The organism is Pseudomonas sp. R1-15 (assembly GCF_051132085.1).
In the GTDB taxonomy this organism is placed as follows: Bacteria; Pseudomonadota; Gammaproteobacteria; order Pseudomonadales; family Pseudomonadaceae; genus Aquipseudomonas.
This window is the reverse complement of sequence record NZ_CP071660.1, coordinates 5,781,318-5,836,035: the sequence shown is the minus strand read 5'-3', so window position 1 is coordinate 5,836,035 and position 54,718 is coordinate 5,781,318. Positions and strand designations below refer to the sequence as shown.

The window sequence follows — 54,718 nt, the reverse complement described above, 5'->3', positions numbered from 1 at the left end:
TTTGGCTTTTGGCTTATCGGCTGGCGAGTAGCGCCTGGCCACGAACGACCGCTGCTTTTACCTGCGCCGGCGCCGTACCGCCAACATGATCACGGGCATTGACCGAGCCTTCCAGGGTCAACACCGCGAACACGTCCTGCTCGATCTGGTCGCTGAACTGGCGCAGTTCTTCCAGGCTCATTTCCGCCAGGTCCTTGCCGTTGTCGACGCCGTACTTCACGGCATGGCCGACAATCTCATGGCAATCACGGAACGGCAGGCCACGGCGGACCAGGTAATCGGCCAGGTCGGTGGCGGTGGAGAAGCCGCGCAGGGCCGCTTCGCGCATGACCGCATGCTTGGGCTTGATGGCCGGGATCATGTCGGCGAACGCTCGCAGCGAATCGCGCAAGGTATCGGCGGCGTCGAACAGCGGCTCCTTGTCTTCCTGGTTGTCCTTGTTGTAGGCCAGTGGCTGGCCTTTCATCAGGGTCAGCAGGCCCATCAGCGCACCGAATACCCGGCCGCTCTTGCCCCGTACCAGCTCCGGCACGTCGGGGTTTTTCTTTTGCGGCATGATCGAGCTGCCGGTGCAGAAGCGGTCGGGCAGATCGATGAATTGGAATTGCGCGCTGGTCCACAGCACCAGCTCTTCGGAGAAGCGCGACAGGTGCATCATCGCGATGCTCGCGGCGGAGCAGAATTCGATGGCGAAGTCGCGGTCCGAAACGTTATCCAGCGAGTTGCCGCCCACCGCATCGAAGCCCAGCAGTTGCGCGGTGTGTTCACGGTCGATCGGATAGGTCGTGCCGGCGAGCGCGGCGCTGCCCAGGGGCATGCGATTGGTGCGTTTGCGGCAGTCGACCAGGCGCTCGTAGTCGCGGCTGAGCATCTCGAACCAGGCGAGCATGTGATGCCCAAACGTTACAGGTTGCGCGGTTTGCAAGTGCGTGAAGCCCGGCATGATGCTCTCCGCCTCGCGCTCGGCCTGTTCCAGCAGGCCTTTTTGCAGGCGGGTGATTTGAGCCAGGATCAGGTCGATTTCATCACGCAGCCATAAGCGGATGTCAGTGGCGACCTGGTCGTTACGGCTGCGACCGGTGTGCAGCTTCTTGCCGGTCACGCCGATGCGGTCGGTCAGGCGCGCTTCGATGTTCATGTGCACGTCTTCAAGGTCCACGCGCCAGTCGAACTGGCCGGCCTCGATCTCGCCCTGGATGGTCTTCAGGCCATCGATGATGCTGTCGCGCTCGGCATCGGTCAGCACGCCGACCTTGGCCAGCATGGTGGCGTGGGCGATCGAGCCCATGATGTCGTGGCGATACAGGCGCTGGTCAAAGTTGACGGAGGCGGTGAAGCGGGCGACGAAGGCGTCGACGGGTTCACTGAAGCGGCCGCCCCAGGACTGATTGGTCTTGTCAGTGCTCATGAATTCGCTCGTGATCGGCTGAAGAAAAAGTAGCGGTTAAGGCTGCGGCGGATGATAGCAGGGTTGCCGGGGCTGGCGCTGGCAATGGTCGGCAGGTTTTTTACCCGGAAAAGCCACGCATTTGCCGGGTTTTTGCACAACGATATTTTTCGATTGAGCAATATCGTCGTGGCAACCGTCTACAGTGGACGTAGGGCTTTGCTTTTTCATCTTGGACGCATCGGACGCACCAAAAAAATGGGGGGTGCTCATATTGATCAGATCGAGTGTTAACAGTCCCTGTGGCGACGTTGTGCGACAACAGGCCTCGAGCTCCGGTAGGCAAGCGCTGGTAAAGATAGGCAACCACCTCGCGGCACTTTTTGGCCCTCGGACGAGTCTTAGCGTGGATCGCGGTGACGGATGTCACTTCCCCTGTCTACGCTATCCTTGTGCGAGACTCACGCAGGAATCCAGCGCAATATGAATGTCCTGATCGTTGACGACGAACCACTGGTCCGCGAGCGCCTGAGCCGAATGCTTGGCGAACTCGAGGGTTACAGTGTCCTGGAGCCGAGCGCCACCAATGGCGAAGAGGCGTTGGCCCTTATCGACAGCCACAAGCCGGATATCGTGCTGCTCGACATCCGCATGCCTGGCCTGGACGGGCTGCAGGTCGCGGCCAAGCTGTGCGAGCGCGAGTCGCCTCCCGCGGTGGTGTTCTGTACCACCCGGGACGATTTTCCTCCGGAGGTGTTGCAGGCCGGTGCCGTGGGCTATCTGATCAAACCGGTTTCCGTCGAGGCGCTGGAAGAAGCGTTGCGCAAGGCTGAGCGACCGAACCGCGTGCAACTGGCGGCGCTTACCCGCCCGGCCGCCGAGAGCGGCAGCGGCCCGCGCAGCCACATCAGCGCACGGACCCGAAAAGGTATCGAGCTGATTCCGTTGAACCAGGTGGTGTACTTCATTGCCGACCACAAATACGTGACCTTGCGCCACGAAAGCGGAGAAGTGCTGCTGGACGAGCCGCTCAAGGCGCTGGAGGACGAGTTCGGCGAACGGTTCGTACGCATCCACCGCAACGCCTTGGTGGCTCGCGAGCGTATCGAGCGTTTGCAACGCACCCCCCTCGGGCACTTCCAGCTTTACCTCAAGGGGCTCAATGGCGACGCGCTGATCGTCAGCCGGCGGCATGTGGCGGGCGTGCGCAAGATGATGCAACAGCTTTAGCGTGGCGTCCCGCAGCGTTCCATCTCCAGGATTGGCGGCCAGGGAGGCCTTCGCGTCGTGATTCAAGTCAAAGCGGATTTGGCTGAGCTGTTATTATCTGCCGTATCTTTTAAGTACGGATTGATCCATGTCCCCTCGCGAGATCCGCATCGCCACCCGTAAAAGCGCCTTGGCTCTCTGGCAGGCCGAGTACGTCAAAACCTGCCTGGAAGCGGCCCACCCTGGCCTGATCGTATCGCTGGTGCCGATGGTCAGTCGCGGTGACAAACTGCTCGATTCGCCACTGTCCAAGATTGGTGGCAAGGGCCTGTTCGTCAAGGAGCTGGAAACCGCTCTGCTGGACAACGAAGCCGACATCGCCGTGCATTCGATGAAAGATGTGCCCATGGACTTCCCCGAAGGCCTGGGCCTTTTTTGCATCTGCGAGCGGGAAGACCCGCGTGATGCGTTTGTCTCCAACAGCTTTTCCAGTCTTGAAGCATTGCCCCCGGGAAGTGTGGTCGGCACTTCCAGCCTGCGTCGCCAGGCGCAGTTGCTGGCGCGGCGTCCGGACCTGCAGATCCGCTTCCTGCGCGGCAACGTCAACACGCGCCTGGCGAAGCTCGATGCTGGCGAATACGACGCGATCATCCTCGCCGCCGCCGGCCTGATCCGGCTCGGGTTTGAAGATCGCATCACCTCGGCCATCAGCGTTGATGACAGTCTGCCGGCCGGTGGGCAAGGCGCGGTGGGCATCGAATGCCGTAGCGCCGACAGCGAAATCCATGCGCTGCTGGCGCCGCTGCACCACGACGACACCGCCACGCGGGTCTTCGCCGAACGCGCCCTGAACAAGCATCTGAACGGCGGATGCCAGGTGCCGATTGCCTGCTACGCCGTGCTCGAAGGCGAGCAGGTCTGGCTGCGTGGCCTGGTGGGCGATCCCGGCGGCGGCCAACTGCTCAGCGCCCAGGCCCGAGCACCGCGCCGCGATGCCGAGGCGCTGGGCGTGCGGGTGGCCGAAGACCTGCTGAGCCAGGGCGCCGATGACATCCTCAAGAAAGTCTACGGCGAGGCCGGCCACGCGTGACGGGCTGGCGGCTGCTGCTGACCCGGCCGACGGACGAATCGGCGGCCCTGGCGGCTGTGCTGGCGGATGCGGGAATCTACAGCAGCAGCCTGCCGCTGCTGGATATCGAGCCGGTCCCGGTGACCGAATCCGGGCAGGCGATCCTCCGCGAATTGAATCAGTATTGCGCCGTGATCGTGGTCAGCAAGCCCGCCGCGCGCTTGTGCGTGGAGCTGCTGCGTCAGTATTGGCCGCAACCTCCGGTCTTGCCATGGTTCAGCGTGGGCGCCGCAACCGGACAGATTCTTGCCGATGCCGGCCTCAGCGTGTTTTATCCCGATAACGGCGACGACAGCGAAGCCTTGCTTGAGCTCGGGCCGTTGCGCCAGGCTATCGACCGGCCCGATCCCCGTGTCTTGATCGTCCGCGGTGAGGGTGGGCGCGGCTTGCTGGCAGAGCGTTTGCGCGAGCAAGGTGCTAGTGTCGACTATCTTGAGCTGTACCGGCGCGGCCTGCCGCAATACGCCGAGGGCGAACTGCCGGCCAGGGTCGAAGCGGAACGCTTGAACGCGCTGGTGGTCAGCAGTGGGCAGAGCTTCGAGCATCTGCGCCGGCTCGCCGGTGAAGCGTGGCCCGCCCTGGCGCGGCTGCCGTTGTTCGTTCCAAGCCCCAGGGTCGCCGACATGGCGCGTGCCGCCGGGGCCCGGACAGTTATTGATTGCCGTGGCGCCAGCGCCGCGGCTTTGCTGGCGGCATTACGGGAACAATCCGTGCCGTTTTCCAATGCAAAGGATGGATACGTGAGCGAAACAGCCTTGCCAAAAGATCAGGACCAGCCAGCGCTCGATGCGCCGCTTGAAACGGCGTCGCCGATAGCACCGCGTCGCGGCAACGGGCTGGCGATTGTCGCATTGTTGTTGGGGGCTGCCGGCGTCGCCGTGGGTGGCTGGGGTGTATGGCAAGTGCGTCATCTGCAAGCCAACACCCAACAGCAATCCGCGCAGGTCCAGTCGCTCAATGACCAGGCCCAGGGCCTCAAGCTCAATGAGCAACGCCTGAGCGCGCGCCTGGAGCAATTGCCTCCGGCCGAAGAACTGGAGGAGCGCCGCCGTCAGGTTGCCCAGTTGCAAGGCGACCAGCAGCGTCTCAACCAGCGCCTGGAAACCGTGTTGGGTGCCAGCCGCAAGGATTGGCGCCTGGCCGAAGCCGAGCATTTGTTGCGCCTGGCCAGCCTGCGTCTTTCCGCCCTGCAGGACATCAGCAGTGCCCAGGCGCTGGTACAGGGCGCCGATGAAATCCTGCGCGAGCAGAACGACCCGGGCTCGTTCGCTGCCCGCGAACAATTGGCCAAGACCCTCGCTGCGCTGCGCAGCACCGAGCAGCCGGATCGCACCGGGCTGTTCCTGCAACTGGGTGCCTTGCGTGACCAGGTGCTGCAACTGACCGAGCTTGCGCCCGAATACAAGGACCGTGGCGAGTCGCTGCTGGGGCTGACGAGCGACGGCGATGGTGCCAGTCGCTGGGCGCAGTGGTGGGACCGAATCTCGCGTTATATCCGCATCGATTTCAATGCCGATGAAAACGTCCGTCCACTCCTGGCCGGACAGAGCCTGGTCCAGGTGCGCCTGGCCTTGAGCCTGGCGCTGGAGCAGGCGCAATGGGCCGCGCTCAATGGTCAGGCGGCGGTGTACACCCAGGCGCTGGCCGAGGCGCGTGACGTGCTCAGGAACAACTTCAACCAGGACAACCCGCAAAGCAAGATCATGCTCGAGCGGGTTGGCGAGTTGAGCAAGTTGCCGGTGACAGTGGTCACGCCGGACCTGACCGGCACCCTGAGCGCCGTCCAGGCCTACCTCGAGCGCCGCAACCTGAATGCTGAAGACTCGGTCAAGCCGCTGCCCAAGGCGGGCGGGCAGGAGACCGCGCCATGAAGCGTCTCTACGTGATTCTGTTCGTGGTCATCGCGGCCGCAGCCTTGCTGGGCGTGGCGATTTCCGAGCATTCGGGTTACGTGCTGGTGGCGTACAAGAGCTTCCGCTACGAAGCCGGCCTGTGGGTCACCCTCGCACTGATCGCGGTGATCTGGCTGTTGTGGCGCGCAGTGTTTGCTCTGGTCGGGCTGGTAACCACGTCCACTGGCGTGGTCAACCCGTGGTCGCGACGCAACCGCAGTCGTCGCGTACAAGTTGCAATCGAACATGGCCAGCTGGACCTGGCCGAAGGCCGTTGGGCCAGCGCCCAGCGGCATCTTCACCGCGCCGCCGAAGCCGAGCGCCAGCCCTTGTTATATTACCTCGGCGCCGCCCGCGCGGCCAATGAACAAGGCCTCTATGAGCAAAGCGACAGTCTGCTTGAGCGCGCTCTGGAGCGGCAGCCCCAGGCCGAGCTGGCCATCGCGCTGACTCACGCCCAGTTGCAGACGGACCGGGGTGACACCGACGGTGCGTTGAGCACGCTGCAAGCCATGCATGAACGCCATCCTCACAATGCCCAGACCCTGCGTCAGTTGCAGCGCTTGCACCAGCAGCGCGGTGACTGGTCGGCGGTGATCCGGCTGTTGCCGGAGCTGCGCAAGGACAAGGTCCTGCCGCCCGCCGAACTGGCTGAGCTGGAACGGCGGGCCTGGGGTGAAAACCTCACCTTGGCTGCCCATCGCGAAGCTGACGGAAGCGTCGGCTTGCAATCGCTCGATCGGGCCTGGCAACAGCTCACCTCAGCCCAACGCCAGGAACCGGCAATGGTGCTCGCCTATGCCGAGCAACTTCGTCAGCTGGGCGCCCAGGCGCAGGCTGAGGAGGTATTGCGGGTTGCGCTCAAGCGTCACTACGACAGCCACCTGGCGCGTTTGTACGGACTGGTTCGCGGCGCTGACCCGAGCCGCCAGTTGCAAGCGGCCGAGGGCTGGCTCAAGGAGCATCCGAATGACCCGAGCCTGCTCCTGACGCTGGGGCGTCTGTGCTTGCAAAACAGCTTGTGGGGCAAGGCGCGGGATTATCTCGAAAGCAGCCTGCGCATCCAGCGCAACCCTGAGGCTTGTGCCGAACTGGCCCGCTTGCTGGCGCAACTGGGCGATGCGGAGCGCAGCAACCAGTTATTCCAAGAGGGGCTGGGACTGCTGGACGAGCGCTTGCTGGCGGCACCCTTGCCGGTTCCGAGCACTTGAATTACTAATGAATCATCGTGGCGAGGAAGCTTAGCTTCCTTGCCGCATTTCCATCCCGTCGAAGGTGAATTGGGTCCGTTATGCGGCCGCTGAAGCTCTCTTCAGTAAAATCCTACAGCCTGCTGCGCCAAGTCTCGTGGTGCTTGTCGGGTATTCCTTACATCTTTGACGAAGTCTCCGCAACGCCTCGTCTTGAAAGGTCCGAGGGCTTTCCTCTACCGTAACCGCTTGTCTTTTCTGTTACGGAACCGCCATGTCTTTGGCCAGCTCTCGCTCTCTGTTTCTCCTGGCTTCCATCGCCGCGGCTCTGGTTTTGGGGATCACGTTTTACCTGGAATATGCGGTCGGTCTGACCCCGTGCAGCCTGTGCATTTTGCAGCGGTTATGCCTGACGCTGTTCCTGATGACCTGTCTTGCCGCTTGCGTGCATGGCCCGGCTCTGAGAGCTAGCGTTGTGTATGCGGCGGTGGGCGTGGCCTTCGTCTCGGGAGGGCTGGCGCTGGCGTGGTATCACGTCCTTGCGCAGAGCGATTCGATCGAGCTGTTGCCCGACTGCCTCGCCAAGCTCAGGGGCGCCGATTTGTGGTGGCACGCCATGCATCGCGCGCTTGACGGAGCGATCGATTGCACGAGCGTCTCCTGGACGCTGTTTCGTCTGAGCATCCCTGAATGGAGCCTGCTGTTTTTTATCGCGCTCTTCATCTCGATGACTTATCTGCTGCTGCGCCTGGCCTGGAATGCCCTGGTGCCACCGCTCGGCGACGAGACGTCGCAGTTGGTCCGAAGGCTGGATCAAACACTTGTATGAACTTTATAGCCTGCGTACCTTGAAGCAGTTGTCGTGCGGGCATAATCTGGCCGGCACGTATCATTGGAATCATGCCACTCGATCTGGTTGTGTCTGGCTCGTTCCTGGTCATCCAGGTGTGCTCCAGACTGCGGGGGGTGTGACTCAGAAGGGAAGAAATCACCATGCTCGAAAGTTGTCAGAATGCTCAGGAACGCTGGGGTGGGGTGCATCTGCTGATCGACCGCTGGTTGCAGGAGCGTCATGAACTGGTTCGAGCCTATGATGCTCTTGGCGACAAGCCTGAAGCACTGAGTGAAAGTCGCAAGCCTTTGCAGGAATTTTGCGGTGTGCTGGTGGACTATGTGTCGGCCGGTCATTTCGAGATCTACGAGCAACTGACGGGCGAGGCCAAGGCCTTCAATGACAAACGCGGCCTGGAACTGGCCGATACGATTTATCCGCGCATCGATGTCATCACCGAGAAGCTGTTGGCCTTCAATGACCTCTGTGATGAAGGCAAATGCGTAGCGGAAAAATTCAAGGAACTGGGCGGTTTGTTGCATGAGCGTTTCGAGCTGGAGGATTGCCTGATCGAGGTGCTGCACAACGCCCACAAGGAAGAGGCTACCGCCCAGGCTTGAGGGCTTGGCGGTGACAGGAAACGGTGCGCTTTGCGCGCCGTTTTTCGTTTAACGGCTTCAGGTCGTTGCGCCCAGCAATTCAATTTCGAACACCAGCGGCGTGAAGGGTGGAATCACGTCCCCGGCACCTTCGGCGCCATAGGCCAGGGCCGAAGGAATCACCAATCGCCACTTCGCGCCCACCGGCATCTGCGGCAGTGCGCTGCGCCAACCATCAATCACGCTGTCAAGATTGAACCACTGCGCCTGAGAGTTGGAATCGAAAACGGTGCCGTCCGGCAATTGACCGACATACCGCACCTGGACCTTGCCGTGGGGGCCGGCCTTCGCGCCGCTGCCCGGCTTGAGTTCGGTCAGCAGGATGCCGTCCGACAATTGCTGGACGCCCGGCCGGCCTTTTTCCTCATCGAGAAATTTCCGCTCGCTCTTCAGCGCCATTTGCGTTTGCGGCGTGGACGACTGCGCCAGGAGTTGCGCCTGATGTTCGGCCAGGATCCGTTCGATGCGTTCATCTGCCAGGGCCAACGGTTTACCCAGATAGGCCTGCTGCAGGCCTTCGACCAGGGCCTGGATCTGCAGGTCCGGCACGTCCTGACGCAGGCGCTCGCCCAGGCTGGCGCCGAGGCTGTAGGCCAGGTCGCGACCGTCGTTGGCGTCGGATTTTTCAGCGGCCTGAGCCAGGGAGCAAACCATGCAAAGAAATAAAAAAAGGTGACGCGACATGTGTACGTTCTCCGCCCTCGATTCGAGGGATTATGCCAGTGTCGATAACGCTCAAAGCGATTTGTCCTGGCAGTGCTGCAGACTATTTTTTGCCTCGTGCAACGCAACGCCTTGTGTAGTGTCAACATGCCCTAGCGGCGGTTGCAGCAGAGGTCTAGTATGAGCCGCACTCACGTCAGTCAGGAGGTAAACCATGTCGGCCACCAAGAAGCCTGTAAACACTCCGTTGCACTTGCTCCAACAATTGTCGGGCAGCTTGCTCGAGCATCTGGAAAATGCCTGCTCCCAAGCTCTGGCTGATGCTGAAAAACTGCTCGCCAAGCTGGAAAAACAACGCGGCAAGGCGCAGGAAAAACTGCACAAGTCGCGAACCAAGCTGCAAGACGCGGCAACCGCCGGCAAGGCCAAGGCACAAACCAAGGCCAAGGATGCCGTGAAGGAACTCGAAGACCTGCTCGATGCCTTGAAGGATCGTCAATCCGAAACCCGCGCCTACATCCTGCAACTCAAGCGTGATGCCCAGGAAAGCCTGAAGCTGGCCCAAGGTGTCGGTCGCGTTCAGGAAGCCGCCAGCAAGGCGCTGAGCCTTCGCGCGGCCAAGCCTGCCGCTGTATCGGCCAAGAAGCCAGCGGCTAAACCTGTCGCGGCAAAAACTGCGGCCAAGGCGCCCGTCAAGCCAGTCGCCAAAGTTGCCGGCAAGCCGGCTGCCAAACCTGCCGTGAAACCAGTCGCTGCCAGCGCTGCGAAACCTGCGGCGAAAAAACCGGCCGTGAAAGCAGCTGCCAAGCCTGCCGTCAAAGCTCCTGCTGCCAAGCCTGTTGCCGCCAAACCAGCCGCAAAAGTTGCCGCCAAGCCTGCCGCTAAAACCGGTGCTGCCAAACCCGCTGCGACGAAGACCGCCGCTGCCAAGCCTGCTGCGAAAGCGGCGGCCAAACCTGCTGCCGCGAAGCCGGCCGCCAAGCCTGCCGCTGCCAAACCCGCTGCCGCCAAGCCTGCTGTCAAATCGGCGGCCAAGCCGGTTGCTGCTGCCAAGGCTCCCGTCAAAGCACCTGTAAAGGCCGTGGCAAAACCCGCAGCAGCCAAACCAGCCGCCAAGCCGACAACGGCCAAGCCGGCCGCTGCAAAACCTGCAGCCAAACCCGCTGCGAAGCCTGCCGTGAAAAAGCCTGCTGCTGCAAAACCGGTGACGGCTCCGGTTGCCAAACCTGCCGCGCCAGCACCAGCGGCCGCAGTGACGCCTGCGCCAACGACCAGCACGCCGGCGCCAGCGGTGAACCCAAGCGTAACCACCGCGCCGAGCACCACTCCGCCCCGCGCTTCCTAAGGGGTGACTGCCGCGACGCGCAGCCGATGCAGCGCGTCGCGGTTGGTTTGGCCGGCATTCGCCACCAGCTTCTGCAACCACTGCGCTGTCGCTTCATCCTGGCCCTTGGGCCAGTCCCCTGCCGTGGCTTCCAGCCGCTCCAGCAATTGTCGTTCGGCTTCCAGCTCCAATTTCTTGATCTGTTCGCGCAGGCTACCCAGCCCGGCGTCCTGGCGGGCGAGGTCTTTCCATTGTGTGCGCAACGTCCGCAATGGCTGGACGACGGCTGCGTCCCAGGGGCCGGCCACGTGCCGAAGCTGCTGCAACCTCTGCTCATCACAGGTTACCCCGCGTTGTTCCAGCCACAGCCCGCAAAGCACCAGGCAGACGTTCGCGCCTTCTGCCTGCAACGCCAGGCACGCCGCTTCCACGCCAGGCCTGGCATAAAGGTTGATCGAAAAGCTCCACAGATCAGAGGACATCGTGCTACTCGCGCCAGTTGCGAGCGAAGCTGGTAGACTCCGCCGCCATTATGATTCGACTTCAGAACCTGACTTTACAGCGTGGCCCGCAACGTCTGCTAGAAGACGCCGAGCTGACCCTGCACGCCGGCCACAAAGCTGGCCTCATCGGTGCCAACGGCGCCGGCAAATCGAGCCTGTTCGCTTTGCTGCGCGGCGAGTTGCACCCGGATTCCGGCGATTGCTTCCTGCCGGCGGATTGGCGCATCGCCCACATGCGTCAGGAGGTCGATACGCTCGAACGCCTGGCCGTGGATTATGTGCTCGATGGCGACCTGCGTCTGCGTGAGGTGCAGCGCGATCTTGCCGCGGCCGAAGCCGCCCATGACGGTGCCGCCCAGGCGCGCCTGCACTCGGAGCTCGACAGTGCCGACGGCTACACCGCGGACGCCCGGGCACGTAAATTGTTGGCCGGCCTGGGCTTTACCAACGAACAGATGGATCGCCAGGTCGGCGACTTCTCCGGTGGCTGGCGGATGCGTCTGAACCTGGCGCAGGCCCTGATGTGTCCGTCGGACCTGTTGCTGCTCGACGAGCCGACCAACCACCTGGATCTGGACGCGATCATCTGGCTCGAAGAGTGGCTCAAGAGTTACCCCGGTACACTGCTGCTGATTTCCCACGACCGCGACTTCCTCGACGCCGTAGTGGATCACGTAGCCCATGTCGACCAGCGCAAGCTCACCTTGTACCGCGGCGGCTACAGTGCCTTCGAGCGTGCCCGTGCCGAACGTCTGGCCCAGCAACAGCAGGCCTACGAGAAGCAACAGGCGCAACGTGCGCACATGGAAAGCTACATTGCCCGCTTCAAGGCCCAGGCTACCAAGGCCCGCCAGGCCCAGAGCCGGATCAAGGCGCTGGAGCGGATGGAAGAACTGTCGGCGGCCCACGTCGACTCACCATTCGATTTTGTCTTCCGCGAATCGAGCAAGATCTCCAGTCCGCTGATCGACCTGTCCGACGCGCGCCTGGGCTATGGCGACAAGACCGTGTTGGAGAAGGTCAAGCTGCAACTGACCCCAGGCGCGCGGATCGGTCTGCTGGGGCCCAACGGTGCCGGTAAGTCGACCCTGATCAAGAACCTCTCTGGCGAGCTCCAGCCCTTGGCCGGACGCCTGACGCGCGGCGAAAACACGGTGGTCGGCTACTTCGCCCAGCATCAGTTGGACTCGCTCGATGCCAAGGCCAGCCCGCTGTTGCATCTGCAACGCCTGGCGCCGACCGAACGTGAACAGACTCTGCGCGATTTCCTCGGTGGTTTCGACTTTCGCGGCGCGCGTATCGACGAGCCGGTGCTGAATTTCTCCGGTGGCGAGAAGGCGCGCCTGGCGCTGGCGTTGATCGCCTGGGACCGGCCGAACCTGTTGCTGCTCGACGAGCCGACCAACCACCTGGACCTGGAGATGCGCCTGGCCCTGACCATGGCCTTGCAAGAGTTCAGCGGCGCGGTGCTGGTGGTCTCCCACGACCGGCATTTGCTCAAGAGCACCACGGACAACTTCTTCCTGGTGGCCGACGGCAAGGTCGAGGAGTTCGATGGCGATCTCGAAGACTATGCGCGCTGGCTGGTGGAATATCGCCAGCGCAACGCACCGGTCAGCAGCACCCCGGTGAACCCGGACAAAACCGACAAGAAGGCCCAGCGCCAGGCCGCGGCAGCGTTGCGTCAGCAGTTGGCGCCGCACAAGCGCGAGGCCGACAAGCTCGAAGCCGAGTTGGGCAAGCTGCATGAAAAGCTGCAGAAAATCGAAACCAGCCTTGGCGACAGCGGTCTCTACGAGGCAGCGCGCAAGGACGAGCTGCGTGATCTGCTGGCTGAACAGGCCAGGCTGAAAGTTCGAGAAGCGGAACTTGAGGAGGCGTGGATGCAAGCCCTGGAGTTGCTGGAAAACCTGCAAGCGGAGCTGGAGGCGTTGTCCTGATGGAAGCGTTGTCCCTGCCTATACCCGTCATGTGGATCGAGCCGATCTGGCTCGGTGTGCAAATCCTGCTGATTCTGTTGGTCGGTTATGTTGCCCAGCGTGTCGTCGCGCGCTTCCTCACCGGGCTCGGCGAGCGCTATCCACTGCCGTCCCAGTTGGTGATCATCCTGCGCGGTGTGCTGCGCTGGCTGATCATGGGCAGCGCGGTACTGGTGGCGCTCGAACGCCTCGGCGTCTCGGCCACGGTGCTGTGGACCGCGCTGTCGGGGTTCGTTGCCGTTGCGGCGGTGGCGTTCTTCGCCATCTGGAGCGTGCTGTCGAACCTGCTCTGCGCCATTCTGATTTACACCGTCGGCCCGTTCCGACTGGGTGACGTGGTCGAGCTGGTCGAGGCCACCGACAAGCCTGGCATCAAGGGGCGGGTGGTGGCGATCAACCTGCTCTACACCACCTTGATCGAACCCGAGGAGCTCGGTACCGGCAGCTCCATGGTGCAGGTGCCCAACAGTCTGTTCTTCCAGCGTTCGGTCCGGCGCTGGCGCGGCAGCGAAGCGTTTCCGGTCGGCGGTTTCGTCGAATAGTCCGATCCCAGGGCTAGTTCTGAAAAAAACGGTGGTTATCCGCACGGCGGCGCATTAGCTTATTCGTTTCGACGGAACTGAGCCGAGGTGTGCGATGTTGCTGGAAACGTGGCTGGCGTTCTTCGCCGCCTGCTGGGTCATCAGCCTTTCGCCGGGCGCCGGTGCCATTGCATCGATGTCCAGCGGTCTGCAATACGGTTTCTGGCGTGGCTACTGGAACGCCCTGGGCCTGCAATTGGGCCTGGCGTTGCAGATTGTGATTGTCGCCGCCGGTGTTGGCGCGATTCTCACCGCGTCAGCTACCGCCTTCTACGCAATCAAGTGGTTCGGCGTGGCGTACCTGGTCTATCTGGGCGTCAAGCAATGGCGGGCCATTCCCGCAGACCTTAGCGACGACGCGGCGGTGCGCCCCATCGGCAAACCCCTGGCTTTGGTGTTCCGCGGTTTCCTGGTGAATGTCAGCAACCCCAAGGCGCTGGTATTCATGCTCGCGGTGCTGCCGCAGTTCATCGATCCTCATGCCCCGTTGGTCAAGCAATACCTGATCCTGGGCGTGACCATGATCTGCGTCGACCTCATTGTCATGGCCGGGTACACCGGGCTGGCATCCAAGGTCTTGCGCCTGTTGCGTACCCCGAAACAGCAACGGCGGATGAACCGGACCTTCGCCGGGCTGTTCATCGGCGCGGCAGGTCTGCTGGCGACGATTCGCAGGGCTGCGGTGTAACGCAAAATTTGTGCTAGGACGCTTCTGTGGCGAGGGAGCTTGCTCCCGCTGGGCTGCGTAGCAGCCCCAAAAGAGGCGGTCGCTACGCAACCGAGCGGGAGCAAGCTCCCTCGCCACGAAAAGCACTTACCTGGCAATGCGCTTCAGCGCAGGATTACCGGCGCGGTATCCCTCGGCAGGTTATTGCGCTGCACCGGCTCGCCAGGCTGCTCATGGCTCGGGCCACCGAGCTGCTCGCTCAACTGCCGCGCCACGTCTTCACCCAGCGCCTTGGACACTTCGCGCACGACCCGTGGGCGATTGAGGCTGATACGCACGTCCCGGTGGTTCAACAGCTTGGTGTCCTGGCCCTCGCCCATGGCGGTGAAGGCCGAGGTGATTTCATAGGTCTTGGTGTTGATCAGGCTGAAATCCGCCACCAGCGACAGTGCGAGCACCGCCGAGTAGCTGTCGGCAGTGCCCAGCTCGTTGATGTCCCGAGTGAAATCGATGTCCGACACGGTGCCGAACAGTACATAGTCGGCGCCCTTGAAATGCCCGGCCTTGATTCGCTTGATCACGTCATAGACATCGCCCGTGGACGATGCGGTGTGCGGCGTGCCCTGCACCAGCTGGAACATACCGCTGCGCAGGATCTCGCCCTTGATGTCGCCAGTGAACTTGCGCAGTTCGCCTTGCTCGATGTAGCTGCTGGTCGCTTCCATCTCTTCGTAGCTCGACGACGCGCTGGCGCTGTAGGGGTTCGCCTGGAAGTTGCTCTGGGCCGAAACGGTGTGGATGTATTCTTCCACGCGTTGCTGGTACGCCAGGTCAGTCACTGCGACTCTTGGGGCCGCCTGCGCACTGAATGCGCAGGCCAGGGCCATGATGCCGATCCATGTACGCATGGCTTAACGCTCCGTGGTCTTGCGGATTTCTTTCTCGTCCATCCATTCGGCCAGACCGCTTTCAACATCGATCAGTTGCAGGCTGAATTTGTAGAAGACGTCCTTGTAGTCTTCGCTGCGCTTGACGATCGAGCTGATGGAACCCTCGATGCGGTACTTGGCGGCGATCATGTTGCCTGTCTTGGCCACTGTGCTTTTTTTGTACAGGCCGCTCTGGTTCTGCAGCTTGAGCTGGTCGACCTGGCTGTCCATGGCATTGTTGTCACTGGCAAAGCGTGCCGCGCCGGTTTTCATCAGTTGGGTCTTGATGCTGGTAGTGATCTCGCGAGTATCGATGTACTCGCTGGTCTTGTTCTTCACGTCGTAGACCTGCACCACCGGACGGCCCTGCAGGATGCCGGACTGGGCGAGGGAGCGAGTCATGGACTCGGCGATCATCTGCAAGTCGGTGGAGCCGAATTCGTTGGTGACGGTTTCCACGGCCTTGGTGTCGCCATAGCTGATGTTCTTGTTGCCCATGACCGGCGAGTTGTTGGCGCAGCCGCTGACCAGCAGGGCGGCGAGGGCGAGGGAGGAGATGCGTAGGAACATTTAGGTGCTCTCTAAAATCTGAAAAAAGGAGTAGAAATCACTAGGCGCTTTTCTGTGGGAGCGAGCTTGCTCGCGATTGCTGTGTGTCATTCACCCCATCGCTGGCTGACCCGACGCTATCGCGAGCAAGCTCGCTCCCACAGGTCCAGCACCTCAAGGGGTATTGATTTCCAAACGGAAGTCCACGGCCTTGGGCGTCGGTGCGATGGCCGGCAGGAAGCGGGTCTGTTCGCCATACAGCGTCAGGGTTTTCCAGCTTTCCTCTTCGGCGATCGGGAAGCCTTCCGGTCCCAGCCAGGCGAAGCGGTAATACATCGTCTTGTTATTGAAACTGGTGTTGCTCAACTGCACGTTGACGGTCATGTAGCCGTTTTCGCGGGCGACGCGCATGGCGCCGACCACGATGTTTTTTGTCTTGCCCATCGCCACGACCTTGCTGGCGGCAGTGCCCGGCTCCGGTGGTGGTGGGGTGGCGCAACCGGCCAGCAAGGCCAGGGCGCCGACGGCGATCAGTTTTAAACGCATGTGAACAAGACTCCGTTCTTAAGGTTGCTTGAGGGCGATGGCGGTCGGGTTGGCGCTCGGGATCACCTGGGCCGCAAGGCCGCCGGCGAAGACCTGGCTGCCCACCGCCCGCAGGCTGATGACCTGGTAGCGCTGATCAACCTTGACCTTGACCACCGAGCCGCCTACCGCGCTTGGCAGGGTGACCTGGTGTTCGCCCTTCTTCAGGCGCAGGCGCACCACTTGGGTGTAGTCCGGCAAGGTGCGCCAGGTGCGGGTGTCGGCGCCTTCGAGCACGGCCGAGGTGATGCCCACGGCCAGGCCGGCCAGCGGGTTGGTTTCGTTGATCTGTTTTTGCGCCACGCCACGGGTGATGGCACGCACGGTCGTGCGCAGGATGATCCCCGGCATGTCGTCGCGCAGCGCCCGGCGCGACATGGCGGTGGTGCTGTTGAGCTGGGTCAGGTCCAACTGGCGGCCGTCGACGCCGATCTGGGCGAAGGTCGCGGTGGAGGTGTCCGGCTTGATCAGCGGGAAGGACAGTGGCGTGATGACCACATTGCCGCTGATCGGCAAGGGCAGCGGGATTCGCATCGAGTCACGGGATGGCGCCAGGCCGCTCTGCACCACAATCAGGACGTCACTGTCGTCGTCCTTCGCGGCAGGCTTGTCGAGGTTGAGCAGCGCCTGTTCCAGCAGCGGGGTGTTGGGGCGCAGTTCGGCGGCCTTGCGATAACCCGGCGCGGCCAGATCTTTCTCGCCCAGGGCTTCGTAGACGAAACCTGCCAGGTAATGACTGAACGCGCTCTGGTAACTGTTTTTCAGGCTGACCACTTCAGGGGCGTCAAGGCTGGCGACCGGATAACCCTTGAGGTCCTTGTATTCGGTCTTGACCCCCTGTTTCTCCGCGTCTTCCTCGCGCTTGAGGTATTCCTTGTCGCGCAGGTCGGCGATCACGGCTTCGCGCTCGTGGGTCTTCTTGATCTGCATCCGTGCGCCGTCGAAGTCATTCACCGCCAGCAGGTTCAACGCCATCTGAGTGGTGAGCATGACCTTTTCATAGTCATAACCCTCATAGCGCCGGACTTTGTCATTGACCAGGAAACTGCCGAACTGCGCAACGTACTTGGCGGTATCGAGCTTGACGGCGTCTTCCCACTGCCCAACTTGCTGGTCGGCGCTGGTCCAGGCGGTCTGGCTGCCGGACAGGTCGCCCTTGGCGCGCAGCAGCTCACCCTTTTCGAAGAAATAGAGCAGGTCTTTGTCTTTGCTGGTGTTGTTTTTTTCCAGCAGGGTCAATGCCGCGTCGACGTTGCCCGAGGCCAGTTGCTGATTGGTCTGTGCCAGTTCGCTGTCGTAGTTGCGAAACGCCGAGCAGCCGGACAGCAAGGTGATCGCGCCGAGGGCGACCGAGAAAAGAGCACGGGATGCCATGAACACTTCTTCCCTGAGTATCAGCCGGGGTGTGCGGGTCGGGCTGGGGCGATCCACGGACAGACGCTTTTGCGCCGTCGGTTCCTCAAGTCCAGAGGAGCTTTTATGCCTTCCTCTAATAAGAAGGCGGCGCATTATAAGCAGTGGATTTGCTTGTGTAGTGGCTTTTTAGTTTCTAAATGATGTTTTTGTGATGTCATCTTCAAAGCATGAAGATCCGATGAAAATGCTTGGCCGGAATACATCGGTGCTTGAGCCAAGCGCATTGGAAGTGAACAATGTGTTACTTCTTATTTCCAATCGAGAGTCATTCATGACTGCCCCGTTTCGTTTTCTGGCCTGGATTGCGCTGCCGATGCTTGCGCTTTGCAGTGCCGATCTGCTGGCTGACACTGTTGAAGGCGCGCCACAGGCGCTGCACTTGCTGGATTACATCGGGGCGGATTACCCGGCGACCGTCGACGCGGGGAAGGTCATCGACGTTGCCGAATATCGCGAGCAACTGGAATTCACTCAAGTGCTGGAAGGGCTGGTCGCCGCGCTGCCAGGCAAGCCGGAAAAAGCTGAGCTGACGCAAGGCATCGGTACGTTGCGCAGTGCGATCAGCCAGCGCCAGGACGGCGCTGACGTGGCCCGTCTGGCGAGGCAGCTGGGGGCCAGGCTGGCCGTAGCCTATGAGGTCAGCCAGGCGCCGGTAATCACCCCGGACTCGACGCGCGGGGCGCCGTTGTATGCCCAGAACTGCTCGGTGTGCCATGGTGACAGCGGTGCCGGCGACGGTCCGGCGGGTGTCGGCCTGGAGCCGCCGCCCTCGAACCTGCGCGACGGGCAGCGCCTGGATCGCCTGAGCCTCTACGCGATCTACAACACCCTGGGCATGGGCGTCGAAGGCACCGATATGCCGGCCTTCGCCGATCAGCTCGACGACCGTCAACGCTGGGACCTGGCGACCTACATCGCCAGCTTCAGCGCCGACCCGGCTGCGGCCAAGGGCGAGCAGGCCTTCAACCTTGCCGACCTGGCCCGCCAGACCCCGGCCGAAGTCCTCGCCGCCCAGGGGCCCGCGGCAGCGGCGACGTTCCGCGCCCAGCGCGCCCAGCCACCGCAGGTGCAGCGCGGCCCGGCGCAGTTGCTTGACTACACCGCCGCTACCCTGGACAAGAGCATCGCGGCGTATCGCACAGGTGACCACGACCAGGCCTACGACCTGTCGGTGGCGGCGTACCTGGAAGGCTTCGAGCTGGTGGAAAGCTCACTGGACAATGTCGACGCCAACGTCCGTAAAGATACCGAGAAGGCCTTGATGGCCTACCGTCAATCCCTGCAGGACGGTTTGCCGGTCGAGCAGGCCGAGCAACGCCTGGACGCGGCCAAGGCCAAGTTGAAAGAATCCGCCGGCCTGCTCGGTGGCGATGGCTTGAGCTGGTCGCTGAGCTACATTTCGGGCTTGCTGATTCTGCTGCGCGAAGGCCTGGAAGCGATCCTGGTCCTGGCGGCGATCCTGGCGTTCTTGCGCAACACTGGCCAGCAGTCGGCGGTGCGCAGCGTCAACGTTGGCTGGGGCCTGGCGCTGCTGGCCGGCCTGGCGACCTGGGCGCTCGCCGCATACGTAATCGATGTCAGTGGCGCGCAGCGCGAATTGCTCGAAGGCGCGACGGCGTTGTTCGCCAGCGTGATGGTGCTGTGGTTGGGTGTGTGGATGCACGACCGGCGCCACGCGGCGGCCTGGCAGGATTACATCAAGAGCAGCCTGGTCGGCGGCGGAGGCCGTTTCGGTTTCGCGATCCTGGCATTTTTCTCGGTCTATCGAGAGCTGTTCGAGGTGATCCTGTTCTACGAAACCCTGTGGCTGCAGGCCGGCCCGGCCGGCCATGACGCGGTGTTGGCCGGCGGCGCGACGGCGCTGGTGCTGCTGGTGGGACTGGCCTGGGTGATCTTGCGCGGCTCGGCGAAATTGCCGCTGGCGCTGTTCTTCAGCATCAACGCCGGTTTGCTGTGTGCGTTGTCGGTGGTGTTTGCCGGCCATGGCGTGAAGGCCTTGCAGGAAGCCGGGATCTTCGGCACGCGGCCGGTGGCGTTCTTCGAGTTCGACTGGCTGGGCATCCATGCCGATGCTTATTCCCTGGCGGCCCAGGCGGTGGCGATCATTGCGATCGTTGTGCTGTACGGGCGCAGTTGGGTGGCGGAGAAACGTCGGGTGCAGGTTTCCTGAAAAAGCATTCGCTGCGCTCATAATCGCGAGCAAGCTCGCTCCCACAGGAGGTAGGCTACTCCATTGTGGGAGCGAGCCTGCTCGCGAAGCTTTTGAAGAGGAATACCCGATGCGTGTATGGATCGACGCCGACGCCTGCCCCAAGGCCGCTAAGGACCTGGTGGTCAAGTTCGCCTTGAAGCGTCAGTTTGAAGTAGTACTGGTGGCCGGGCAGCCGCAGATCAAGCCGGGCCTGGCTCTGGTGAAGCTGATCGTGGTGCCCAGCGGGCCTGATGCGGCGGACGATTATCTGGTGGAGCATGCCGTCCCGGGTGAACTGGTGATCTGCAGCGACGTGCCGCTGGCCGACCGCCTGGTAAAGAAAGGCGTCGCAGCCCTTGACCCGAGGGGCAAGGAGTTCGACGCGCAGAACATGGGCGATCGACTGGCGGTGCGCAACCTGTTCACCGACTTGCGGGAACAGGGCCACATGGGCGGTGGCCCGGCGGCGTACAGCGAGCGGGACAAGCAGGGATTTGCCAATGCGCTGGATCGGATATTGACGCGGTTGTCTCGAATCTCCTGAATGTGTCCGATTCCCTGTGGGAGCGAGCTTGCTCGCGATAGCGGTGTGTCAGTCAGCACTTATGCGACTGAGTTGACGCCATCGCGAGCAAGCTCGCTCCCACAGTTGATTGTGTGTGGTCACTCATCATTCTCGTGCGTCAGTTCCAGCACCCGGTCCACCAGCTTGTTGATCCCCGAAGCCGCTTCGCTGATGTTCTGCGCCAGCATGTAGGCGGGGGTGCTGACCAGCTTGCGCGCGGTGTCTTCGACGATATCGGTGACCAGGCACTCTTCATGAGTCCCGCCCATCTTGGTCACGGCAGCGGCGGTGTCGGCGTCCGTGCCGATGGTGCAGGTCACCCCCGGGCCGTAGATTTTCGCCGCCAGGGCCGGTGAGATGCAGATCAGCCCAACCGGCTTGCCGGCCTCGGCGAAGGCTTCGGTCAACGCCAGGACTTGCGGCTGGACGCTGCAACCGGCGCCTTCGACGGCAAAGTTGGAGAGGTTTTTCGCCGAGCCGAAGCCGCCGGGCACGATCAGCGCATCAAAGTCCTCGGCCCTGGCTTCGCGCAGGTCTTTCACCTTTCCCCGGGCGATGCGCGCCGATTCCACCAACACGTTGCGGCTCTCGGGCATTTCCTCGCCGGTCAGGTGATTGATGACATGCAATTGGGCGATGTTGGGGGCGAAACACTGGACCTGCGCGCCGCGCTGGTCGAGACGCAGCAAAGTGATCACGCTTTCGTGGATCTCTGCGCCGTCGTACACGCCACAGCCGGAAAGGATCACTGCAACTTTTTTGCTCATGGGCTTTTCTCCAGATTCATGGCGTTAAATGTCTACTAATTTGTCACTCGTTGCCATAGGGGCATCCGGCAGCTACACCTAATCTGCCAGCTCCTTCCTGCCTTGCATGCCCGGGTCGCGTCATGAATTTCATCCTGTATGCCGTGCCGTTTTTCTTCGTGTTGATTGCCGTCGAGTTGCTGGCCGATCGCTGGCGTGGCGTGAGCCACTATCGCCTGGCGGACGCGATCAACAGCCTGAGCACCGGTGTGCTGTCGACCACGACGGGGTTGTTGACCAAGGGCGTGGGCCTGGTGACCTATGCCTTTGCCCTGGAGCATCTGGCGGTCTTTCAATGGCCTACCGACCAGGCCTGGACCTGGGTATTCGCCTTTGTGTTCTATGACTTCTGCTACTACTGGCTGCACCGCTTGGGCCACGAGCGCAACATCCTCTGGGCCGCCCATTCGGTGCACCACCAGAGCGAGGACTACAACCTCTCCACGGCATTGCGCCAGACCAGCAGCGGTTTCCTGCTGAGCTGGATCTTCTACCTGCCGCTGGCGGTGCTGGGCGTGCCGCTGCTGGTGTTCGTCAGTGTCGCGGCGTTGAACCTGCTTTATCAGTTCTGGGTGCATACCCAGCACATCCCCAAGCTCGGCTGGCTGGAGTGGTGCTTCGTCACGCCATCCAATCATCGTGCCCACCATGCACAGAACCCTCTCTACATGGATCGCAACTACGGCGGCGTGTTCATTATTTGGGACCGTCTGTTTGGCACCTTCCAGGAAGAGGACGACAACGAGCCGGTCATTTTCGGCGTGACCACGCCACTGGCGAGCTGGAATCCGTTGTGGGCCAATCTGCAGTTCTATGCGCAACTGTGGGCCGATGCCCGGCGCGCCGAGCGCTGGTGGGACAAGCTGCGGATCTGGTTCATGCCCACCGGTTGGCGGCCAGCCGATGTGGCCGCCAGGTACCCGCTGAACAAGCCGGATCTGAGCCGGTTCCGCAAATTCGAAGTGCCCCTGGCCGGACGCCAGCAAGGGTACGTGGCGCTGCAGTTTTGCTTCTACGTCGCCCTGGGCAGTTATTTGATGAACCTGGAAAACAGCCTTCCGGCCACTGCCCTGGTGTTGGGGTGGGGAGCGGTAGCGTTGGGTCTGTTCGTGTTGGGCGCGACTCTGGAGAATCGCCCGTGGGCGCTGAGGCTCGAGCTTTTGCGCCTGGCTGCGAACCTGCCGCTGGTGTGGCTGGCGCCGCTGGCCGGGTTATGGCCGGCCAGCCCGGTGGCCTGGGTTGGCTTGCTCAGCTACAGCCTGATCAGCGGCATTGGCTTGTACTATTGCCGCAACCGTCTTACTCGCCTGGCGTCGTAGTTTCGGCGGACTTGGCTTGTTCGAGACGTTCTGCCGCAAGGACTTGTCTGGCCAGCCGAGCGTTTTTGATGCGTCGACGCAGCCATAGGCCCAAGCCCAGAACCAGCAGGGCGCCAAGTACCCACAGTTCGTATTTCTTGATGCTGCCCAGCATGCCTTCGAGCACCGCGCCAAAGTGGTACGCGGCGGCCGCCAGGGCCGTGGCCCAGATCGCCGCGCCGATACCGTTGAGCAGCAGGTAGCGACCCGGAGGATAGCCGGAGAGGCCGATCGCCACCGGCATCACCGTGCGCAAACCGTAGACGAAGCGAAAGCTCAGTACCCAGATGTCCGGATGGCGGCGGATGTGTTCCAGCGCGCGATCCCCCATCAACTGCCAGCGCGGCTTGCGCGCCAGGAGCTTGCGACCATGTTTGCGGCCCAGGAAGTACCACAGCTGATCGCCCGCGTAGCTGCCGCAAAATGCCACGACCACCACCAGGTTGATGTCCATGTAGCCACGGAACGCCAGGAAGCCTGCGAGCACGAGGATGGTTTCGCCTTCGAAGAACGTGCCGATAAACAGGGCCAAGTAGCCGAAGTCATGCAGAAATTGTTGGAGCATTGTCTGGGTGCTGGCGAAATGAACGCGCAGCCTAACCCTTCAGGCACATTCAGGAAAGTATCGAAATGTGTCTCGACGTGAACATTTCCTACAGAAGACAATCACTGCGACTAGTGGTCGCGCTTCAGCACAACTGTCATGCGTTCGTCATAATGACCGCTTATAACTGTCACGCTCGCCCGTCCGCGGGCTCAGGAGTCTGCCGTGAGCTTTACCCCCGCCAATCGTCTGTTCCCCGCCACCCGTCTGCGCCGCAACCGCCGTGATGAGTTCTCCCGTCGGCTGGTGCGTGAAAATGTGCTGACCACCAATGACCTGATCCTGCCGGTGTTCGTACTGGACGGGGAGAACCGTCGTGAAGCGGTGGCGTCGATGCCTGGCGTGGAGCGCCTGACCATCGACTTGCTGCTCGAAGCGGCGGCCGAGTGGGTGGAACTGGGTATCCCGGCGCTGGCGCTGTTCCCGGTCACCCCGCCAGCGCTCAAATCGCTGGACGCCGCCGAAGCCTGGAACCCCGAGGGTATTGCCCAGCGCGCGACCCGTGCCCTGCGCGCGCGCTTCCCGGAGCTCGGCGTGATCACCGACGTAGCGCTGGACCCGTTTACCACGCACGGTCAGGACGGCATTCTCGACGAAGAAGGCTACGTGCAGAACGACATCACCGTCGATGCGCTGGTCAGGCAAGCGTTGTCCCACGCCGAAGCGGGGGCCCAGGTCGTGGCGCCATCCGACATGATGGACGGTCGCATCCAGGCGATCCGCGAAGCCCTGGAAGTGGCCGGCCATGTCAACGTGCGCATCATGGCCTACTCGGCCAAGTACGCCAGCGCCTACTACGGTCCGTTCCGCGACGCGGTCGGCTCGGCCCTGAACCTGGGCAAGGCCAACAAGGCTTCCTATCAGATGGACCCGGCCAACACCCACGAAGCCTTGCACGAAGTGGCTGCCGACTTGTCAGAAGGCGCAGACATGGTCATGGTCAAGCCGGGGATGCCTTATCTCGACATTCTTTGCCGGGTAAAGGAAGAATTCAAAGTACCGACCTTTGTTTATCAGGTCAGCGGCGAGTATGCGATGCACATGGCCGCGATCCAGAACGGCTGGCTGAGCGAAGGGGTGATTCTCGAGTCCCTGACCGCTTTCAAACGTGCGGGTGCTGATGGCATCCTGACCTACTTTGCCGTGCGCGCCGCCCAATTGTTACGAGAGCAGAAATAGCCTCCCAGGAACTTGCGATGAATACCGAAGGACTCACAGAAGTTGCCGTAAAAGACGCTCAGCCCGTGGTCGAGCAAGCCGCCGAAACGCCGCCGGAGCTGGAGTCGGCTCCAGCGGCCGTGCCCGAGCCGGCCCCTGCTCCGGCGATCACGATCACCAATCTGGATGACAGCAGCTTGTACATCCATCGCGAGCTGTCGCAACTGCAATTCAACATCCGCGTGCTGGAGCAGGCACTGGATGAGTCCTATCCACTGCTGGAGCGGCTGAAGTTTTTGCTGATCTTTTCCAGCAACCTGGACGAGTTCTTCGAGATTCGCGTCGCGGGCCTGAAAAAACAGATCACCTTCGCCCGCGAGCAGGCCGGTGCCGATGGTTTGCAACCGCACCAGGCCCTGGCGCGCATCAGCGAGCTGGTACACGGTCATGTTGACCGCCAGTACGCGATCCTCAACGACATCCTGTTGCCGGAGCTGGAAAAACATCAGGTCCGCTTCATCCGTCGCCGCTACTGGACGACCAAGCTCAAGACCTGGGTACGCCGTTATTTCCGTGACGAGATCGCTCCGATCATCACCCCGATCGGCCTCGACCCGACGCACCCGTTCCCATTGCTGGTGAACAAGAGCCTGAACTTCATCGTCGAGCTGGAAGGCATCGACGCCTTTGGCCGCGATTCCGGCCTTGCGATCATTCCGGCGCCGCGCCTGCTGCCGCGCATCATCCGCGTGCCGGAAGACGTCGGCGGGCCTGGCGACAACTACGTGTTCCTGTCGTCAATGATCCACGCCCATGCCGATGACCTGTTCCAGGGCATGAAGGTCAAGGGCTGCTACCAGTTCCGCCTGACCCGTAACGCCGACCTGTCGGTGGACACCGAGGACGTCGAAGACCTGGCCCGCGCCCTGCGCGGCGAGCTGTTCTCCCGCCGTTACGGCGATGCGGTGCGCCTGGAAGTGGCCGACACCTGTCCGAAACATCTGTCCGACTACTTGCTCAAGCAGTTCAACCTGCACGAGACCGAGCTGTATCAGGTCAATGGTCCGGTGAACCTGACGCGGCTGTTCAGCATCACCGGCCTGGACAGCCATCCGGAGCTGCAATACTCGCCGTTTACGCCGCAGATTCCGAAACTGCTGCAAAACAGCGAGAACATTTTCAGTGTGGTCAGCAAACAGGACATTCTCCTGCTGCACCCCTTCGAGTCGTTCACGCCGGTGGTCGATTTGCTGCGCCAGGCCGCCAAGGACCCCCACGTATTGGCGGTGCGCCAGACGTTGTATCGCAGCGGCGCCAACTCGGAGATCGTCGACGCCCTGGTGGACGCGGCGCGAAACGGCAAGGAAGTCACCGCGGTGATCGAATTGCGTGCGCGTTTCGACGAAGAATCCAACCTGCAACTGGCCAGCCGCCTGCAAGCGGCCGGCGCGGTGGTGATCTACGGCGTGGTTGGCTACAAGACCCACGCCAAGATGATGCTCATCCTGCGGCGCGAGGCCGGCGAGATTGTGCGCTACGCGCACTTGGGCACCGGCAACTATCACGCCGCCAACGCTCGGCTGTATACCGACTACAGCCTGCTGACCTCGGATGATGCGCTGTGCGAGGACGTCGGCAAGCTGTTCAGCCAACTGATCGGCATGGGCAAGACGCTGCGCATGAAAAAATTGCTGCATGCGCCGTTCACCCTGAAAAAGGGCATGCTCGACATGATCGCCCGGGAAACCCAGTTCGCCCTGGACGGCAAGCCCGCGCACATCATCGCCAAATTCAACTCGCTGACTGATCCGAAGATCATTCGCGCGCTATACAAGGCCAGCCAGTCGGGCGTGCGCATCGACCTGGTGGTACGCGGCATGTGCTGCCTGCGGCCGGGCATTCCTGGGGTGTCCCACAACATCCATGTGCGCTCGATCATCGGGCGCTTCCTGGAGCACACGCGGGTGTTCTATTTCCTCAATGGCGGCGAGGAGCAAATGTTCCTCTCCAGTGCCGACTGGATGGAGCGCAACCTCGACAAGCGTGTCGAGACCTGCTTCCCGGTGGAGGGCAAGAAGCTGATCCTGCGGGTCAAGAAAGAGCTGGAAAGCTACCTCACCGACAACACCCACAGTTGGAGCCTGCAGTCGGACGGCCGTTACATCCGCAACACACCGACCGGCAACCAGAACCCGCGCAGTGCCCAGGCGACCTTGCTGGATCGGCTTAGCAGCCCGGTGTTGGCGGTTCGTTAACGCCTGGAGGCGGGATCGGCTTTTCGTGGCGAGGGAGCTTGCTCCCGCTGGGTCGGTCCGACGCTTCGGGCGCAGCAGCCCTGAAGCCATTCAGCTCGGTGTATCAGGAAAACTTCCATTTCAGGCAGATCCTGCGACTGCTGCGCAGTCGAGCGGGAGCAAGCTCCCTCGCCACGGGGGAGCGTGCCGTGGCGCCGATCAGTGAATATTCAACACAATCCCAACCCGGGTCAGCCATTCCGCTTCCTGGGCGAAGTCGGCCTGGGTCAGTTGGTTTTCTTCCAGCCAGCCGTCCGGGAATATCACATCCAGTTGATCACCATTGGCATGCAGGGTTACCTGGGGCATTTCCTGGGTGCCGCGGATGTGGTGGAAGAGGATTGCGAAGCGCAACAGCACGCACAAGCGGATCAGCTTGATGCCGTCATCGCCGAACTCGGCGAATTTATCCTTGGGAATATTGCGCCGGTGACCACGCACCAGTAGCGCAAGCATCTGCTGGTCTTCGCGAGAGAAACCCGCCAGGTCCGAGTGCTCGATCAGGTAGGCGCCGTGCTTGTGGTAATGGTAGTGGGCGATGTCCAGGCCGACTTCGTGCACCTTGGCGGCCCAGCCCAGCAGTTCGCGCCAGACACCGTCGTTCAGGTCCCAGTCGTCGGCCACCTGGTCGAACGCGTGCAGGGCCTTGCGCTCGACCCGCGCCGCCTGTTCCTGGTCGACGTGGTAACGCTCCATGAGCGAGCCGAGGGTGCGCTCGCGGACGTCTTCGTGATGATGGCGCCCCAGCAGGTCGTAGAGCACGCCCTCACGCAGGGCACCTTCGCAGTGATCCATGCGTTGCAGTTCGAGGGCGTCAAAAATCGCCTCGAGAATCGCCAGGCCCGCCGGGAAAATCGCCCGGCGATCAGGCTTGATACCTTCGAAGTCGATCTTGTCCGATTCGCCCAGCTTGAACACTTTGCGCTTGAGCCAGGCCAGGCCTTCGGCGTTGACCTCACCACTGCCATGGCCGCCAGCCTTGAGCGCCAGGCCGATGGCGCGAATGGTGCCCGAGGAACCGATGGCTTCATCCCAGGCCAGGCGGTGCAGCGCGTGCTCGATGCTCATGATTTCCAGGCGCGCCGCCGTGTAGGCTTGGGCGTAGCGGGCCGGGGTGATCTTGCCGTCGCGGAAGTAGCGCTGAGTGAAGCTGACGCAACCCATCTGCAGGCTTTCGCGCAACAGTGGTTCGAAGCGCTGGCCGATGATGAATTCGGTACTACCGCCGCCGATGTCCGCCACCAGGCGCTTGCCCGGGGTGTCCGCCAGGGTGTGGGAAACACCCAGGTAGATCAGGCGGGCCTCTTCACGGCCGGAGATGACTTCCACCGGATGGCCGAGGATCTCTTCGGCGCGCCGGATGAATTCGCCGCGGTTGCGCGCCTCGCGCAGGGCATTGGTGCCGACGATGCGCACCGCGCCCAGGGGCATGCCGTTGATCAGTTGGGCAAACCGTTTGAGGCAGTCGAGGCCGCGCTGGATGGATTCTTCGCTCAGTTGACGTTCTTCGTCGATACCGGCGGCCAGCTGGACCTTCTCGCCGAGTCGCTCAAGAATGCGGATTTCCCCGTTCTGGGCCTTGGCGACGACCATGTGAAAGCTGTTGGAGCCCAGGTCTATGGCAGCGATCAGGGACAGATTCTTGGCTTGGGATAGCGGCATGGTCAAAAAGTCTCGGTCGATAACCTTGCCATCCTGCCACGATCGACCGCTTACGCCAACGCGCCTGATCCAAACCCTTGACCCAGAGCAGCTTGGCTTGGCTTCTGTGGCGAGGGAGCTTGCTCCCGCTGGGCTGCGCAGCAGCCCCAAATGAATCAACCCGATACATCAGGAATAAACCGGCTGGCAGGGCCTGCGACTGCTGCGCAGTCGAGCGGGAGCAAGCTCCCTCGCCACAGAAGGTCTTGCCAGCAAAGTTCAGGCAGGCTCGACCGTACCGATGAAGTTCGCCAGCTCGGCCGTCTGCGGATCGGCGAACAGTACCTTCGGGTCCCCCACTTCATGCACCTTGCCCTGGTGCATGAACACCAGCTTGTCCCCCACCTCCTGGGCAAAGCGCATTTCATGGGTGACCATGATCAGCGTCATGCCTTCCTTGGCCAATTGCCGCACCACGCTGAGCACTTCATTGACCAGCTCCGGGTCCAGGGCCGAGGTGATTTCATCGCACAGCAGCACCTTTGGCGACATCGCCAGGGCGCGGGCAATCGCGACCCGTTGCTGTTGGCCGCCGGACAAACGGTCCGGGAAGGCGTCGAATTTCTCGCCGAGCCCGACCCGCTCCAGCATCTGCCGCGCCAGCTCGGCCGCCTTGGCCTTGGGCACTTTTTGCACGACTTGTGGCGCGAGCATCACGTTCTCGCCGACCGTCAGGTGCGGGAACAGATTGAACTGCTGGAACACCATCCCGACTTTCTGGCGCAGGCTGCGCAAGTCGGCGCGTGCCGCGTCGAGGTACTCGCCATCGACTTCGATCACGCCGTCGTTAATCGATTCGAGACCGTTCAGGGTGCGCAGCAAGGTGGATTTTCCCGAACCGCTGCGGCCGATGATCGCTACCACCTGGCCTTCCTCGACGCTCAGGTCGATGCCTTTGAGCACGTGGTGATCGCCGTAGTACTTATGCAGGGCGGAAATTCTAAGCAGAGGCATGCAGTCTCCTTTCCAGATAGCGCGCGCTGAGGGACAAGGGGTAACAAAGGAGGAAATAACCGAGGGCCACCAGGCCGTAGACCATGAACGGCTCGAACGTGGCATTGGCGAGCATGCCGCCGGTCTTGGTCAGTTCGGTAAAGCCGATGATCGACGTCACGGCCGTGCCCTTGACCACCTGCACGGAGAAGCCCACGGTCGGCGCCACGGCGATGCGCAGGGCCTGGGGCAGGATCACGTAGCGCAACTGTTCCAGCGGTTTGAGCGCCAGGCTCGCGGACGCTTCCCATTGGCCGTTGGAAATCGAGTCGACACAACCGCGCCAGATCTCCGCCAGGTAAGCGCTGGTAAACAGCGTCAGGGCGATCGCCGCAGCCATCCAGGGCGAAATCTCCACCCCGGCCAGGGCCACGCCAAAGAACACCAGGAACAACTGCATCAACAGCGGCGTGCCCTGGAACAGCTCGATATAGGTCCGGGCGACATTACGCGGCAGGGCGCGTTTGGAGATGCGCAGCACCATCACCAGCAAGCCGATCACACCGCCGCCGATAAACGCCACCAGCGACAGCGCCAGGGTCCATTGCAGGCCGGTGAGCAGGTTGCGCACCACGTCCCAGAAAGTGAAATCGCTCATTGGCTGCTCCTGGCAATGTAGCGACGCCCGATCCAGTTGAGAAACTGGCGGATCAACAGCGCCATGCACAGGTAGATCAGCGTCGTCAGCGCGTAGGTTTCGAACGCGCGGAAATTGCGCGACTGAATGAAATTGGCGGCGAAGCTCAGCTCTTCGGTGGCGATCTGCGAACAGACGGCGGAGCCGAGCATCACGATGATGATCTGGCTGCTCAGCGCCGGCCAGACCTTGCCCAGTGCCGGCAGCAAGACTACGTGGCGGAACGCTTCGAAGCGGCTCATCGCTAGTGCCGCGGCGGCTTCCAGTTGCCCCCGTGGGATAGCCTGGATGCCGGCCCGGATGATCTCGGTGGAATACGCGCCGAGGTTGATCACCATCGCCAGCACCGCCGCCTGCCACTCGGAAATCTGCAGGCCCAGGGACGGCAAGCCGAAGAAGATGAAAAACAACTGGACCAGGAACGGCGTGTTGCGGATCAGTTCCACGTACACGCCGAAGATCGCCGCGAACGGACGGATATTCCACGCCCGAACCACCGCCCCGACGATGCCCAGGCCGACCCCGAGCAACGCGCCGATGGCCGTCAGTTCAAGGGTGAACAGCGCGCCGCGCAACAGCAGCTCGGTGTTTTGCACCACCGGCAGGAAATCGAACTGATAAGCCATGCTCAGCCTCTCAAGCGACGGTCAGAGGTCGGCCGGCAGCGGCTGCTTGAGCCAGGTCTGGGAATTTTTTTCCAGGCTGCCATCGGTCTTGGCGGTAGCGAGGATCTGGTTGACCTTGTCCAGCAGCGCCGGCTCGTTCTTGTTCACGCCCACGTACACCGGCGAGTCCTTGAGTTTCACTTTCAACGCCGGAACGCGCTTGGGGTTGCGCTCGCTGATGGCGACCATCACCACGTTGCCACTGGCGATCAGGTCCACCTGGCCGGCCAGGTAGGCGGCGATGGTCGAGTTGTTGTCTTCGAAGCGCTTGATGATGGTGCCTTCGGGGGCGACCTTGCTCAGCTCGATGTCTTCGATGGCGCCACGGGTGACGCTGATGGTCTTGCCCTTGAGGTCGTCCAGGCCGTTGATGGCGGCGTCAGGCGGGCCGAATACGGCCAGGTAGAACGGCGCGTAGGCGCTGGAGAAGTCGATGACTTTTTCACGCTCAGGGTTCTTGCCCAGGCTGGAAATCACCAGGTCGACCTTGCCAGTGGTCAGGAATGGAATGCGGTTGGTGCTGTTGACGGGCGTCAGTTCAAGCTTGACCTTGAGCTGGTCGGCCAGCAGTTTCGCCGTATCGATGTCCAGGCCGCGTGGCTTCATGTCCGGACCCACGGAGCCGAACGGTGGAAAATCCTGAGGCACCGCAACCTTGAGCGTACCGCGCTTGACCACGTCTTCCAGGCCATCGGCGTGGGCGGGCAATTGGCAAAGCATCAGGCTGGCAAACAGGGCAGTGAGCAGGACGCTGCAACGCTGGATCATGGTGAATCTCCGCAGTCGATGATGTGATTTCTCTGATCGGACAGAGCACAGGCCATGCCAAAGGCCTTGCTGATCCACCAAAGCCGCGATTTTGCTGGCGGGCATCGGTCTGACTGGTCTGAACAGTTGCGTCGCGTTTCGCACCTTTATTGAGCGTTGATACAAGCCGCCGAACCCTGCTGGGGCACGACTTGCCGAGGGCTTTGAATAGCTTTACAACTAGCCGCTCATTGACTCGGTTTCCCTGAAAAACCATGAATTCCATTTCTCGTGCCGTTCCGGAAGTCGCCCTCCAAGGCATCCGCAAGCTGATCGCCGATCAAGGTTTCGGCCCGGGGGATGCGCTGCCGTCACAACGGGAGCTGGCCTTGCAGCTGGGGGTGAGCCGGGCCTCACTGCGCGAGGCGCTTTCATCGCTCAGTGCCTTGGGCATGATCAGCGTGCAGCCAGGGAGGGGGGTATTCGTGCAATCACCGGCGCAAGCCCCACGCAGCGAACCAACGCCGGGTTGGCCCTTCGCCGCTCAGGCCTCGCCGGTGGATATCTTTCAGTTGCGTTATGCCCTTGAGGGGTTCGCGGCCGGGTTGGCGGCCGTCACGTTGAGCGCCGATGAGCTCGATGCCCTGGATGACAACGTCGAGGCCATGCGCCGAGAGTTGAAGGCGGGGGATTTCGACGCGGCGGCGCGGCTCGATTTCGAGTTCCACCGACGGATCTTGCTGGCCAGCGGCAACCAGGCGATGCTGGGCATTCTCACCGCCAGCGCCGATATCTTCCTGGAAAGCCAGAAACTACCGTTCATCAGGGCGGAGCGGGCGATGGAGACGTGGCAGGAACATCGCAAGATCCTTCGCGCCCTGGCCCGCCGGGCATCGGTTTCCGCGCAAAAAACCATGCAGGAACATGTACGTAATGCGGCGTTGCGTACCGGTATCTCGTTCATCGCACCGGCCGCTTCATGAAGCGGGCCATACCCAAAGCCATCAATCTCCATAGCGAGACTCAATCAACTGCGGCTTCCTGAACCTGGGAAGGGCAGCTATGATGGGCCACGTTTTTTTGCTGATTACCCCGGAGATTTCCATGAGCAGCGATCTGATCAAACACGTTAGCGACGCTAGCTTCGAAGCTGACGTACTCAAGGCCGAAGGCGCAGTGCTGGTCGACTATTGGGCTGAGTGGTGCGGTCCTTGCAAAATGATCGCTCCGGTCCTGGACGAAATTGCCGAGACCTACAAGGGCAAACTGACCGTCGCCAAGCTGAACATCGACGAAAACCAGGAAACCCCGGCCAAGCACGGCGTGCGTGGTATCCCGACGCTGATGCTGTTCAAGAACGGCAACGTCGAGGCCACCAAGGTCGGCGCGCTGTCGAAGTCGCAACTGGCAGCTTTCCTCGACGCCAACATCTAAGCGTCGAATGTTCTGCCAAAAGCCCCGCAAATCGCGGGGCTTTTTCGTTATCCAGGGCTAGACGCTCGTAAATCGAGGTGTTACATTCGGCCCCGCACTGGTTTCTCCATTGCCCCCTGCAAGCCGTCGCCGACGCTCTCCTTTCGAACAAGTACGCGATCCTGTCGCCTTCTCTGCGGCGCGGCCTCATTAAGCCAAAAGCTTAATTTCCCCCTCCATAAATGATTACGTCATTCCTATATGAATCTGACTGAACTCAAGCAAAAGCCGATTACCGAACTGCTCGAATTGGCCGAACAGATGGGCATAGAAAATATGGCCCGTTCGCGCAAGCAGGACGTGATTTTCTCCCTGCTCAAGAAGCACGCAAAAAGCGGCGAGGAAATCTCCGGTGATGGCGTGCTGGAGATTCTCCAGGACGGCTTCGGCTTCCTCCGCTCCGCGGACGCTTCCTACCTCGCCGGCCCGGACGATATCTACGTCTCGCCGAGCCAGATCCGTCGCTTCAACTTGCGCACCGGTGACACCATCGTTGGCAAGATCCGCCCTCCAAAGGAAGGCGAGCGTTACTTCGCGCTGCTCAAGGTCGATACGATCAACTTCGACCGTCCGGAAAACGCGAAGAACAAGATTCTCTTCGAGAACCTGACCCCGCTGTTCCCGACCGTGCGCATGAAGATGGAAGCCGGCAACGGTTCCACCGAAGACCTCACCGGTCGTGTCATCGACCTGTGCGCACCTATCGGCAAAGGCCAGCGCGGTCTGATCGTGGCGCCGCCGAAAGCGGGCAAGACGATCATGCTGCAGAACATTGCCGCGAACATCGCCCGTAACAATCCTGAAGTTCATCTGATCGTGCTGCTGATCGACGAGCGTCCGGAAGAAGTGACCGAGATGCAGCGCACCGTGCGCGGCGAAGTGGTCGCCTCGACGTTCGACGAGCCGCCGACCCGTCACGTGCAGGTTGCCGAAATGGTGATCGAGAAGGCCAAGCGCCTGGTCGAGCACAAGAAGGACGTGGTGATCCTGCTCGACTCCATCACCCGTCTGGCCCGTGCCTACAACACCGTGATCCCGAGCTCCGGCAAGGTATTGACCGGTGGTGTCGATGCCCACGCCCTGGAGAAACCGAAGCGTTTCTTCGGTGCCGCACGGAACATCGAAGAAGGCGGCTCGCTGACCATTATCGCCACTGCGCTGGTTGAAACCGGCTCGAAGATGGACGAAGTGATCTACGAGGAGTTCAAGGGTACCGGCAACATGGAACTGCCCCTGGACCGTCGCATCGCCGAGAAACGTGTGTTCCCGGCCATCAACATCAACCGTTCCGGTACCCGTCGCGAAGAATTGCTGACGGCCGATGACGAGTTGCAGCGCATGTGGATCCTGCGCAAGCTGCTGCATCCGATGGATGAAGTGGCGGCCATCGAGTTCCTGGTCGACAAGCTGAAAACGACCAAGACCAACGATGAGTTCTTCCTGTCGATGAAGCGCAAGTAAGTCGAGCAGGCCAGCAAGAGCCGGGGAAACCCGGCTTTTTGCTGTCTGTGCATTCACTATTGCGAACGGGCGGCGTTAAACTCGGGCCCCCGAACGCCACGGTCACCATGAGGCTTTGCATGCAGTATCGCGACTTGCGCGACTTTATCAGCGGTCTGGAACAGCGCGGCGAACTCAAGCGCATCCAGGTGCCGGTGTCCCCAGTGCTGGAGATGACCGAGGTCTGCGACCGCACCCTGCGGGCAAAGGGCCCGGCACTGCTGTTCGAAAATCCGACCGGCTATGACATCCCGGTGCTGGGCAATCTGTTCGGCACACCGGAGCGTGTAGCCCTGGGCATGGGGGCCGAAGCTGTCAGCGAACTGCGCGAGATCGGCAAGCTGCTCGCGTTCCTCAAGGAGCCGGAGCCGCCGAAGGGCCTGAAGGACGCCTGGTCGAAGCTGCCGATTTTCCGCAAGATCATTTCCATGGCGCCGAAAGTCGTCAAGGACGCGATCTGCCAGGAAGTGGTGATCGAGGGCGACGCTGTCGATCTCGCCATGCTGCCGGTGCAGACCTGCTGGCCGGGCGACGTGGGGCCGCTGATCACCTGGGGCCTGACCGTCACCAAAGGGCCGAACAAGGATCGCCAGAACCTCGGTATCTATCGTCAGCAGGTGATTGGCCGCAACAAGGTCATCATGCGCTGGCTGAGCCATCGGGGTGGCGCGCTGGATTATCGTGAGTGGTGCGAAAAACACCCTGGTCAGCCATTCCCGGTTTCGGTGGCCCTGGGCGCGGATCCGGCGACTATCCTTGGCGCCGTCACGCCCGTGCCGGACAGCCTCTCCGAATATGCCTTCGCCGGCCTGCTGCGGGGCAACCGCACCGAGCTGGTGAAATGCCGTGGCAACGACCTGCAAGTGCCGGCCACCGCCGAGATCATTCTCGAAGGCGTGATCCACCCCGGCGAAATGGCCGATGAAGGTCCTTACGGCGACCACACCGGTTATTACAACGAGGTGGACAGCTTCCCGGTGTTCACCGTCGAACGCATCACCCATCGGATCAAGCCGATCTACCACAGCACCTACACCGGACGTCCGCCCGATGAGCCGGCTATCCTCGGCGTGGCGCTGAACGAAGTGTTCGTGCCGATCCTGCAGAAGCAGTTCCCGGAGATCACCGATTTCTACCTGCCACCGGAAGGCTGCTCGTACCGCATGGCCGTGGTGACCATGAAGAAGTCGTATCCGGGGCATGCCAAGCGGGTGATGTTGGGCGTCTGGTCGTTTTTACGACAATTCATGTACACCAAGTTCGTTATTGTCACTGATGACGATATCAACGCACGGGACTGGAACGACGTGATCTGGGCCATCACTACGCGCATGGACCCCAAGCGCGACACGGTGATGATCGAGAATACGCCGATCGACTACCTCGACTTCGCCTCGCCGGTGTCCGGCCTGGGGTCGAAGATGGGGCTCGATGCCACGCATAAATGGCCCGGTGAAACCACCCGTGAATGGGGCCGGGTTATCGTCAAGGATGAAGCCGTTACCCAACGGATCGATGCCATCTGGAATCAGTTAGGAATAGATTGATGCGTGTAACCTTGCAGCCTTCCGGCGCGGTGCTGGAGATACAGCCGGCAGAGCGGATTCTCGATGGCGCCCGGCGCCTGGGCTACGAATGTCCGCAGAGCTGCCGCAATGGCAATTGCCATGTCTGTGGCGCGCTGCTGGTGGAAGGTCGCGTGACGCAGGCCGGTGAGGTGCGTGATCACGGCGAGATCTTTACCTGCATTGCCGAGCCGCTGGAGGATTGCGTGGTGCTCTGGGATGGCGTGCTGGCGCCGGGTGAACTGCCGGTGCGCAACCTGGCGTGCCAGGTCACCGAATGCAGTGACGTCGGCGGCGATGTCTGGCGGGTGCGCCTGCGGGCGCCGGCGGGCAAGCCGCCGCGCTATCACGCTGGGCAATACTTGATGATCGAGCGCGAGAACGGCGAAAAATCGGCGTTCTCCCTGGCCTCGGCGCCGCATTCGGGGCGGGACCTGCAGCTACATGTACTGGCGCGCGAAAGCAGTGCGCTGGCGCTGCTGGAGCAACTGCGGCGCAATCCTACCGTGCGCATCGAAATGCCGTTCGGTGATACCCACTTGTCCGAGTTGCCGGATGGCCCGCTGGTGCTGATCGCCGCTGGAACCGGCATGGCGCAGATGCACAGCCTGATCGAGCACTGCCGGGCCGCCGGTTTCAAATACCCGGTGCATTTGTATTGGGGCGTGCGGCGGCCGGAGGATTTCTATGAAATCGAGCATTGGGATGAATGGAAAAAACTGCCGAACCTGTTCCTGCACAAAGTCGTCAGCGACTTGTGCGGCTGGGAAGGGCGCTGCGGGATGCTCCATGAAGCCGTGTGCGAGGACATCAGCGATCTTTCCAGCGTCCACGTCTACGCCAGCGGCTCACCAGCGATGATCTACGCCACGCTTGATGCGCTGGTGGAGGCCGGGATGGATGCTCATCAGATGCGTGCCGATGTGTTTGCGTACGCGCCGCGGGCTTGAACCGCGTTCGTCCAACCTAGGCTCGGTGAGTTCTTCGTGGCGAGGGAGCTTGCTCCCGCTCGGTTGCGCAGCGACCGCCTCATCTGGGACTGCTGCGCAGTCCAGCGGGAGCAAGCTGCCTCGCCACAAGAACGAATGCCGATCGATATAACGGCCCATATTTCGTTTCGGTATTTAGTTCTGTCAGCTAGATACCGATAACGTATATGGACGCCCGATGGCATCCAACTTGCCTTCGTTCCATGAAGCGCCAGTACCTTGGCGTTGCCAAGCCATTCACAATCAGCGAGGAGCCATCCGCTACCGGCCATGACCGCTATCGAATCCGCCATCACCTGCGCGCTGTATCCGCCAAGACTCGAGTTGGGGCCACAGCTGACCCGGGAACAACTGCTTGCGTCGATGCACTCGACCATGAGCCTGCACCAGGGCGGCCCAGTCTGGCTGTTCGCCTACGGCTCGTTGATCTGGCGGCCCGAATGCACGGCGGTGGAGCGTATGCGCGGGCGAGTGCACGGTTATCATCGCGGGTTGTATCTGTGGTCCCATGAACACCGTGGCACCCCGGAATTGCCAGGGCTGGTGTTCGGGCTGGATCGCGGCGGTTCGTGCAGCGGTTTCGCCTACCGGTTGCCGGAAGAAAACCTGCAGGATTCGCTGTTGGCCCTGTGGCAACGCGAGATGCCCGTGCCGTCCTATCGGCCGCACTGGCTCAGCTGTCGGCTGGAAGATGGCAATCGGGTTCAGGCCTTGGGTTTTGTCCTGGAGCGACACCTGCCCAGCTATGCCGGCAATCTGCCGGATCATGTGCTGAGCCAGGTGTTCGAAAGCGCCTGCGGGCGGTATGGCACGACTCGCGATTATGTCGAGCAGACCATCCACGCCCTGCGCAGCCACGCCATGCCAGACCGTAATCTGGAGGCGCGGCTCAAGCGCTGCAAATCAGCGCTGGATCAGGCGATCGCGTCGCGGCTCTGACTGGCGATCTGCTTGTGCCGCAGGGTTGGCGCGAGGAATGCCATGGCCAGCAGGCAGGCACCGACCAGCAGGATGAAGCCGCCATCCCAGCCGAAATAGTCCACCGTGTAGCCCATCATTGCGCTGGCTGCGACTGAGCCACCCAGATAACCAAACAGACCGGTGAAGCCGGCAGCTGTACCTGCTGCTTTCTTGGGCACCAGTTCCAAGGCCTGCAGACCTACCAGCATGACCGGGCCATAGATCAGGAAGCCAATCGCGAACAGCGAGATCATGTCGACCATCGGGTTACCCGGCGGATTCAGCCAGTAGATGATTGTTGCGACGGTCACCAATGCCATGAACACCATGCCCGTCAGGCCGCGGTTGCCCCGGAAGACCTTGTCCGACATCCACCCGCATAGCAGCGTGCCGGGAATGCCGGCCCACTCGTACAGGAAGTAAGCCCAGGACGTCTTGTCGAAATCGAAGTGCTTGACCTCTTTGAGATAGGTCGGTGCCCAGTCCAGAATGCCATAGCGCAACAGGTAGACGAAAACGTTGGCCAGCGCGATGAACCAGAGCATCTTGTTGCGCAGCACGTATTTGACGAAGATGTCCCTGGCGCTGAATTCTTCTTCATGGCTGGCATCGTAGCCTTCCGGGTAATCGTTTTTGTATTTCTCGATGGGCGGCAAGCCTGTCGATTGCGGCGTATCGCGCATGACGATGAAGGCAAATACAGCGACCAGCAAAGCCACCGCTGCCGGTACGTAGAACTTGCTGTGCCAGTCGTTGAACCAGCCCATGCCAAGTATTGCCAGCGGGCCGATCAAGCCGCCGCCGACGTTATGGGCGGTGTTCCATACCGAAACCACACCGCCGCGTTCTTTCTGCGACCACCAGTGCACCATGGTGCGTCCGCTTGGTGGCCAGCCCATGCCTTGCGCCCAGCCGTTGATGAACAACAGGATGAACATCATGGTCACGCTTGAGGTTGCCCACGGTGCGAAACCGAAAATGAACATCACTCCGGCTGACACTATCAGGCCAAAAGGCAGGAAATAACGCGGGTTGGAGCGGTCGGACACGATGCCCATCAGGAACTTGGAAAGACCGTAGGCGATCGCGATTGCCGATATCGCCACCCCCAGCTGGCCCTTTGTATAGCCTTGGGCGATCAGATCCGGAAATGCCAGGGTAAAATTTTTGCGCAGCAGGTAGTAACCGGCATAACCAATAAAAATGCCGGCGAAGATCTGCCAGCGAAGGCGCCGATAGGTGCTGTCTATTTTTTCTTCAGGCAATGGAGCCTGATGTGCGGCGGGACGAAAGAAAGCAAACATTCAAGGGCTCCAGATTTCTTGTTTTGACTGCGGATGCGAATGTTACAGTTTCATTACCGAAAATAGCACCGGTTCGCATCGGCCAAACAGCGGAAATGTGGGAGATGGCATGTTCTTTTACGAACATGTCGCTCAGGTATAAATGGAGGGCGGTATGGGGATGGCGGAACCGGGCCGTAGCGCTGCGACCCGGTTCAGGTAAACAGCTTGGGCAATCAGCGAACCTGCACGACCACCTTGCCCACCGCCTTGCGCTGCCCCAGGTCGTTGATCGCCTGGGCGGCGTTGCTCAACGGATAGACCTGCGACACCAACGGTTTCAACTTGCCTTCGGCGAACCAGCCAAACAGCTGTTGGAAGTTGGCGGCGTTGTCCTGCGGCTGGCGTTGGGCGAAGGAGCCCCAGAACACGCCTACCACGGCAGCGCCCTTGAGCAAGGCCAGGTTCACCGGCAGCTCGGGAATGCGCCCGCTGGCGAAGCCGACCACCAGCAGCCGGCCGTTCCAGGCGATGGCGCGGACCGCCTGGTCGAACAGGTCGCCGCCCACCGGGTCGTAGATTACGTCGGCGCCCTGGCCGTCGGTGAGGCGCTTGATTTCATCCTTGAGGCTGGTTTCGGTGTAGTTGATCAGTTCGTCGGCGCCGGCGGCCTTGGCTACCGCGAGTTTTTCCGCGCTGCTGGCGGCGGCGATCACCCGGGCGCCCATGGCCTTGCCGATTTCCACCGCCGCCAGGCCGACGCCGCCGGAGGCACCGAGCACCAGCAGGGTTTCACCGGGTTGCAGGTTGGCCCGTTGCTTGAGGGCATGCATCGAGGTGCCGTAGGTCATGCTGAAAGCGGCGGCGGTGTTGAATTCCATGGCGGCAGGAATGGGCAGCACGTTATAGCCCGGGACTGCCACCTGTTCGGCGAAACTGCCCCAGCCGGTCAGCGCCATGACCCGGTCACCGACTTTCAGGTGACTGACCTTTTCTCCCACCTCGCGGACGACACCCGCTGCTTCGCCGCCGGGGGAAAACGGGAAGGGCGGCTTGAATTGATATTTGCCTTCGATGATCAACGTATCAGGAAAATTCACCCCGGCGGCGTGCACGTCCAGCAGCACTTCGTTCTTCTTCACGACGGGGCTGGCGACGTCTTCCAGCACCAGCGATTCGGCGGGGCCGAATTCTTTGCACAGCACGGCTTTCATCAGGGCTATTCCTTTGGGAGTGATGGCCGATAAGTGTAGGTGTGAGAGTGAAGGGGTCAACGAGCATGCCCCGCCCTGATAGCCGGCCATAAGCTTGTGCTGGGACGAGGGGGCGGTATGCTGGGCCGCAAATCGGATGAGGAGTCGAATGTGAAAGCGTGGATCATGTTGATGCTGGCCCTGTCGTTGCCTGTGGCGGCGATGGCCGAAGAAGCCAAGGAAGCCAAAGAAGGCGAGGCGCCGAAGGTCAGTTACATCACGCTCAGCCCGCCATTCGTGGGCAACTATGGCCTGGACGGAACGACCAAGCTGAAGGTCTACAAGGCCGACGTTGCCCTGCGCGTGACCGGTGACGCCGCCGCTGCGGCGGTGAAGGCTAACGAGCCGTTGATTCGCAATCAGTTGGTGGCGCTGTTTGCCCAGCAGACGACCGAAACCATGAACAACCTTGAAGCCAAGGAAAAGCTGCGGCAGGAAGCGTTGAAGCAGACCCAGCAGGTGATGAACGACGAGACGGGCAAGCCGATGGTGGATGATCTGTTGTTCAACAACCTGATCATTCAGTAGGTTTGTCCGGGCGGGCCCCTTCGCGAGCAGGCTCGCTCCCACAGGAGTCTTGTGGGCAACACCATTCCCCTGTGGGAGCGAGCCTGCTCGCGAAAGCGGCCGACAGGGCGCTGCATAGCTCAGGGCTTCAACGCAATGACCGCTGCCCACTGCTCAGCTGTCACCGGCATCACCGACAGTCGCGAGCCTTTTTGCACCAGCGGCATTTCGGCCAGGGCGGCTTGCTGTTTGAGGTAGTCGAGCTTCAGCACCCGTGGGAATGTCTCGACATGGGCGACGTCGAGGGCGGTCCAGGGGTTCTTCTCCGGGCTGGCCTTGGCCTCGAAGTAATGACTGTCAGGTTCCAGGGCCGTTGGGTCGGGATAGGCGGCCTTGATGATTTTGCCAATTCCGGCAATGCCTGGCTCCGGGCAACTGGAGTGATAGAAGAAAAATGAGTCGCCTACCGCCATGGCTCGCAGGAAATTGCGCGCCTGGTAGTTGCGAACCCCGTCCCAGCGCGCTTGGCCGAGCTTTTCCAGGCCCTGGATGGACAATTCGTCGGGCTCGGATTTCATCAGCCAGTAGGCCATGATTTCTACTCCTGGGTGGTGGCGATAAAAAGGTTCAGCGATTTTATGACAAACCGACAGTCGGTTGACGCCAGCATTTGCGTGTCGGTTCACGTTGCCGCAAAATGCCGGCCTTCCAAGCTTGACGCTGCTGCACGGCCAGATAAGAAAACCGCTGCTGTCATCGTGTGTGATATGCCTTGAGGGGGGCAATCGATGAAACGCAAACCGGATTTGTTGTGGGTCCTGGTCATTCTGTTCGGCCTGGGTGTCGTCACCACGGGTTATGCCCAGAGCTTATGGGCCAACAAAAATGATGCACCGATGGAAATCACCCAGCCCGCGCCCGCACTCAAGCGCTGAGCCGTCTTCTGGACGCCGCTGTTTCGCGGCGTCTAGCTCGCCAGATACCAACGCCTGTCACTGACCGTTCCCTGTAGCGGTACATCCCAGCTTGCCTGCGCCAATCGTTCGACCTTCTGACACTCATGGGCCAGGCCCAGCAACGTCGGCTTGCGCCATTGTTTGCGTCGCGACAGATACGCCAGGCTGCGGTCATAGAAGCCGCCGCCCATGCCCAGGCGTCCGCCGGCATCGTCAAACCCCACCAACGGCAGCAATACCAGGTCCAATGTCCAGACTTTGCGCTGCCGGGCGATATTCTTGCGTGGTTCCGGGATGCGGAAACGATTAGGGCGCATTTTTTCGCCGGGATGGATCCGCTGGAACACCATCCTGGTCTGCGGCCAGGGACTGAGTACTGGCAGATAAGTCGCCTTGCCCCGACGTTGGGCGGCGCGCAGCAGCAGGCGTGGGTCGATCTCACCGTCGTTGGGCAGGTACAGGGCGATGTGTTTTGCGCGGCGAAACAGCGGATGCTGTGCCAGTTGCCGATAAAGCCCGTGGGCGGCTTGCCGTTGCTGGGCCGGGGTCAGGGCACGACGGGCCTGGCGTAGCAGGCGGCGAAGTTGTGGGCGGGTCGGCAACGCAGGTTCGGTCATATCGATGCTTCGCGAGACGGTGACATCGGCACAGCGTAACCGCAAACGGCGGGACCGGAAAACGCCAAACGCCAGAAACGACAATGCCAGTCATGATGACTGGCATTGTTTCAAGAATCAGGCTCCCCGGATGAACCGCTGTCGGCTTAGCCCTTGAACCCGAAAGTTCAAGGTGGAAGTTGCAGGAGGCGTTAAGGCTTTCCGTCAAGCGGACATGCACACCGGCCCCAACGTGCAACCCCCGTGGTTGTGCGTATCGGCTCAGGGACATCACCAACTGGCAAGCACCCCAGGGAGTGACGCAAGTATACCCCAGGCTGCCTCGCGAATCAGCCCTTGCTGACGTCCGGATCGGTAGCCAGTACCAGATCCACCCGATCGAGCAGGTCGCGGACCTGTTCACGGGTCGAGCCGCTGACCTGTACGTCCGGCGTATCCTGGCGGTGCAGCAGGTCGTGGGTAATGTTCAAGGCGGCCATCACGGCGATGCGATCGGCGCCGATGACTTTGCCGCTGCTGCGGATCTCGCGCATCTTGCCATCCAGGTAACGGGCGGCGCTCACCAGGTTGCTGCGCTCTTCCTGGGGGCAGATGATCGAATACTCTTTATCGAGGATCTGCACGGTAACGCTATTGCTTGAACTCATGAGTCTTGCTCCAGGGCCTTGAGGCGCGAAATCATCGATTCGACCTTACGCCGGGCGATTTCGTTTTTTTCAATGAGGTGCGCGCGTTCCTCGCGCCAGGTTTTTTCCTGAGCTAATAGGAGTCCGTTTTGGCTCTTAAGTTGCTCGACCCGGTCAATTAGCAGCTCGAGTCTGGCCATCAGCGCTTGCAGGTCGGTGTCTTCCATTGTGTCCACTGAAGAATGTGTCTGATGGAGGGAATTGGGTCGCACAGCCTTTAATGGTCTTGGCGAGTCTGTCGATGTAGGATACAAGGCCTCCATTCTAGACATAGCGCCGTCTGGCGCCTAGCTGCCCATGCCCATTCAGAATTCTCCGTACCAAGCCTTTGCCACCCTGCTGAGCACCAGTGGCCACCCTGTCTCGCCCGCCGAACTGCATGGCCTGCTGCTCGGCCGCAGCTGTGCCGGCGCCGGTTTTGATGCCGACGGCTGGTTGGCCGACGCCGCCGAACTGCTTGAAGGCGAGCCGGCGGACAACGTGCGCAACGCGCTCATCGGCCTGCAGGAAATGGTCAAGGGTGAATTGACCAGTGACGACATGACCGTCGTCCTGTTGCTGCCCACCGATGACGCGCCGCTGGCTGAACGCGCCGCTGCGCTGGGTCAGTGGTGCCAGGGTTTCCTGGCAGGCTTCGGCCTGACCCGCCGCGAATATGCCTTGAGCGATGAAGCCAAGGAAGTGTTGCAAGACCTGGCGGCCATCTCCCAGGTGCAGGACGCCCTGGAAGAATCCGACGACGGCGAGAGCGACTACATGGAAGTGATGGAGTACCTGCGGGTCGCGCCGTTGCTGCTGTTTACCGAGACCAAAAAAACCGCTGAACCGGCTGCCAAGCCGTCCCTGCACTGATCGCTTGAAAGGGAACACCGTCTGCCCATGATTCATATCCCGAAGTCGGAATACAGCCGTCGCCGCAAGGCCTTGATGGCGCAGATGGAACCCAACAGCATCGCAATCCTGCCCGCCGCCGCCGTTGCGATCCGCAACCGCGACGTCGAGCACGTCTATCGCCAGGACAGCGACTTCCAGTACCTCAGCGGCTTCCCCGAGCCGCAAGCGGTGCTGGTGCTGATGCCCGGTCGCGCTCACGGCGAGTACATCCTGTTTTGCCGCGAGCGCAACGCCGAACGTGAACTGTGGGATGGCTTGCGTGCTGGCCAGGAAGGGGCGATCCGGGACTACGGCGCCGACGACGCGTTTCCCATCACCGACATCGACGACATCCTGCCGGGCCTGATCGAAGGTCGCGACCGGGTCTATTCGGCCATGGGCAGCAACCCCGAATTCGACCGGCACCTGATGGAGTGGATCAACGTGATTCGCTCTAAGGCCCACCTTGGTGCCCAGCCGCCGAACGAATTTGTTGCCCTGGATCATCTGCTGCACGATATGCGCCTGTATAAATCGGCGGCGGAAGTGAAAGTGATGCGCGAAGCGGCGCGGATTTCCGCCCAGGCGCACATCCGCGCCATGCAAGCGGCACGCCCCGGGCTTTACGAATACAGCCTGGAAGCCGAGCTCGACTACGAATTTCGCAAGGGCGGCGCAAAGATGCCGGCCTACGGCTCCATCGTTGCGGCGGGGCGTAACAGTTGCATCCTGCATTACCAGCAGAACGACGCGCCGCTCAAGGATGGCGACTTGGTGCTGATCGATGCCGGTTGTGAAATCGACTGCTACGCCAGCGATATCACCCGTACCTGGCCGGTCAGCGGCAAGTTTTCGCCCGAGCAGAAGGCGATCTATGAGGTCGTGCTGGCGGCCCAGGAAGCGGCGTTCGCTGAAATTGGCCCGAACAAGCATTGGAACCAGGCCCATGAAGCTACGGTCCGGGTCATTACCGAGGGGCTGGTGCGTCTCGGGCTGCTGGAAGGCGAGGTGGACCAGTTGATCGCCAGCGAAGCCTACCGGGCGTTCTACATGCACCGTGCCGGTCATTGGCTGGGCATGGACGTGCACGACGTCGGTGAGTATCGGGTCGGTGGCGAATGGCGCGTGCTGGAGGTTGGCATGGCCTTGACCGTGGAGCCGGGCATCTATATTGCTCCGGACAATCGCAGCGTAGCGAAGAGATGGCGCGGCATTGGCGTGCGCATCGAGGATGACGTGGTGGTGACCAAGACCGGTTGTGAAATCCTGACCCGCGGCGTGCCGAAAACGGTCGCCGAGATCGAGGCCCTGATGGCCGCCGCACGGACTCAAGCGGCATGAGCCGGGTCAACGTGGCGATCATCGGTGGCGGCCTGGTCGGCGCGAGCCTGGCGCTCGCCTTGCAGGCAGGCGCCAAGGCCAGGGGGTGGAAGATCATGCTGATCGAGCCGTTCGCCCCCGGCGACACCTGGCAGCCGAGCTATGACGCACGCTCATCGGCGCTCTCCTTCGGTGCTCGACAAATTTATCAGCGCCTGGGCCTCTGGCAGGAAATTTCCCGCCGCGCAGAACCGATCAAACAGATTCATGTTTCCGACCGCGGACGGTTTTCCACCGCACGGTTGTCCGCCATGGAGGAGGGCGTGCCGGCCCTCGGCTATGTGGTGGAAAATGCCTGGCTCGGCCAATGCCTGTGGCAAGGGCTGGACAAGGACGTGGTCAGCTGGCGCTGCCCGGCGCAAGTCACCCGGATGGAGCCGCTAGTCGGTGGTTATCGTTTGACGCTGGATGACGAAACCACGCTGGAATGCGACCTCGCCGTACTGGCCGACGGTGGACGCTCCGGACTGCGCGAGCAGTTGGGCGTCGGTGTGCGCAATCGCCCTTACGACCAGAGCGCGTTGATTGCCAACGTCACCCCCAGCGAAGCCCACAACGGCATGGCTTTCGAGCGTTTTACCGACGACGGCCCGATGGCCTTGTTGCCGCTGCCGGAAAATCGTTGTGCGTTGGTCTGGACTCGCCAGGGCATGGATGCGCAACGGCTGGCAGCCCTCGACGAGCGTAGTTTTCTCAGTGAGCTGCAGAGTGTGTTCGGCTATCGCCTCGGCACGTTGAAACAGGTGGGTGCGCGACACCTTTATCCGCTGGCGCTGGTGGAAGCCGAAGAGCAGGTACGTCCGCACCTGGCGATCCTCGGCAATGCTGCCCATAGCCTGCATCCGATAGCGGGCCAGGGCTTCAACCTGTCCTTGCGTGACGCGCAGGCACTGGCCGATGCATTGCTCGGAAGCGACAGCACGCCCGGCGACTTCTCTGTATTGCAAGCCTATCGCGAGCGCCAGCGGATGGACCAGGCCCTGACCGTCGGCTTCTCCGACCAGGTCACGCGGCTGTTCAGCAGCGATCTGCCGCTGGTATCCGTGGGCCGCAATCTCGGCCTGCTGGGCCTTGACCTGCTGCCCCCGGCCAAGCGCTGGTTCGCTCGCCAGGCCATGGGATTGGGGACTCGCCCCGATGCTTGATACGGCTTATTCCTTTCACGGGCGGCTCATGTCGCCAGCAGCACAGGCTTAAAGCATGGAATTGCGCGCAGATCTGTTGATTGTCGGTGCCGGCATGGTCGGCAGCGCCCTGGCGCTTGCGTTGCAGGGCAGCGGCTTGCAGGTGTTGTTGCTCGACGGCAGCCCGCTGAGCGTCAAGCCCTTTGATTCCCAGGCAGCGTTCGAACCCCGGGTCAGCGCCCTGTCGGCGGCCAGCCAGCGGATTCTCGATCGTCTGGGCGTCTGGGACGGTATCGTCGCCCGACGCACCAGTCCCTACACCGACATGCACGTCTGGGACGGTAGCGGCACGGGGCAGATTCATTTTTCCGCCGCCAGCCTGCATGCCGAAGTGCTTGGCCACATCGTCGAGAACCGCGTCGTTCAGGATGCCCTGCTGGACCGGTTGCATGACTGCGACCTGGGGCTGCTGGCCAATGCGCGCCTGGAGCAGATGCGCCGCTCCGGCGACGACTGGCTGCTGACCCTGGCTGACGGGCGCACCTTGCGCGCGCCACTGGTGATTGCCGCCGACGGGGCGAACTCCGCCGTGCGCCGCCTGACGGGGGTCGCCACTCGCGAGTGGGACTACGTGCATCACGCGATCGTCACCAGCGTGCGCTGCGCCGGACCTCATCGCCAGACCGCATGGCAACGCTTCACCGACAATGGTCCGCTGGCCTTCCTGCCACTGGCGCGCGACGGCCAGCAGGACTGGTGCTCGATCGTCTGGTCGACCACGCCTGGCGAAGCGCAGCGCTTGATGACACTGGATGACGGCGCTTTCTGCGCCGAACTGGAGCGGGCTTTCGAGGGCCGGCTAGGCGCGGTGCTCGGCGCCGATCCTCGCGTCTGCGTACCTCTGCGCCAACGCCACGCCAAGCGTTACGTGGCCGAAGGGCTGGCGCTGATCGGCGATGCGGCGCATACCATCCATCCCCTGGCCGGACAGGGCGTCAACCTGGGTTTCCTGGATGCCGCGGTGTTGGCCGAGGTGCTGTTGCAGTCCGCAGGGCGTGGCGAGCGGTTGGCCGATCTCAAGGTGTTGAGCCGCTATGAGCGGCGGCGTATGCCCCATAACCTGGCGCTGATGGCGGCGATGGAAGGCTTCGAGCGGCTGTTCCAGGCCGATCCATTGCCGGTGCGCTGGTTGCGTAATACCGGTCTGAAGCTGGTAGACCGCATGCCGGAAGCCAAGGCGCTGTTCGTACGCGAGGCGTTGGGGCTGACCGGGGATTTGCCGGATCTGGCCAAGGTCTGAGAAAGGCCTATCGCGAGCAGGCTCGCTCCCACATTTGATCCAGTGGAGCCTGTGGGAGCGAGCCCGCTCGCGATAAGGCCGGAACAGCCACCCCCCATCCCACCTGTGCAACATTTGGAAACGTGTCTACCCACTGTTCGATTGTGGTGCTAAATGTGAGTCCTTATCATTTGCGCTCTGTTCACAATCGAGAGACCGCTACCATGTCGGCCACCAAACGCCTGCTGTCCGCCCTCGCACTGACCCTGATCGGCACTTCCGTCGCCCAGGCTGCCGATGAGGTGGTGGTCTATTCGTCGCGCATCGATGAGCTGATCAAACCGGTTTTCGATGCCTACACCAAGAAGACCGGCGTCGCGGTGAAGTTCATCACCGACAAGGAAGCGCCCCTGATGCAGCGGATCAAGGCCGAAGACAAAAATGCCACCGCCGACCTGCTGCTGACCGTCGACGCCGGCAACCTCTGGCAAGCCGAGCAGATGGGCATTCTGCAGCCGTTCACCTCGCCGGTAATCGATGCCAACATTCCCCCTCAGTATCGTGCGTCGTCCCACGCCTGGACCGGCCTGAGCCTGCGTGCGCGGACCATTGCCTACTCGACTGACCGGGTCAAACCGGGTGAGCTGACCACTTACGAAGCGCTGGCCGGCAAGGAATGGGAAGGCCGCTTGTGCCTGCGGACCTCGAAAAAGGTCTACAACCAGTCGCTGACCGCGACCCTGATCGAAACCCATGGTGCTGAAAAAACCGAGGCGATCCTCAAAGGCTGGGTCAGGAACCTGTCCACCGACGTATTCTCCGACGACACCGCGCTGCTTGAGGCGATCAATGCCGGCCAGTGCGACGTTGGCATCGTCAACACCTATTACTACGGTCGCCTGCACCAGCAGAAGCCAGACTTGAAGGTCAAGCTGTTCTGGCCGAACCAGGCGGACCGTGGCGTGCACATCAACCTCTCGGGTATCGGCCTGACCAAGCACGCGCCGCACCCGGACGCCGCGAAAAAACTGGTGGAATGGATGACCACGCCTGAAGCGCAAAGCATCTTCGCCGACGTGAACCAGGAATTCCCGGCCAACCCGAAAGTCCAGCCGTCCAAGGAAGTCGCCGCCTGGGGCCAGTTCAAGGCCGATACGCTGTCGGTGGAAGTTGCGGGTAAACGCCAGGCCGAAGCCATTCGCCTGATGGATCGTGCCGGCTGGAACTGAGACGATACCTTTCAGCTCATTGACGACCCGTGGCGAGGGAGCTTGCTCCCGCTGGGCTACGCAGTAGCCCCAAAATCCTGGATCATGCCCCCGCATATAGATCCTGGCAGATATCCCGGGAGGGCTTCGCCCTCCAGCGGGAGCACGCTCCCTCGCCAAATGACTGTTTGTCTTACGAGAGTTTTCCTTGACCCACCCCGCCCAACGCCGTTGGTATCCCCTGGTCTTCGCCGTCGCTGCGCTGGTGCTGTTGCCGTTGAGCGTGCTGCTGCTGTCCTGGCAGAGCATCGATGCGCAGATCTGGTCCCACTTGTGGGAGACCCAGATGCCGCGCCTGCTGGGTAATACCCTGACGCTGATCCTGGGTGTGGGTGTCGGCGTGACGTTGTTGGGGGTCAGTCTGGCGTGGCTTACCAGCCTTTGCGAATTTCCCGGTCGGCGCTGGCTCGATTGGGCGTTGATGTTGCCGTTCGCGATTCCCGCCTACGTGCTGGCGTTTGTTTTCGTCGGCCTGCTGGATTTTGCCGGCCCGGTGCAGACCCTGATGCGCGAATGGTTCGGCAGCGGCTTGCGCCTGCCCCGGGTGCGGTCGACCGGAGGGGTTATCCTGGTGTTGGTGCTGGTGTTCTATCCGTATGTCTATCTGCTCGCGCGAAGCGCCTTCCTGGCCCAAGGCAAGGGATTGATGGAAGCGGCCCGGGTCCTCGGCCAATCGCCCTGGCAGGCGTTCTGGCGGGTGGCGCTGCCGATGGCCCGACCGGCAATCGGCGCTGGCGTGGCGCTGGCGCTGATGGAAACCCTGGCGGATTTCGGCGCGGTGTCGGTGTTCAACTTCGATACCTTTACCACCGCCATCTATAAAACCTGGTACGGCTTCTTCAGTCTTTCCAGCGCCGCCCAACTGGCCAGTCTCTTGCTGCTGGCGGTGATGGTGGTGCTCTACGGTGAGCGCCGTGCCCGGGGAGCACAGCGGGCCAGCAACGAACGGCCCCGGGTCAAGGCGCTTTACCACTTGCGCGGTTTCAAGGCGGTGGCGGCCAGCAGCTGGTGCCTGTTGGTTTTCGCTTGCGCGTTCGTCATTCCGGTGCTGCAACTGGTGGTGTGGTTCTGGCAGCGCGGTCGGTTCGACCTGGACGAGCGTTATGCCGGGTTGATCATCCATACCCTCTATCTGGGCGGCCTGGCGGCCCTGGTCACCGTCTGCGTGGCCTTGCTGCTGGCGTTCGCCCGTCGCTTGGCGCCGACCCGCCCGATCCGCGCCGGTGTCGGCCTGGCGAACCTGGGTTATGCCTTGCCGGGTTCAGTGCTGGCGGTGTCGATCATGCTTGCGTTCAGTTATCTGGACCGTGAATTGGTCATTCCGCTATCGACCCTGCTCGGCGGGGCGGGCAAGCCGTTACTGTTGGGCAGTTTGTCGGCGTTGCTGCTGGCCTACCTGATACGTTTCCTGGCCGTGGCCTACGGTCCGCTGGAAAGCAGCCTGGCGCGGATTCGTCCGTCATTGCCCGAGGCCGCACGAAGCCTTGGCGTCAGTGGGCCACGACTGTTTTTCAAAGTGTATCTGCCGTTGCTATTCCCTGGCACGTTGAGCGCGGCGTTGCTGGTGTTTGTCGATGTGCTCAAGGAAATGCCCGCCACCCTGCTGATGCGCCCGTTCGGCTGGGACACGCTGGCAGTGCGGGTCTTTGAGATGACCAGCGAGGGGGAGTGGGCACGGGCTGCATTGCCGGCGCTGACCCTGGTGCTGGTCGGGCTGTTGCCGGTCATCGGATTGATACGGCGCTCGGCTCATCGACGCGTTCTGAATTAATTGAGAGCGGCTCCAGGTGCCAGTGCCATGGCATGCGGATACAATGCGCGGCATTCGGTGCGGTCCGTCCGTCGGACCGGGTAGCTGAGGGCGCTTTTTTTCAGGCGTTCGTGCTGTGCAGTACCCGTCCGCACCTTCGCCACGCCCGGAAGGAGAAACCCATGGGACAGCGTACGCCTCTGTATGACCTGCATCTCGCCCTTGGCGCGAAGATGGTCGATTTTGGCGGTTGGGATATGCCTTTGCACTACGGCTCGCAGGTCGAGGAACACCATCAGGTGCGCCGCGATTGCGGTGTGTTCGATGTGTCCCACATGACCGTGATCGACGTTGCCGGCCCCCAGGCCAAGGCCTGGCTGCAGCGCTTGCTGGCAAATGACGTCGATCGCCTCCAGGACACCGGCCGTGCGCTGTACAGCACGATGCTCAATGAGCGCGGTGGCATCGTCGATGACATGATCATCTACCGGGTCGAGTACGGTTACCGGCTGGTGTTCAATGCCTCGACCCGCGACCAGGACCTGGCCTGGATGCAGGCGCAGCTCGGTGAATATGATGTGCAACTGCACGAGCGTCCCGAACTGGCGATGCTGGCCATCCAGGGGCCGCAGGCCCGGCACAAGATTGCCGAACTGGTCACGCAATCACGCGGCCAATTGATCCAGCAGCTCAAGCCCTTCGAAGGCCGTGCCGACGGTGACTGGTTCATTGCCCGTACCGGCTACACCGGTGAAGATGGTTTGGAAATCGTCCTGCCGGCCCATGAAGCCCCGAGCTTTTTCAACGATCTGGTGGGCGCTGGCATTCCTCCCATCGGCCTTGGAGCTCGCGATACCTTGCGCCTGGAAGCGGGCATGAACCTCTATGGCCAGGACATTCACCAGGATGTTTCGCCGCTGGCCTCCAACATGGCCTGGAGCATCGCCTGGGAACCTGCGAGTCGCCAGTTCATCGGCCGCTCGGCGCTGGAAGCCGAACTGGCGGCTGGCGTGCAGCACAAACTGGTCGGGCTGGTACTTGAGGAACGCGGTGTTCTACGCGCTCATCAGGTGGTCCGTATCGCCAATGTTGGCGAAGGAGAGATCACCAGTGGTAGTTTTTCTCCTACGCTTAGCAAGTCGATTGCCCTGGCACGTGTCCCGATGGCTACCGCTGACCGTGCCGAGGTGGAAATTCGTGGCAAGTGGTACCCGGTACGGGTGGTCAAGCCGACCTTCGTCCGCCATGGCAAAACCCTGATCTAACCTTTTGCGGCGGGCCGCCGGCCGCTGACACTTTCTCTTGAGGACACAGAATATGAGTGATATCCCCGCCGAACTGCGTTTTGCCGAAAGCCACGAGTGGGCGCGCCTGGAAGCCGACGATACCGTCACCGTGGGCATCAGCGACCATGCGCAGGAAGCTTTGGGCGATGTGGTGTTTGTCGAGCTGACCGAGGTCGGTAAGGTTTTTGCTGCTGGTGATCAGGCTGGAGTGGTGGAGTCGGTCAAGGCCGCTTCCGACATCTACGCCCCCATTGCCGGCGAAGTGATTGCGATCAATGAAGAGTTGGGCGGCTCGCCGGAGTTGTTGAACTCCGATCCGTACGGCGCCTGGATCTTCAAGCTCAAGCCAAGCGACAAGGCCGAGTTGGACAAGTTGCTCGATGCTGCCGGCTATAAGGCTGCTATCGGCGAGTAACACTTGATACCTGTGGGAGCGAGCCTGCTCGCGAAGGCGATAAATCAGCAACATCGAGGTTGGCTGACACACCGCTTTCGCGAGCAGGCTCGCTCCCACGTTGGTTTGTGAGATGTCCGTCGGGCAAAAAAAATGCCGCTCAATCGAGCGGCATTTTTATCGGCCGGACATCATTCCTGGGCGATGGCGTTTTTCGCCAGGATCGCGTTGGCCAGTTCCATGTCGGTGGCTTGCAGGCCTGGGTTGTCGGCACGGACTTTCTGCATCGCGGCTTCCAGGTAGGGGCCACGGATGCCGCCGTCACTGGCGACGAAGCTGCCGGCGTCGTCCTGGGCGGCGACGATCAGCTTGTTGTCCTTGAAGGTCAGGTAGGTAGAACCGGTGGTCGCACCGGATGAGATGACGTTACGCCAAAACGTGTCGGCCATTGCCGAGCCAACAGGAAGAGAAAGCAAGGCCAGGGTCGCGACAGCAAGTTTGAGACGCATGATAGGTGACTCCACAGGGTTAACTATGACTTTGGATTGCCGCAGCCTCGATTCAGTTCCATGACCCGTCAGTCAGCCCTCGCCACAAGCTACTTCTGTTCACTCTGTGGCGTCACCCGCAGTACTTCTTCGACCGTGGTCAGGCCCGCCGCTACCTTTTGCGCGCCCGAGAGCCGCAGGCTGCGCATGCCTTCCTTGAAGGCCTGGCGGCGCACGGCGAGCAGGTCGGTGTCTGGGTGGATCAGGCCTTTGACGCTGTCGCTCAACTGCATGATCTCGTACACCCCGGCCCGCCCCCGGTAGCCGGTATCGCGGCATTCCGAGCAGCCGACAGCCTGCTGGGCGTTGGTCGGCAGCGGGGCCTGCCAGGGCCTCGTCAGGGTTTGCCAGTCGTCTTCATCCAGGGTGATGGGCGCCTTGCAATGCGGACACAACGTACGCACCAGGCGCTGGGCCATGACTCCGAGCACTGTGGCCTTGATCAGGTAATGCGGCACGCCGAGCTCCAGCAGGCGGCTGATGGCGCTCGGCGCGTCGTTGGTGTGCAGGGTCGAGAGGACGAGGTGTCCGGTGAGGGCTGCCTGGATCGCCATTTCGGCGGTTTCCAGGTCACGGATCTCGCCGATCATGATGATGTCCGGGTCCTGCCGCATCAACGCACGTACGCCCGCCGCGAAAGACAGCTCGATGTTGTGCTGGACCTGCATCTGGTTGAACGAGGCCTCGACCATCTCGATCGGATCTTCGATGGTGCAGAGGTTCACTTCCGGCGTCGCCAGTTTTTTCAACGTCGTGTAGAGCGTCGTGGTCTTGCCGGACCCGGTGGGGCCTGTGACCAGAATGATGCCGTTGGGCTGGCGGGTCATGTCCTGCCAGCGACGCAGGTCGTCGGCGGAGAAGCCCAGCTGGTCGAAATCCTTGAGCAATACTTCCGGATCGAAGATCCGCATCACCATTTTTTCGCCGAACGCGGTCGGCAAGGTCGACAAGCGCAACTCCACTTCGTTGCCGTCGGGAGTCTTGGTTTTGACGCGACCATCCTGGGGCTTGCGCTTTTCCGCGACGTTCATGCGCCCCAGGCTTTTCAGGCGACTGATGATCGCCATCGTCACCTGCGGCGGGAACTGATAGACGGTGTGCAGCACCCCGTCGATGCGAAAGCGTACGGTGCCCTGCTCCCGGCGCGGTTCGATGTGGATATCGCTGGCCCGCTGCTGGAAGGCGTACTGGAACAGCCAATCGACGATGTTGACGATATGCGCGTCGTTGGCGTCTGGCTCCTGGTCGCTGGCGCCGAGGTTGAGCAGTTGTTCGAAGTTGGTCAGGTTGCTCGGTTGCTGATCGACGGTGGTAGCGCCGCTGACGGATTTGGCCAGGCGATAGAATTCCACGCTCAGGCGCTGGATATCCACCGGGTTGGCGACCACCCGCCTGACCGGCAGCTTGAGCACGTGGGTCAGGTCGGCTTCCCAACTGCTGACGTAAGGCTGGGCACTGGCGACGGTGACGGCGTCACGGTCAACCGCCACCGCGAGAATCTTGTGACGTTGCGCAAAGGCATAGGACATCAGCGGCGTAACGGCCGCCACGTTGATCTTCAACGGGTCGATGCGCATGTAGGGCTGGTCGGCCTGCTGGGCCAGCCACAGCGTCAGGTTCTCAAGGTCCAGGCGCTTGCCGGGTCGGCTGAGGTCGTCCAGGTGCTGGTTGGCGATGAACTCCAGCGGGTGCAACTGGCTGTTGGCGTTATGCCGGCGCCGAGCGTTGAGCGCGGTTTCGGCTGAATCCTGGCTGATGAGGCCCTGGGCGACCAGTTGGCGGAGCAGATCGTTAAGGTCCAGCCAGCGGTCCTG

54 protein-coding genes, 1 other RNA gene and 2 pseudogenes (1 of these 57 running past the window's edge) are annotated in these 54,718 nt (G+C 61.8%); 34 read left to right on the top strand and 23 right to left on the bottom strand.

What is annotated here, in order from left to right; all coding sequences use genetic code 11:
* Positions 1-13: 13 nt before the first annotated feature.
* Positions 14-1,408 (bottom strand): argininosuccinate lyase, encoded by a 1,395-nt coding sequence (argH, locus tag J3P97_RS26475; RefSeq protein WP_434673097.1) that lies wholly within the window; start codon positions 1,406-1,408, stop codon positions 14-16.
* A gap of 51 nt (positions 1,409-1,459) precedes the next feature.
* Here argH and J3P97_RS26470 point away from each other — a divergent pair, with 51 nt between their 5' ends.
* From J3P97_RS26470 to rsd, 9 genes and pseudogenes are all read left to right on the top strand, one after another.
* Positions 1,460-1,681 carry a hypothetical protein gene (locus J3P97_RS26470; protein WP_434602214.1) on the top strand — a complete coding sequence of 74 codons (222 nt, stop codon included), beginning with the start codon at positions 1,460-1,462 and terminating at the stop codon, positions 1,679-1,681.
* A 43-nt stretch (positions 1,682-1,724) separates the two neighbouring features.
* Positions 1,725-1,874 (top strand): annotated as a pseudogene (locus tag J3P97_RS26465) (sensor histidine kinase); the annotation flags it as partial.
* Positions 1,871-2,617 (top strand): LytR/AlgR family response regulator transcription factor, encoded by a 747-nt coding sequence (locus J3P97_RS26460; protein ID WP_305497976.1) that lies wholly within the window; start codon positions 1,871-1,873, stop codon positions 2,615-2,617. The pseudogene J3P97_RS26465 and the gene J3P97_RS26460, both read left to right, overlap by 4 nt.
* 127 nt (positions 2,618-2,744) lie before the next feature.
* Positions 2,745-3,686 (top strand): hydroxymethylbilane synthase, encoded by a 942-nt coding sequence (hemC, locus tag J3P97_RS26455; protein WP_434602213.1) that lies wholly within the window; start codon positions 2,745-2,747, stop codon positions 3,684-3,686.
* Positions 3,683-4,381: pseudogene (locus tag J3P97_RS26450) on the top strand (uroporphyrinogen-III synthase); the annotation flags it as partial. The gene hemC and the pseudogene J3P97_RS26450, both read left to right, overlap by 4 nt.
* An 84-nt stretch (positions 4,382-4,465) precedes the next feature.
* Positions 4,466-5,596, top strand: a complete 1,131-nt coding sequence (locus J3P97_RS26445; RefSeq protein ID WP_434605232.1) for a uroporphyrinogen-III C-methyltransferase — start codon at positions 4,466-4,468, stop codon at positions 5,594-5,596.
* Positions 5,593-6,828, top strand: a complete 1,236-nt coding sequence (locus tag J3P97_RS26440; RefSeq protein ID WP_434627172.1) for a heme biosynthesis protein HemY — start codon at positions 5,593-5,595, stop codon at positions 6,826-6,828. The genes J3P97_RS26445 and J3P97_RS26440 overlap by 4 nt, the downstream gene beginning before the upstream one ends.
* Before the next feature lie 253 nt (positions 6,829-7,081).
* Positions 7,082-7,636 (top strand): disulfide bond formation protein B, encoded by a 555-nt coding sequence (locus J3P97_RS26435; protein ID WP_434602211.1) that lies wholly within the window; start codon positions 7,082-7,084, stop codon positions 7,634-7,636.
* Positions 7,637-7,800: 164 nt separating this feature from the next.
* Positions 7,801-8,259, top strand: coding sequence for a sigma D regulator (rsd, locus tag J3P97_RS26430; RefSeq protein WP_305497980.1), 459 nt, complete (start codon positions 7,801-7,803; stop codon positions 8,257-8,259).
* 57 nt (positions 8,260-8,316) lie between these two features.
* Here rsd and J3P97_RS26425 read toward each other — a convergent pair whose 3' ends face one another.
* Positions 8,317-8,982, bottom strand: coding sequence for an FKBP-type peptidyl-prolyl cis-trans isomerase (locus J3P97_RS26425; RefSeq protein ID WP_434602210.1), 666 nt, complete (start codon positions 8,980-8,982; stop codon positions 8,317-8,319).
* Positions 8,983-9,175: 193 nt separating this feature from the next.
* Here J3P97_RS26425 and J3P97_RS26420 point away from each other — a divergent pair, with 193 nt between their 5' ends.
* Positions 9,176-10,306: an AlgP family protein gene (locus J3P97_RS26420; RefSeq protein ID WP_434673096.1), complete on the top strand. Its 1,131-nt coding sequence runs from the start codon at positions 9,176-9,178 to the stop codon at positions 10,304-10,306.
* Here J3P97_RS26420 and J3P97_RS26415 read toward each other — a convergent pair.
* Positions 10,303-10,767, bottom strand: coding sequence for a TIGR02444 family protein (locus J3P97_RS26415; RefSeq protein WP_434673095.1), 465 nt, complete (start codon positions 10,765-10,767; stop codon positions 10,303-10,305). The two genes, J3P97_RS26420 and J3P97_RS26415, sit on opposite strands and share 4 nt — an antisense overlap.
* Positions 10,768-10,817: 50 nt before the next feature.
* Between J3P97_RS26415 and J3P97_RS26410 the strand changes: the two genes are divergently transcribed.
* The 3 genes from J3P97_RS26410 (at position 10,818) to rhtB (ending at position 14,036) form a co-directional block, all read left to right on the top strand.
* Positions 10,818-12,728 carry an ATP-binding cassette domain-containing protein gene (locus J3P97_RS26410; protein ID WP_434627182.1) on the top strand — a complete coding sequence of 637 codons (1,911 nt, stop codon included), beginning with the start codon at positions 10,818-10,820 and terminating at the stop codon, positions 12,726-12,728.
* Positions 12,728-13,309, top strand: a complete 582-nt coding sequence (locus J3P97_RS26405; protein WP_434654799.1) for a mechanosensitive ion channel domain-containing protein — start codon at positions 12,728-12,730, stop codon at positions 13,307-13,309. The genes J3P97_RS26410 and J3P97_RS26405 overlap by 1 nt, the downstream gene beginning before the upstream one ends.
* A gap of 94 nt (positions 13,310-13,403) precedes the next feature.
* Positions 13,404-14,036, top strand: a complete 633-nt coding sequence (gene rhtB, locus J3P97_RS26400) for a homoserine/homoserine lactone efflux protein (protein ID WP_434570989.1) — start codon at positions 13,404-13,406, stop codon at positions 14,034-14,036.
* Positions 14,037-14,179: 143 nt separating this feature from the next.
* On the opposite strand, the gene J3P97_RS26395 is transcribed toward rhtB, so the two are convergent.
* The 4 genes from J3P97_RS26395 to J3P97_RS26380 form a co-directional block, all read right to left on the bottom strand.
* Positions 14,180-14,923, bottom strand: a complete 744-nt coding sequence (locus J3P97_RS26395; protein ID WP_305497988.1) for a penicillin-binding protein activator LpoB — start codon at positions 14,921-14,923, stop codon at positions 14,180-14,182.
* A gap of 3 nt (positions 14,924-14,926) precedes the next feature.
* Positions 14,927-15,514, bottom strand: coding sequence for a penicillin-binding protein activator LpoB (gene lpoB / locus J3P97_RS26390; RefSeq protein ID WP_434673094.1), 588 nt, complete (start codon positions 15,512-15,514; stop codon positions 14,927-14,929).
* 153 nt (positions 15,515-15,667) lie between these two features.
* On the bottom strand, positions 15,668-16,039 hold the full coding sequence (locus tag J3P97_RS26385; protein WP_434602206.1) for a DUF1425 domain-containing protein: 372 nt from the start codon (positions 16,037-16,039) through the stop codon (positions 15,668-15,670).
* Between the two features lie 18 nt (positions 16,040-16,057).
* On the bottom strand, positions 16,058-17,452 hold the full coding sequence (locus J3P97_RS26380; protein WP_434570992.1) for a COG3014 family protein: 1,395 nt from the start codon (positions 17,450-17,452) through the stop codon (positions 16,058-16,060).
* 313 nt (positions 17,453-17,765) lie between these two features.
* Between J3P97_RS26380 and J3P97_RS26375 the strand changes: the two genes are divergently transcribed.
* Both J3P97_RS26375 and J3P97_RS26370 read left to right on the top strand, forming a co-directional pair.
* Positions 17,766-19,664, top strand: coding sequence for an FTR1 family protein (locus J3P97_RS26375; RefSeq protein WP_434673093.1), 1,899 nt, complete (start codon positions 17,766-17,768; stop codon positions 19,662-19,664).
* 109 nt (positions 19,665-19,773) lie between these two features.
* Positions 19,774-20,229, top strand: coding sequence for a YaiI/YqxD family protein (locus tag J3P97_RS26370; RefSeq protein ID WP_434602204.1), 456 nt, complete (start codon positions 19,774-19,776; stop codon positions 20,227-20,229).
* A 119-nt stretch (positions 20,230-20,348) separates the two neighbouring features.
* On the opposite strand, the gene elbB is transcribed toward J3P97_RS26370, so the two are convergent.
* Complete coding sequence (gene elbB, locus J3P97_RS26365; protein ID WP_434673092.1) at positions 20,349-21,017, bottom strand: isoprenoid biosynthesis glyoxalase ElbB; 669 nt, start codon at positions 21,015-21,017, stop codon at positions 20,349-20,351.
* A 122-nt stretch (positions 21,018-21,139) separates the two neighbouring features.
* On the opposite strand from elbB, the gene J3P97_RS26360 reads away from it, so the two are divergent.
* On the top strand, positions 21,140-22,375 hold the full coding sequence (locus J3P97_RS26360) for a sterol desaturase family protein (protein WP_434602203.1): 1,236 nt from the start codon (positions 21,140-21,142) through the stop codon (positions 22,373-22,375).
* Here J3P97_RS26360 and J3P97_RS26355 read toward each other — a convergent pair.
* Entirely contained in the window at positions 22,356-22,979 is a 624-nt protein-coding gene (locus J3P97_RS26355) for a DedA family protein (protein ID WP_305498000.1), read from the bottom strand. The genes J3P97_RS26360 and J3P97_RS26355 overlap by 20 nt on opposite strands.
* A 204-nt stretch (positions 22,980-23,183) precedes the next feature.
* Here J3P97_RS26355 and hemB point away from each other — a divergent pair, with 204 nt between their 5' ends.
* Together hemB and ppk1 are read left to right on the top strand one after the other, a co-directional pair.
* The gene (hemB, locus tag J3P97_RS26350; protein WP_434571002.1) at positions 23,184-24,197 is read left to right on the top strand and encodes a porphobilinogen synthase; all 1,014 of its coding nucleotides are present in this window, start codon (positions 23,184-23,186) and stop codon (positions 24,195-24,197) included.
* 17 nt (positions 24,198-24,214) lie between these two features.
* The gene (ppk1, locus tag J3P97_RS26345) at positions 24,215-26,431 is read left to right on the top strand and encodes a polyphosphate kinase 1 (protein WP_434571004.1); all 2,217 of its coding nucleotides are present in this window, start codon (positions 24,215-24,217) and stop codon (positions 26,429-26,431) included.
* Between the two features lie 198 nt (positions 26,432-26,629).
* Here the strand turns inward: ppk1 and ppx are convergent, their stop codons facing one another.
* The 5 genes from ppx to J3P97_RS26320 form a co-directional block, all read right to left on the bottom strand.
* Complete coding sequence (gene ppx / locus J3P97_RS26340) at positions 26,630-28,132, bottom strand: exopolyphosphatase (RefSeq protein ID WP_434571006.1); 1,503 nt, start codon at positions 28,130-28,132, stop codon at positions 26,630-26,632.
* Between the two features lie 258 nt (positions 28,133-28,390).
* Positions 28,391-29,125, bottom strand: a complete 735-nt coding sequence (locus J3P97_RS26335) for an amino acid ABC transporter ATP-binding protein (RefSeq protein WP_434673091.1) — start codon at positions 29,123-29,125, stop codon at positions 28,391-28,393.
* The gene (locus tag J3P97_RS26330; protein WP_434673090.1) at positions 29,112-29,762 is read right to left on the bottom strand and encodes an amino acid ABC transporter permease; all 651 of its coding nucleotides are present in this window, start codon (positions 29,760-29,762) and stop codon (positions 29,112-29,114) included. The genes J3P97_RS26335 and J3P97_RS26330 overlap by 14 nt, the downstream gene beginning before the upstream one ends.
* The gene (locus J3P97_RS26325; protein WP_305498009.1) at positions 29,759-30,427 is read right to left on the bottom strand and encodes an amino acid ABC transporter permease; all 669 of its coding nucleotides are present in this window, start codon (positions 30,425-30,427) and stop codon (positions 29,759-29,761) included. Before J3P97_RS26325 ends, J3P97_RS26330 begins: the two co-directional genes overlap by 4 nt.
* Before the next feature lie 21 nt (positions 30,428-30,448).
* On the bottom strand, positions 30,449-31,234 hold the full coding sequence (locus tag J3P97_RS26320; RefSeq protein WP_434673089.1) for a transporter substrate-binding domain-containing protein: 786 nt from the start codon (positions 31,232-31,234) through the stop codon (positions 30,449-30,451).
* A 254-nt stretch (positions 31,235-31,488) separates the two neighbouring features.
* On the opposite strand from J3P97_RS26320, the gene J3P97_RS26315 reads away from it, so the two are divergent.
* The 6 genes from J3P97_RS26315 (at position 31,489) to J3P97_RS26290 (ending at position 37,679) form a co-directional block, all read left to right on the top strand.
* Positions 31,489-32,196 (top strand): FadR/GntR family transcriptional regulator, encoded by a 708-nt coding sequence (locus tag J3P97_RS26315; RefSeq protein WP_434571012.1) that lies wholly within the window; start codon positions 31,489-31,491, stop codon positions 32,194-32,196.
* A gap of 121 nt (positions 32,197-32,317) precedes the next feature.
* Complete coding sequence (gene trxA / locus J3P97_RS26310) at positions 32,318-32,647, top strand: thioredoxin TrxA (protein WP_003206727.1); 330 nt, start codon at positions 32,318-32,320, stop codon at positions 32,645-32,647.
* Between the two features lie 240 nt (positions 32,648-32,887).
* Entirely contained in the window at positions 32,888-34,147 is a 1,260-nt protein-coding gene (rho, locus tag J3P97_RS26305) for a transcription termination factor Rho (RefSeq protein ID WP_003206716.1), read from the top strand.
* A gap of 119 nt (positions 34,148-34,266) precedes the next feature.
* Positions 34,267-35,733 (top strand): 4-hydroxy-3-polyprenylbenzoate decarboxylase, encoded by a 1,467-nt coding sequence (ubiD, locus tag J3P97_RS26300; RefSeq protein WP_434571014.1) that lies wholly within the window; start codon positions 34,267-34,269, stop codon positions 35,731-35,733.
* Entirely contained in the window at positions 35,733-36,701 is a 969-nt protein-coding gene (locus J3P97_RS26295; protein ID WP_434654812.1) for a CDP-6-deoxy-delta-3,4-glucoseen reductase, read from the top strand. Before ubiD ends, J3P97_RS26295 begins: the two co-directional genes overlap by 1 nt.
* Positions 36,702-37,010: 309 nt before the next feature.
* Entirely contained in the window at positions 37,011-37,679 is a 669-nt protein-coding gene (locus tag J3P97_RS26290; protein WP_434602199.1) for a gamma-glutamylcyclotransferase, read from the top strand.
* Here J3P97_RS26290 and glpT read toward each other — a convergent pair.
* Both glpT and J3P97_RS26280 read right to left on the bottom strand, forming a co-directional pair.
* Positions 37,655-39,004: a glycerol-3-phosphate transporter gene (glpT, locus tag J3P97_RS26285; protein WP_434627207.1), complete on the bottom strand. Its 1,350-nt coding sequence runs from the start codon at positions 39,002-39,004 to the stop codon at positions 37,655-37,657. The two genes, J3P97_RS26290 and glpT, sit on opposite strands and share 25 nt — an antisense overlap.
* 215 nt (positions 39,005-39,219) lie before the next feature.
* The gene (locus J3P97_RS26280) at positions 39,220-40,197 is read right to left on the bottom strand and encodes an NADPH:quinone oxidoreductase family protein (RefSeq protein ID WP_434571022.1); all 978 of its coding nucleotides are present in this window, start codon (positions 40,195-40,197) and stop codon (positions 39,220-39,222) included.
* 150 nt (positions 40,198-40,347) lie between these two features.
* On the opposite strand from J3P97_RS26280, the gene J3P97_RS26275 reads away from it, so the two are divergent.
* Positions 40,348-40,764 carry a flagellar basal body-associated protein FliL gene (locus tag J3P97_RS26275; protein WP_434571024.1) on the top strand — a complete coding sequence of 139 codons (417 nt, stop codon included), beginning with the start codon at positions 40,348-40,350 and terminating at the stop codon, positions 40,762-40,764.
* Positions 40,765-40,883: 119 nt separating this feature from the next.
* Here J3P97_RS26275 and J3P97_RS26270 read toward each other — a convergent pair whose 3' ends face one another.
* Positions 40,884-41,336, bottom strand: a complete 453-nt coding sequence (locus J3P97_RS26270; RefSeq protein ID WP_434673088.1) for an EVE domain-containing protein — start codon at positions 41,334-41,336, stop codon at positions 40,884-40,886.
* A gap of 195 nt (positions 41,337-41,531) precedes the next feature.
* Here J3P97_RS26270 and J3P97_RS26265 point away from each other — a divergent pair, with 195 nt between their 5' ends.
* Complete coding sequence (locus tag J3P97_RS26265) at positions 41,532-41,678, top strand: hypothetical protein (protein ID WP_305498028.1); 147 nt, start codon at positions 41,532-41,534, stop codon at positions 41,676-41,678.
* Between the two features lie 32 nt (positions 41,679-41,710).
* On the opposite strand, the gene J3P97_RS26260 is transcribed toward J3P97_RS26265, so the two are convergent.
* The 4 genes from J3P97_RS26260 to J3P97_RS26245 all read right to left on the bottom strand — a co-directional run bounded on the left by J3P97_RS26260 (position 41,711) and on the right by J3P97_RS26245 (position 43,169).
* Complete coding sequence (locus J3P97_RS26260) at positions 41,711-42,316, bottom strand: 5-formyltetrahydrofolate cyclo-ligase (protein WP_434673087.1); 606 nt, start codon at positions 42,314-42,316, stop codon at positions 41,711-41,713.
* Between the two features lie 119 nt (positions 42,317-42,435).
* Positions 42,436-42,615: non-coding RNA, 6S RNA (gene ssrS / locus J3P97_RS26255), on the bottom strand.
* A 30-nt stretch (positions 42,616-42,645) separates the two neighbouring features.
* Positions 42,646-42,963 (bottom strand): cell division protein ZapA, encoded by a 318-nt coding sequence (locus J3P97_RS26250; RefSeq protein WP_039590276.1) that lies wholly within the window; start codon positions 42,961-42,963, stop codon positions 42,646-42,648.
* Positions 42,960-43,169: a TIGR02449 family protein gene (locus J3P97_RS26245; protein WP_003177365.1), complete on the bottom strand. Its 210-nt coding sequence runs from the start codon at positions 43,167-43,169 to the stop codon at positions 42,960-42,962. Before J3P97_RS26245 ends, J3P97_RS26250 begins: the two co-directional genes overlap by 4 nt.
* Before the next feature lie 130 nt (positions 43,170-43,299).
* On the opposite strand from J3P97_RS26245, the gene J3P97_RS26240 reads away from it, so the two are divergent.
* The 8 genes from J3P97_RS26240 to gcvH all read left to right on the top strand — a co-directional run bounded on the left by J3P97_RS26240 (position 43,300) and on the right by gcvH (position 52,377).
* Positions 43,300-43,854 carry a YecA family protein gene (locus tag J3P97_RS26240; RefSeq protein ID WP_047226083.1) on the top strand — a complete coding sequence of 185 codons (555 nt, stop codon included), beginning with the start codon at positions 43,300-43,302 and terminating at the stop codon, positions 43,852-43,854.
* 27 nt (positions 43,855-43,881) lie between these two features.
* Positions 43,882-45,216: a Xaa-Pro aminopeptidase gene (gene pepP / locus J3P97_RS26235; protein ID WP_434571032.1), complete on the top strand. Its 1,335-nt coding sequence runs from the start codon at positions 43,882-43,884 to the stop codon at positions 45,214-45,216.
* Complete coding sequence (ubiH, locus tag J3P97_RS26230; RefSeq protein WP_434571034.1) at positions 45,213-46,400, top strand: 2-octaprenyl-6-methoxyphenyl hydroxylase; 1,188 nt, start codon at positions 45,213-45,215, stop codon at positions 46,398-46,400. Before pepP ends, ubiH begins: the two co-directional genes overlap by 4 nt.
* A 61-nt stretch (positions 46,401-46,461) precedes the next feature.
* Complete coding sequence (locus J3P97_RS26225) at positions 46,462-47,679, top strand: 2-octaprenyl-3-methyl-6-methoxy-1,4-benzoquinol hydroxylase (RefSeq protein ID WP_434674591.1); 1,218 nt, start codon at positions 46,462-46,464, stop codon at positions 47,677-47,679.
* 203 nt (positions 47,680-47,882) lie between these two features.
* Complete coding sequence (locus tag J3P97_RS26220; RefSeq protein WP_434673086.1) at positions 47,883-48,887, top strand: extracellular solute-binding protein; 1,005 nt, start codon at positions 47,883-47,885, stop codon at positions 48,885-48,887.
* A gap of 187 nt (positions 48,888-49,074) precedes the next feature.
* Complete coding sequence (locus J3P97_RS26215; protein WP_434673085.1) at positions 49,075-50,697, top strand: ABC transporter permease; 1,623 nt, start codon at positions 49,075-49,077, stop codon at positions 50,695-50,697.
* Between the two features lie 161 nt (positions 50,698-50,858).
* Positions 50,859-51,941: a glycine cleavage system aminomethyltransferase GcvT gene (gene gcvT / locus J3P97_RS26210; RefSeq protein ID WP_305498035.1), complete on the top strand. Its 1,083-nt coding sequence runs from the start codon at positions 50,859-50,861 to the stop codon at positions 51,939-51,941.
* A gap of 52 nt (positions 51,942-51,993) precedes the next feature.
* Positions 51,994-52,377, top strand: a complete 384-nt coding sequence (gcvH, locus tag J3P97_RS26205; protein ID WP_434673084.1) for a glycine cleavage system protein GcvH — start codon at positions 51,994-51,996, stop codon at positions 52,375-52,377.
* Positions 52,378-52,547: 170 nt separating this feature from the next.
* Here gcvH and J3P97_RS26200 read toward each other — a convergent pair whose 3' ends face one another.
* Positions 52,548-52,865, bottom strand: a complete 318-nt coding sequence (locus J3P97_RS26200) for a DUF2388 domain-containing protein (protein WP_186633889.1) — start codon at positions 52,863-52,865, stop codon at positions 52,548-52,550.
* Between the two features lie 89 nt (positions 52,866-52,954).
* Positions 52,955-54,718, bottom strand: partial view of a GspE/PulE family protein gene (locus tag J3P97_RS26195; protein WP_305498037.1) — the 3' portion only. Its footprint extends 21 nt past the window's final position; only the last 1,764 of its 1,785 coding nucleotides appear in the window; the start codon falls outside the window, past its right edge; its stop codon occupies positions 52,955-52,957.

What these genes read in the sequence shown, in the direction of transcription:
- argH (WP_434673097.1), bottom strand. Translation starts at nt 1,408, where the DNA reads ATGAGCACTGACAAGACCAATCAGTCCTGGGGCGGCCGCTTCAGTGAA.
- J3P97_RS26470 (WP_434602214.1), top strand. Translation starts at nt 1,460, where the DNA reads ATGATAGCAGGGTTGCCGGGGCTGGCGCTGGCAATGGTCGGCAGGTTT.
- J3P97_RS26460 (WP_305497976.1), top strand. Translation starts at nt 1,871, where the DNA reads ATGAATGTCCTGATCGTTGACGACGAACCACTGGTCCGCGAGCGCCTG.
- hemC (WP_434602213.1), top strand. Translation starts at nt 2,745, where the DNA reads ATGTCCCCTCGCGAGATCCGCATCGCCACCCGTAAAAGCGCCTTGGCT.
- J3P97_RS26440 (WP_434627172.1), top strand. Translation starts at nt 5,593, where the DNA reads ATGAAGCGTCTCTACGTGATTCTGTTCGTGGTCATCGCGGCCGCAGCC.
- J3P97_RS26435 (WP_434602211.1), top strand. Translation starts at nt 7,082, where the DNA reads ATGTCTTTGGCCAGCTCTCGCTCTCTGTTTCTCCTGGCTTCCATCGCC.
- rsd (WP_305497980.1), top strand. Translation starts at nt 7,801, where the DNA reads ATGCTCGAAAGTTGTCAGAATGCTCAGGAACGCTGGGGTGGGGTGCAT.
- J3P97_RS26425 (WP_434602210.1), bottom strand. Translation starts at nt 8,982, where the DNA reads ATGTCGCGTCACCTTTTTTTATTTCTTTGCATGGTTTGCTCCCTGGCT.
- J3P97_RS26420 (WP_434673096.1), top strand. Translation starts at nt 9,176, where the DNA reads ATGTCGGCCACCAAGAAGCCTGTAAACACTCCGTTGCACTTGCTCCAA.
- J3P97_RS26415 (WP_434673095.1), bottom strand. Translation starts at nt 10,767, where the DNA reads ATGTCCTCTGATCTGTGGAGCTTTTCGATCAACCTTTATGCCAGGCCT.
- J3P97_RS26410 (WP_434627182.1), top strand. Translation starts at nt 10,818, where the DNA reads ATGATTCGACTTCAGAACCTGACTTTACAGCGTGGCCCGCAACGTCTG.
- J3P97_RS26405 (WP_434654799.1), top strand. Translation starts at nt 12,728, where the DNA reads ATGGAAGCGTTGTCCCTGCCTATACCCGTCATGTGGATCGAGCCGATC.
- rhtB (WP_434570989.1), top strand. Translation starts at nt 13,404, where the DNA reads ATGTTGCTGGAAACGTGGCTGGCGTTCTTCGCCGCCTGCTGGGTCATC.
- J3P97_RS26395 (WP_305497988.1), bottom strand. Translation starts at nt 14,923, where the DNA reads ATGCGTACATGGATCGGCATCATGGCCCTGGCCTGCGCATTCAGTGCG.
- lpoB (WP_434673094.1), bottom strand. Translation starts at nt 15,514, where the DNA reads ATGTTCCTACGCATCTCCTCCCTCGCCCTCGCCGCCCTGCTGGTCAGC.
- J3P97_RS26385 (WP_434602206.1), bottom strand. Translation starts at nt 16,039, where the DNA reads ATGCGTTTAAAACTGATCGCCGTCGGCGCCCTGGCCTTGCTGGCCGGT.
- J3P97_RS26380 (WP_434570992.1), bottom strand. Translation starts at nt 17,452, where the DNA reads ATGGCATCCCGTGCTCTTTTCTCGGTCGCCCTCGGCGCGATCACCTTG.
- J3P97_RS26375 (WP_434673093.1), top strand. Translation starts at nt 17,766, where the DNA reads ATGACTGCCCCGTTTCGTTTTCTGGCCTGGATTGCGCTGCCGATGCTT.
- J3P97_RS26370 (WP_434602204.1), top strand. Translation starts at nt 19,774, where the DNA reads ATGCGTGTATGGATCGACGCCGACGCCTGCCCCAAGGCCGCTAAGGAC.
- elbB (WP_434673092.1), bottom strand. Translation starts at nt 21,017, where the DNA reads ATGAGCAAAAAAGTTGCAGTGATCCTTTCCGGCTGTGGCGTGTACGAC.
- J3P97_RS26360 (WP_434602203.1), top strand. Translation starts at nt 21,140, where the DNA reads ATGAATTTCATCCTGTATGCCGTGCCGTTTTTCTTCGTGTTGATTGCC.
- J3P97_RS26355 (WP_305498000.1), bottom strand. Translation starts at nt 22,979, where the DNA reads ATGCTCCAACAATTTCTGCATGACTTCGGCTACTTGGCCCTGTTTATC.
- ppk1 (WP_434571004.1), top strand. Translation starts at nt 24,215, where the DNA reads ATGAATACCGAAGGACTCACAGAAGTTGCCGTAAAAGACGCTCAGCCC.
- ppx (WP_434571006.1), bottom strand. Translation starts at nt 28,132, where the DNA reads ATGCCGCTATCCCAAGCCAAGAATCTGTCCCTGATCGCTGCCATAGAC.
- J3P97_RS26335 (WP_434673091.1), bottom strand. Translation starts at nt 29,125, where the DNA reads ATGCCTCTGCTTAGAATTTCCGCCCTGCATAAGTACTACGGCGATCAC.
- J3P97_RS26330 (WP_434673090.1), bottom strand. Translation starts at nt 29,762, where the DNA reads ATGAGCGATTTCACTTTCTGGGACGTGGTGCGCAACCTGCTCACCGGC.
- J3P97_RS26325 (WP_305498009.1), bottom strand. Translation starts at nt 30,427, where the DNA reads ATGGCTTATCAGTTCGATTTCCTGCCGGTGGTGCAAAACACCGAGCTG.
- J3P97_RS26320 (WP_434673089.1), bottom strand. Translation starts at nt 31,234, where the DNA reads ATGATCCAGCGTTGCAGCGTCCTGCTCACTGCCCTGTTTGCCAGCCTG.
- J3P97_RS26315 (WP_434571012.1), top strand. Translation starts at nt 31,489, where the DNA reads ATGAATTCCATTTCTCGTGCCGTTCCGGAAGTCGCCCTCCAAGGCATC.
- trxA (WP_003206727.1), top strand. Translation starts at nt 32,318, where the DNA reads ATGAGCAGCGATCTGATCAAACACGTTAGCGACGCTAGCTTCGAAGCT.
- rho (WP_003206716.1), top strand. Translation starts at nt 32,888, where the DNA reads ATGAATCTGACTGAACTCAAGCAAAAGCCGATTACCGAACTGCTCGAA.
- ubiD (WP_434571014.1), top strand. Translation starts at nt 34,267, where the DNA reads ATGCAGTATCGCGACTTGCGCGACTTTATCAGCGGTCTGGAACAGCGC.
- J3P97_RS26295 (WP_434654812.1), top strand. Translation starts at nt 35,733, where the DNA reads ATGCGTGTAACCTTGCAGCCTTCCGGCGCGGTGCTGGAGATACAGCCG.
- J3P97_RS26290 (WP_434602199.1), top strand. Translation starts at nt 37,011, where the DNA reads ATGACCGCTATCGAATCCGCCATCACCTGCGCGCTGTATCCGCCAAGA.
- glpT (WP_434627207.1), bottom strand. Translation starts at nt 39,004, where the DNA reads ATGTTTGCTTTCTTTCGTCCCGCCGCACATCAGGCTCCATTGCCTGAA.
- J3P97_RS26280 (WP_434571022.1), bottom strand. Translation starts at nt 40,197, where the DNA reads ATGAAAGCCGTGCTGTGCAAAGAATTCGGCCCCGCCGAATCGCTGGTG.
- J3P97_RS26270 (WP_434673088.1), bottom strand. Translation starts at nt 41,336, where the DNA reads ATGGCCTACTGGCTGATGAAATCCGAGCCCGACGAATTGTCCATCCAG.
- J3P97_RS26265 (WP_305498028.1), top strand. Translation starts at nt 41,532, where the DNA reads ATGAAACGCAAACCGGATTTGTTGTGGGTCCTGGTCATTCTGTTCGGC.
- J3P97_RS26260 (WP_434673087.1), bottom strand. Translation starts at nt 42,316, where the DNA reads ATGACCGAACCTGCGTTGCCGACCCGCCCACAACTTCGCCGCCTGCTA.
- J3P97_RS26250 (WP_039590276.1), bottom strand. Translation starts at nt 42,963, where the DNA reads ATGAGTTCAAGCAATAGCGTTACCGTGCAGATCCTCGATAAAGAGTAT.
- J3P97_RS26245 (WP_003177365.1), bottom strand. Translation starts at nt 43,169, where the DNA reads ATGGAAGACACCGACCTGCAAGCGCTGATGGCCAGACTCGAGCTGCTA.
- J3P97_RS26240 (WP_047226083.1), top strand. Translation starts at nt 43,300, where the DNA reads ATGCCCATTCAGAATTCTCCGTACCAAGCCTTTGCCACCCTGCTGAGC.
- pepP (WP_434571032.1), top strand. Translation starts at nt 43,882, where the DNA reads ATGATTCATATCCCGAAGTCGGAATACAGCCGTCGCCGCAAGGCCTTG.
- ubiH (WP_434571034.1), top strand. Translation starts at nt 45,213, where the DNA reads ATGAGCCGGGTCAACGTGGCGATCATCGGTGGCGGCCTGGTCGGCGCG.
- J3P97_RS26220 (WP_434673086.1), top strand. Translation starts at nt 47,883, where the DNA reads ATGTCGGCCACCAAACGCCTGCTGTCCGCCCTCGCACTGACCCTGATC.
- gcvT (WP_305498035.1), top strand. Translation starts at nt 50,859, where the DNA reads ATGGGACAGCGTACGCCTCTGTATGACCTGCATCTCGCCCTTGGCGCG.
- gcvH (WP_434673084.1), top strand. Translation starts at nt 51,994, where the DNA reads ATGAGTGATATCCCCGCCGAACTGCGTTTTGCCGAAAGCCACGAGTGG.
- J3P97_RS26200 (WP_186633889.1), bottom strand. Translation starts at nt 52,865, where the DNA reads ATGCGTCTCAAACTTGCTGTCGCGACCCTGGCCTTGCTTTCTCTTCCT.